General features: G+C 62.6%; 56 protein-coding genes. 28 read left to right on the plus strand and 28 right to left on the minus strand.

From position 1 onward, the window contains the following. The first annotated feature begins 51 nt into the window (after positions 1-51). Positions 52-1,307 (plus strand): IS3 family transposase gene (locus BJD99_RS10525; RefSeq protein WP_143542010.1). Its coding sequence is split into 2 segments (ribosomal slippage): positions 52-325 and positions 325-1,307, totalling 1,257 coding nucleotides; the frame shifts between segments, so codons are not numbered across the junction. A gap of 141 nt (positions 1,308-1,448) precedes the next feature. Here BJD99_RS10525 and BJD99_RS21510 read toward each other — a convergent pair. From BJD99_RS21510 to BJD99_RS10540, 4 genes are all read right to left on the minus strand, one after another. Continuing rightward, entirely contained in the window at positions 1,449-1,655 is a 207-nt protein-coding gene (locus BJD99_RS21510) for a helix-turn-helix domain-containing protein (RefSeq protein WP_143542114.1), read from the minus strand. A gap of 262 nt (positions 1,656-1,917) precedes the next feature. Further along, a complete protein-coding gene (locus tag BJD99_RS10530; protein WP_084346801.1) occupies positions 1,918-2,172 on the minus strand; it encodes a hypothetical protein in 255 nt (84 codons plus the stop codon). Positions 2,173-2,227: 55 nt separating this feature from the next. After that, complete coding sequence (locus BJD99_RS10535; protein ID WP_084346802.1) at positions 2,228-3,403, minus strand: C40 family peptidase; 1,176 nt, start codon at positions 3,401-3,403, stop codon at positions 2,228-2,230. Beyond that, a complete protein-coding gene (locus BJD99_RS10540) occupies positions 3,400-3,699 on the minus strand; it encodes a type VII secretion target (protein ID WP_084346803.1) in 300 nt (99 codons plus the stop codon). The genes BJD99_RS10535 and BJD99_RS10540 overlap by 4 nt, the downstream gene beginning before the upstream one ends. A gap of 97 nt (positions 3,700-3,796) precedes the next feature. Here BJD99_RS10540 and upp point away from each other — a divergent pair, with 97 nt between their 5' ends. Both upp and BJD99_RS10550 read left to right on the plus strand, forming a co-directional pair. Beyond that, on the plus strand, positions 3,797-4,420 hold the full coding sequence (gene upp, locus BJD99_RS10545; RefSeq protein WP_084346931.1) for a uracil phosphoribosyltransferase: 624 nt from the start codon (positions 3,797-3,799) through the stop codon (positions 4,418-4,420). A gap of 62 nt (positions 4,421-4,482) precedes the next feature. Beyond that, positions 4,483-5,319 carry a DUF2797 domain-containing protein gene (locus BJD99_RS10550; RefSeq protein WP_256895609.1) on the plus strand — a complete coding sequence of 279 codons (837 nt, stop codon included), beginning with the start codon at positions 4,483-4,485 and terminating at the stop codon, positions 5,317-5,319. Here BJD99_RS10550 and BJD99_RS10555 read toward each other — a convergent pair. Both BJD99_RS10555 and BJD99_RS10560 read right to left on the minus strand, forming a co-directional pair. Continuing rightward, positions 5,301-6,908 (minus strand): phospho-sugar mutase, encoded by a 1,608-nt coding sequence (locus BJD99_RS10555; RefSeq protein ID WP_179142292.1) that lies wholly within the window; start codon positions 6,906-6,908, stop codon positions 5,301-5,303. The genes BJD99_RS10550 and BJD99_RS10555 overlap by 19 nt on opposite strands. An 8-nt stretch (positions 6,909-6,916) precedes the next feature. Then, positions 6,917-7,744 carry a purine-nucleoside phosphorylase gene (locus tag BJD99_RS10560; RefSeq protein WP_084346933.1) on the minus strand — a complete coding sequence of 276 codons (828 nt, stop codon included), beginning with the start codon at positions 7,742-7,744 and terminating at the stop codon, positions 6,917-6,919. A gap of 130 nt (positions 7,745-7,874) precedes the next feature. Here BJD99_RS10560 and BJD99_RS10565 point away from each other — a divergent pair, with 130 nt between their 5' ends. From BJD99_RS10565 to BJD99_RS10575, 3 genes are read left to right on the plus strand one after another with little or no spacing between them, the layout of a single operon-like run. Further along, positions 7,875-8,579 carry an enoyl-CoA hydratase/isomerase family protein gene (locus BJD99_RS10565; protein WP_084346805.1) on the plus strand — a complete coding sequence of 235 codons (705 nt, stop codon included), beginning with the start codon at positions 7,875-7,877 and terminating at the stop codon, positions 8,577-8,579. 50 nt (positions 8,580-8,629) lie between these two features. After that, complete coding sequence (locus BJD99_RS10570) at positions 8,630-9,802, plus strand: M20 family metallopeptidase (RefSeq protein WP_084346806.1); 1,173 nt, start codon at positions 8,630-8,632, stop codon at positions 9,800-9,802. Then, positions 9,799-10,962, plus strand: a complete 1,164-nt coding sequence (locus BJD99_RS10575; RefSeq protein WP_373270534.1) for a M20 family metallopeptidase — start codon at positions 9,799-9,801, stop codon at positions 10,960-10,962. Before BJD99_RS10570 ends, BJD99_RS10575 begins: the two co-directional genes overlap by 4 nt. A gap of 3 nt (positions 10,963-10,965) precedes the next feature. Here BJD99_RS10575 and BJD99_RS10580 read toward each other — a convergent pair whose 3' ends face one another. Then, entirely contained in the window at positions 10,966-11,430 is a 465-nt protein-coding gene (locus BJD99_RS10580; RefSeq protein WP_084346807.1) for a gamma-glutamylcyclotransferase, read from the minus strand. Positions 11,431-11,602: 172 nt separating this feature from the next. Between BJD99_RS10580 and BJD99_RS10585 the strand changes: the two genes are divergently transcribed. Together BJD99_RS10585 and BJD99_RS10590 are read left to right on the plus strand one after the other, a co-directional pair. After that, positions 11,603-13,006 carry an NAD(P)H-quinone dehydrogenase gene (locus BJD99_RS10585; RefSeq protein ID WP_084346808.1) on the plus strand — a complete coding sequence of 468 codons (1,404 nt, stop codon included), beginning with the start codon at positions 11,603-11,605 and terminating at the stop codon, positions 13,004-13,006. A gap of 160 nt (positions 13,007-13,166) precedes the next feature. Then, complete coding sequence (locus tag BJD99_RS10590) at positions 13,167-14,348, plus strand: PLP-dependent aminotransferase family protein (protein WP_084346809.1); 1,182 nt, start codon at positions 13,167-13,169, stop codon at positions 14,346-14,348. Here the strand turns inward: BJD99_RS10590 and glpK are convergent. After that, positions 14,333-15,838: a glycerol kinase GlpK gene (glpK, locus tag BJD99_RS10595; protein ID WP_084346935.1), complete on the minus strand. Its 1,506-nt coding sequence runs from the start codon at positions 15,836-15,838 to the stop codon at positions 14,333-14,335. The two genes, BJD99_RS10590 and glpK, sit on opposite strands and share 16 nt — an antisense overlap. Before the next feature lie 98 nt (positions 15,839-15,936). Between glpK and glpD the strand changes: the two genes are divergently transcribed. After that, positions 15,937-17,694, plus strand: coding sequence for a glycerol-3-phosphate dehydrogenase (gene glpD / locus BJD99_RS10600; RefSeq protein WP_084346810.1), 1,758 nt, complete (start codon positions 15,937-15,939; stop codon positions 17,692-17,694). Between the two features lie 43 nt (positions 17,695-17,737). On the opposite strand, the gene BJD99_RS10605 is transcribed toward glpD, so the two are convergent. The 5 genes from BJD99_RS10605 to BJD99_RS10625 all read right to left on the minus strand — a co-directional run bounded on the left by BJD99_RS10605 (position 17,738) and on the right by BJD99_RS10625 (position 26,705). Further along, positions 17,738-18,982: a cytochrome P450 gene (locus BJD99_RS10605; RefSeq protein ID WP_143542115.1), complete on the minus strand. Its 1,245-nt coding sequence runs from the start codon at positions 18,980-18,982 to the stop codon at positions 17,738-17,740. Between the two features lie 64 nt (positions 18,983-19,046). Next, entirely contained in the window at positions 19,047-20,324 is a 1,278-nt protein-coding gene (locus tag BJD99_RS10610; RefSeq protein WP_084346812.1) for a CdaR family transcriptional regulator, read from the minus strand. 390 nt (positions 20,325-20,714) lie between these two features. Beyond that, positions 20,715-21,257: a hypothetical protein gene (locus BJD99_RS10615; protein WP_084346813.1), complete on the minus strand. Its 543-nt coding sequence runs from the start codon at positions 21,255-21,257 to the stop codon at positions 20,715-20,717. 161 nt (positions 21,258-21,418) lie between these two features. Next, the gene (locus BJD99_RS10620; RefSeq protein ID WP_084346936.1) at positions 21,419-22,201 is read right to left on the minus strand and encodes a DNA-formamidopyrimidine glycosylase family protein; all 783 of its coding nucleotides are present in this window, start codon (positions 22,199-22,201) and stop codon (positions 21,419-21,421) included. After that, on the minus strand, positions 22,194-26,705 hold the full coding sequence (locus tag BJD99_RS10625; RefSeq protein WP_218775714.1) for an ATP-dependent helicase: 4,512 nt from the start codon (positions 26,703-26,705) through the stop codon (positions 22,194-22,196). The genes BJD99_RS10620 and BJD99_RS10625 overlap by 8 nt, the downstream gene beginning before the upstream one ends. A 169-nt stretch (positions 26,706-26,874) precedes the next feature. Here BJD99_RS10625 and BJD99_RS10630 point away from each other — a divergent pair, with 169 nt between their 5' ends. Beyond that, positions 26,875-27,126: a modification methylase HgiDII gene (locus tag BJD99_RS10630; RefSeq protein ID WP_084346937.1), complete on the plus strand. Its 252-nt coding sequence runs from the start codon at positions 26,875-26,877 to the stop codon at positions 27,124-27,126. Positions 27,127-27,173: 47 nt separating this feature from the next. On the opposite strand, the gene BJD99_RS10635 is transcribed toward BJD99_RS10630, so the two are convergent. Beyond that, positions 27,174-27,779, minus strand: coding sequence for a ribulose 1,5-bisphosphate carboxylase large subunit (locus tag BJD99_RS10635; protein WP_084346815.1), 606 nt, complete (start codon positions 27,777-27,779; stop codon positions 27,174-27,176). A gap of 77 nt (positions 27,780-27,856) precedes the next feature. Here BJD99_RS10635 and BJD99_RS10640 point away from each other — a divergent pair, with 77 nt between their 5' ends. From BJD99_RS10640 to BJD99_RS10655, 4 genes are all read left to right on the plus strand, one after another. Continuing rightward, positions 27,857-29,041 carry an NAD(P)H-binding protein gene (locus BJD99_RS10640; protein ID WP_084346816.1) on the plus strand — a complete coding sequence of 395 codons (1,185 nt, stop codon included), beginning with the start codon at positions 27,857-27,859 and terminating at the stop codon, positions 29,039-29,041. After that, positions 29,041-29,751: a CPBP family intramembrane glutamic endopeptidase gene (locus BJD99_RS10645; protein ID WP_084346817.1), complete on the plus strand. Its 711-nt coding sequence runs from the start codon at positions 29,041-29,043 to the stop codon at positions 29,749-29,751. Before BJD99_RS10640 ends, BJD99_RS10645 begins: the two co-directional genes overlap by 1 nt. Before the next feature lie 84 nt (positions 29,752-29,835). Then, positions 29,836-30,273, plus strand: coding sequence for an Lrp/AsnC family transcriptional regulator (locus BJD99_RS10650; RefSeq protein WP_084346818.1), 438 nt, complete (start codon positions 29,836-29,838; stop codon positions 30,271-30,273). Next, positions 30,270-31,343, plus strand: a complete 1,074-nt coding sequence (locus BJD99_RS10655; protein ID WP_084346819.1) for a YbhN family protein — start codon at positions 30,270-30,272, stop codon at positions 31,341-31,343. The genes BJD99_RS10650 and BJD99_RS10655 overlap by 4 nt, the downstream gene beginning before the upstream one ends. Here the strand turns inward: BJD99_RS10655 and BJD99_RS10660 are convergent. After that, entirely contained in the window at positions 31,338-31,994 is a 657-nt protein-coding gene (locus tag BJD99_RS10660) for a MerR family transcriptional regulator (protein ID WP_084346820.1), read from the minus strand. The two genes, BJD99_RS10655 and BJD99_RS10660, sit on opposite strands and share 6 nt — an antisense overlap. A 104-nt stretch (positions 31,995-32,098) precedes the next feature. On the opposite strand from BJD99_RS10660, the gene BJD99_RS10665 reads away from it, so the two are divergent. The 4 genes from BJD99_RS10665 (at position 32,099) to BJD99_RS10680 (ending at position 34,562) form a co-directional block, all read left to right on the plus strand. Then, entirely contained in the window at positions 32,099-32,578 is a 480-nt protein-coding gene (locus BJD99_RS10665) for a DUF4188 domain-containing protein (protein WP_084346938.1), read from the plus strand. A 68-nt stretch (positions 32,579-32,646) separates the two neighbouring features. Then, on the plus strand, positions 32,647-33,276 hold the full coding sequence (locus tag BJD99_RS10670) for a DUF2461 domain-containing protein (RefSeq protein WP_084346821.1): 630 nt from the start codon (positions 32,647-32,649) through the stop codon (positions 33,274-33,276). A 66-nt stretch (positions 33,277-33,342) separates the two neighbouring features. Beyond that, positions 33,343-33,882 (plus strand): NTP transferase domain-containing protein, encoded by a 540-nt coding sequence (locus tag BJD99_RS10675; RefSeq protein ID WP_084346939.1) that lies wholly within the window; start codon positions 33,343-33,345, stop codon positions 33,880-33,882. A 41-nt stretch (positions 33,883-33,923) separates the two neighbouring features. Next, positions 33,924-34,562 carry a bifunctional 2-polyprenyl-6-hydroxyphenol methylase/3-demethylubiquinol 3-O-methyltransferase UbiG gene (locus BJD99_RS10680; RefSeq protein ID WP_084346822.1) on the plus strand — a complete coding sequence of 213 codons (639 nt, stop codon included), beginning with the start codon at positions 33,924-33,926 and terminating at the stop codon, positions 34,560-34,562. A gap of 67 nt (positions 34,563-34,629) precedes the next feature. On the opposite strand, the gene BJD99_RS10685 is transcribed toward BJD99_RS10680, so the two are convergent. Further along, complete coding sequence (locus BJD99_RS10685; RefSeq protein ID WP_256895610.1) at positions 34,630-35,670, minus strand: hypothetical protein; 1,041 nt, start codon at positions 35,668-35,670, stop codon at positions 34,630-34,632. Positions 35,671-36,208: 538 nt separating this feature from the next. Between BJD99_RS10685 and BJD99_RS10690 the strand changes: the two genes are divergently transcribed. Continuing rightward, entirely contained in the window at positions 36,209-37,186 is a 978-nt protein-coding gene (locus BJD99_RS10690; protein WP_084346940.1) for a TIGR00341 family protein, read from the plus strand. 36 nt (positions 37,187-37,222) lie between these two features. Here the strand turns inward: BJD99_RS10690 and BJD99_RS10695 are convergent, their stop codons facing one another. The 6 genes from BJD99_RS10695 to BJD99_RS10720 all read right to left on the minus strand — a co-directional run bounded on the left by BJD99_RS10695 (position 37,223) and on the right by BJD99_RS10720 (position 43,281). Next, a complete protein-coding gene (locus BJD99_RS10695) occupies positions 37,223-37,927 on the minus strand; it encodes a haloacid dehalogenase type II (RefSeq protein WP_084346824.1) in 705 nt (234 codons plus the stop codon). Then, positions 37,924-38,352, minus strand: coding sequence for a DUF1707 domain-containing protein (locus tag BJD99_RS10700; RefSeq protein ID WP_084346825.1), 429 nt, complete (start codon positions 38,350-38,352; stop codon positions 37,924-37,926). The genes BJD99_RS10695 and BJD99_RS10700 overlap by 4 nt, the downstream gene beginning before the upstream one ends. Positions 38,353-38,388: 36 nt before the next feature. Next, positions 38,389-40,182 (minus strand): acetyl/propionyl/methylcrotonyl-CoA carboxylase subunit alpha, encoded by a 1,794-nt coding sequence (locus BJD99_RS10705; RefSeq protein ID WP_084346826.1) that lies wholly within the window; start codon positions 40,180-40,182, stop codon positions 38,389-38,391. Between the two features lie 147 nt (positions 40,183-40,329). Further along, complete coding sequence (locus BJD99_RS10710; RefSeq protein ID WP_084346827.1) at positions 40,330-41,805, minus strand: condensation domain-containing protein; 1,476 nt, start codon at positions 41,803-41,805, stop codon at positions 40,330-40,332. 163 nt (positions 41,806-41,968) lie between these two features. After that, positions 41,969-42,382, minus strand: a complete 414-nt coding sequence (locus BJD99_RS10715) for a SufE family protein (RefSeq protein WP_084346828.1) — start codon at positions 42,380-42,382, stop codon at positions 41,969-41,971. A gap of 2 nt (positions 42,383-42,384) precedes the next feature. Next, on the minus strand, positions 42,385-43,281 hold the full coding sequence (locus BJD99_RS10720; protein WP_084346829.1) for a sulfurtransferase: 897 nt from the start codon (positions 43,279-43,281) through the stop codon (positions 42,385-42,387). Between the two features lie 221 nt (positions 43,282-43,502). On the opposite strand from BJD99_RS10720, the gene BJD99_RS10725 reads away from it, so the two are divergent. After that, positions 43,503-43,949 (plus strand): flavodoxin domain-containing protein, encoded by a 447-nt coding sequence (locus tag BJD99_RS10725; RefSeq protein WP_084346830.1) that lies wholly within the window; start codon positions 43,503-43,505, stop codon positions 43,947-43,949. On the opposite strand, the gene BJD99_RS10730 is transcribed toward BJD99_RS10725, so the two are convergent. From BJD99_RS10730 to BJD99_RS10740, 3 genes are read right to left on the minus strand one after another with little or no spacing between them, the layout of a single operon-like run. Then, positions 43,935-44,573: a nucleoside triphosphate pyrophosphatase gene (locus BJD99_RS10730; RefSeq protein WP_143542116.1), complete on the minus strand. Its 639-nt coding sequence runs from the start codon at positions 44,571-44,573 to the stop codon at positions 43,935-43,937. The genes BJD99_RS10725 and BJD99_RS10730 overlap by 15 nt on opposite strands. Position 44,574: 1 nt before the next feature. Continuing rightward, a complete protein-coding gene (locus tag BJD99_RS10735) occupies positions 44,575-44,868 on the minus strand; it encodes an acyl-CoA carboxylase subunit epsilon (RefSeq protein ID WP_084346832.1) in 294 nt (97 codons plus the stop codon). Further along, on the minus strand, positions 44,865-46,505 hold the full coding sequence (locus BJD99_RS10740) for an acyl-CoA carboxylase subunit beta (RefSeq protein WP_084346833.1): 1,641 nt from the start codon (positions 46,503-46,505) through the stop codon (positions 44,865-44,867). The genes BJD99_RS10735 and BJD99_RS10740 overlap by 4 nt, the downstream gene beginning before the upstream one ends. A 127-nt stretch (positions 46,506-46,632) precedes the next feature. On the opposite strand from BJD99_RS10740, the gene BJD99_RS10745 reads away from it, so the two are divergent. From BJD99_RS10745 to BJD99_RS10765, 5 genes are all read left to right on the plus strand, one after another. Then, positions 46,633-47,463, plus strand: a complete 831-nt coding sequence (locus BJD99_RS10745) for a biotin--[acetyl-CoA-carboxylase] ligase (protein WP_084346834.1) — start codon at positions 46,633-46,635, stop codon at positions 47,461-47,463. Positions 47,464-47,556: 93 nt separating this feature from the next. Continuing rightward, positions 47,557-48,801, plus strand: coding sequence for an AI-2E family transporter (locus BJD99_RS10750; protein ID WP_143542117.1), 1,245 nt, complete (start codon positions 47,557-47,559; stop codon positions 48,799-48,801). 5 nt (positions 48,802-48,806) lie between these two features. Continuing rightward, on the plus strand, positions 48,807-49,403 hold the full coding sequence (locus BJD99_RS10755) for a PH domain-containing protein (protein WP_084346836.1): 597 nt from the start codon (positions 48,807-48,809) through the stop codon (positions 49,401-49,403). Positions 49,404-49,443: 40 nt separating this feature from the next. Next, entirely contained in the window at positions 49,444-50,124 is a 681-nt protein-coding gene (locus BJD99_RS10760; protein WP_084346837.1) for a response regulator transcription factor, read from the plus strand. A gap of 3 nt (positions 50,125-50,127) precedes the next feature. Beyond that, positions 50,128-51,453 carry a HAMP domain-containing sensor histidine kinase gene (locus tag BJD99_RS10765; RefSeq protein ID WP_084346838.1) on the plus strand — a complete coding sequence of 442 codons (1,326 nt, stop codon included), beginning with the start codon at positions 50,128-50,130 and terminating at the stop codon, positions 51,451-51,453. 15 nt (positions 51,454-51,468) lie between these two features. Here BJD99_RS10765 and BJD99_RS10770 read toward each other — a convergent pair whose 3' ends face one another. Beyond that, the gene (locus BJD99_RS10770; RefSeq protein WP_084346839.1) at positions 51,469-52,032 is read right to left on the minus strand and encodes a GtrA family protein; all 564 of its coding nucleotides are present in this window, start codon (positions 52,030-52,032) and stop codon (positions 51,469-51,471) included. A 142-nt stretch (positions 52,033-52,174) separates the two neighbouring features. Here BJD99_RS10770 and BJD99_RS10775 point away from each other — a divergent pair, with 142 nt between their 5' ends. From BJD99_RS10775 to BJD99_RS10785, 3 genes are read left to right on the plus strand one after another with little or no spacing between them, the layout of a single operon-like run. Then, positions 52,175-53,443: a 5-(carboxyamino)imidazole ribonucleotide synthase gene (locus BJD99_RS10775; protein ID WP_084346840.1), complete on the plus strand. Its 1,269-nt coding sequence runs from the start codon at positions 52,175-52,177 to the stop codon at positions 53,441-53,443. After that, positions 53,440-53,949 carry a 5-(carboxyamino)imidazole ribonucleotide mutase gene (purE, locus tag BJD99_RS10780; RefSeq protein WP_084346841.1) on the plus strand — a complete coding sequence of 170 codons (510 nt, stop codon included), beginning with the start codon at positions 53,440-53,442 and terminating at the stop codon, positions 53,947-53,949. The genes BJD99_RS10775 and purE overlap by 4 nt, the downstream gene beginning before the upstream one ends. Then, the gene (locus BJD99_RS10785; RefSeq protein WP_179142286.1) at positions 53,949-54,344 is read left to right on the plus strand and encodes a hypothetical protein; all 396 of its coding nucleotides are present in this window, start codon (positions 53,949-53,951) and stop codon (positions 54,342-54,344) included. The genes purE and BJD99_RS10785 overlap by 1 nt, the downstream gene beginning before the upstream one ends. On the opposite strand, the gene BJD99_RS10790 is transcribed toward BJD99_RS10785, so the two are convergent. Beyond that, positions 54,341-55,048, minus strand: a complete 708-nt coding sequence (locus tag BJD99_RS10790) for a TIGR03089 family protein (RefSeq protein ID WP_084346842.1) — start codon at positions 55,046-55,048, stop codon at positions 54,341-54,343. The genes BJD99_RS10785 and BJD99_RS10790 overlap by 4 nt on opposite strands. A 20-nt stretch (positions 55,049-55,068) precedes the next feature. Beyond that, positions 55,069-56,505 (minus strand): LCP family protein, encoded by a 1,437-nt coding sequence (locus BJD99_RS10795; RefSeq protein WP_373270535.1) that lies wholly within the window; start codon positions 56,503-56,505, stop codon positions 55,069-55,071. Positions 56,506-56,753 lie beyond the last annotated feature (248 nt).

Consider the following 56,753-nt stretch of genomic DNA (forward strand, 5'->3'; position numbering starts at 1 on the left):
TGAACCGTCCCGGGTTTGATGCCGCTTCGTTCTTTGTGAAGGATGAAGCACATGTCGAAGCGTTACCCGGCCGAGCAACGTGAGCGTGCGGTGAAGATGGTCCTCGACCACCTCCACGAGTACAACTCCGTCTACGGCGCATGCAAGGCAATCGGACCGAAACTGGGTGTCGGCGCGGAGTCACTCCGGCTCTGGACACGCCAAGCTCAGATCGATGCCAACCAAACTCCCGGTGCAACGACCGAGGAGCAACAGCGAATCAAGGAACTCGAGCGTGAGAACCGAGATCTCAAGGAAGCCAACGAAATTCTGAAGTCGGCATCGATTTTCTTCGCGAGGGAGCTCGACCCTCGCCGCCGCAGATAGTCCAGTTCATCGATCAGATGCGTGCACAGAACTACCGGGTCGAGTCGATCTGCCGCGTGCTCACCGAGCACGGCGTGCAGGTCGCCCCACGCACGTACCGCAACTGGAAGAGCGCACCACCATCGGCCCGCACGATCTCCGATGCGTACCTCACCGCCGCGCTCCGCGACACGGTCGGCGAACCTGAAGAGCTCTACGGCCGCCGCAAGATGTATCGCCACCTGCGCAGGAAGGGCCATAGCGCGGCTGCCTGCACAGTCGACCGACTGATGGGCGACGAGGGTATGTCCGGCGTTGTCCGAGGCAGGCGGCACCGCACCACGATTCAGGGCGGTAAGAATTCCACACGGGCCCCTGACCTGCTCGACCGTGATTTCACTTCCGAGGCCCCGAATCGGAAGTGGGTCACCGACTTCACGTACACCAGGACGTGGGCGGGGTTCGTCTACGTCGCGTTCGTCATCGACTGCTTCTCCCGAGCGATCGTCGGTTGGCACGCCTCGACGGTCAAAGACACCACTATGGTCACCACCGCGTTGAAGATGGCGCTGTGGCGACGAGATCACGGTGGACACCGCGTCGGACCCGGCCTCATTCATCACAGCGACGCCGGCAGCCAATACACCTCGATCGCGTTCGCGGAAACGCTTGTGCTCGAGGGCATTGCGGCATCGATCGGAAGTGTCGGAGATGCCTACGACAATGCGTTGGCGGAGAGCACAATTGGGTTATTCAAGACCGAGGCGGTATCGAAGCGGAGCCCGTTCCTGAACGGGCCGATGAAGACCATCGACGATGTCGAGTTTGCTACGATGGGGTGGGTCGACTGGTTCAACCAACGCCGACTCCACAGCACCCTCGACTACCTCACACCAGAAGAGTTCGAGGAGGTCTACTACAGTCAAGAATCGGCACTCCGCCCGGAGATGTTGCAAGCGTAGGAGCGGCAAGAAACCCGGGACGGTTCAGAGTGGGGGTAACGCTAGTCAAGAGTGGTACCTCTTTCTGGTGTTCCTGTTGAAGGTTGAGGCTCGATTGGCATTTGGACTGGCAGGTCCGCCGATCGAGCCTTTGCTTTGTTCTCAGGCAGCGATCGCTACTGGAGTCCGTAGGTTTTGTGCCAGCGCCCGAACCTCATCAAGGTCCACTACGACGTAGCGCAATCCGAGGCGGTAGCTCTTTAGCCTGCCGGCCAAGATGTGGCGTTCGACGGTTCTTTGTGAGCATCCGAGGATTCGGGCAGCTTCGGATCGGGCTGCATAGTTTTCGGGAATTCCCTTGGTGTGCATGGTGTCTACTCCTGTTGGGTTGTGGCGTGAAAGTAACTATAAGCACATACTGACGCACTTCCTGAGTAGCTAATTCCTCGACGCGAGTACCCACGGTTGCGCCGTTCGCTTGTGTTCGCTTCGGTTCGCCTGGGTTCGCTTGGGTGGACAATCGACCCTTGACGCATCCTGTGGCTAAGGTCACAGGATTTACTCTGGGGTGGAACACAAAAAGCAGGACACGTCCGAATGAACGTGCCCTGCTGTGTGACTCGAAAATCTGCTAACCGTCGAGCAGTGACACCTGCGCCCTAGCTAGACCGACCGCCACATCCAAATGATCACGCAGCTTCTGAGCCTGCTCGATCGTGAGGTCCGTCAGCATCCAACCGTCAGCGTCCTGATGATCCGCAAACACAACGATCGACGGACGCGGCTCCTCGCCCAACTCTCTACTCACGTGGTAGTGCACCGTCAGTGAACTGAACGCATCGCTAACTGTGCCGACCTTGGCTTCGAAAACCGCGGGATCAATCATTGGGAAGTCCTATTCGTCGTGGTGCCTGCGCTTCAGGTAGCCATAGCTTGCAGTATTACCCCTTGAAGCCCATACCGCTGTTGGTAGTTCGGATATCGCTGACCTGCACGGGATCTCCAGCTTCGACGAATTGTCCATTACCGATCACCATGGCGACATGGCCGTCCCAGATTGCAAGATCCCCCGGCATGACCTCGTCCTGGGCGACCGGGGTGCCGATTCCTTGCTCCTGCGCCAGGCGGGGCAGTTCGACGCCCTGCTCCGCATAGGCCCACTGAGTGAGGCCGCTGCAGTCGAGGCCGCGGCCCGGTTCGGTGCCGCCCCACACGTACGGCGTGCCTTGTTGGCTCAGTGCGTTTCGGACCGCGCCTGCTGCCTGTTCGTTCGGAGCCGTGACGACGCTTCCGTCGGGAAGCGCTACCTCGACGCCCGTGCCCTTCGCGCCGACGTCGGTAGGCTCTCGCGGCGTTGCGCCGCTGTACATCGCCGGCCCTTGATTCGGCATCGTTGCGGTGGGTGACGTCGTCGCGTTGGGTGAGGAAAGCAGGTTCGACGCGCCGTCCGGGGTCATCGACGACGGGTTCATCGACGACGGGGGAGCGGACACCGATTGAGCGAAGTTGCGCACGAACTGGCCTGCGGGATCGGAATTTGCGGGTGCTGTCGGTGCAGGCCTGACCGGTGGAGCTGCCGCAGGCCCTGTCGAAGCTTCGGTGCCTGCAGGGGCAGGTACCGAGGGCGGCGCGAGATATTGCCCGACCTCGGCCGCATGCACTGCAAGCTCGGCTCGAACCCGCGCCACGACGGCAAGGGCACGTTCCAAGTGCTCGATGGCTGCCGCGATCACCATCGACTGTCCGGCAGGGGTGACGAGCGCCGGGGCTGCAGCGAGGGCTATGGACACGAACGACTGCACTATGCCGTTCATTTCGACGATTCCGGTCTGGACCTTTTCACACGCTCGATCCACGACCGTAGCGATCTCGTTGCCGTGATCGGCAAGTGCGACGGCGCTCGTGTGGGCGGACCCGGCCAGCTCGATTGCCGCTACTGCTGCGGGCCCGCTCCACGAGCCTGCCAGCTCGGCCACAGCGTTCACCCCGATCCGCTCGACCGCATCCAATGCGGAAGAGGAAGAACGAATGACGTCGGCGGGCCCACCGGTGGGAATCTCACCAGATCCGAAGGCGCCGAGGAGGTCGATGATCGGGCGAGTCAGAACGTCGATCACAGTAGGTGCCCGGCTGCCGCCGCGTCGGTTGCCTGGTAACCGGCAGCCGAACCAGCGGCCGCGCTACCGATGCTGCCCAGCACTTCGGCCAAACGTGCCAACGCGGCCGTGTGGGCAGTGTGGGTGCCGGTGAATGCGGTGAGGAACTCGGTGCCGATTGCCCCGAACACCGGCGTCAGGACGGCGGGCCCGCATGCTGTGGCCGCTGCGGCGGCGCTCGTCACTTGTGCGGCCATCGTCCCGGCCGTCGCGGAATACGCGAGTATTCCAGCCGCTGTTGCCGATACTTCTGCCATCGGTGTTCCCCTCGGGACTGTTCTGCGTATGAAATGGATCTACACAGGTTTTGACGCAAGTGAGGCCCGATCGGTTCCCGCACTTATCCTTCTTGTCATGGATACACATGTCGTCGAACATCCCTTGGCTGCTGCCCTACTGACGACGATGCGCGACGAGCGCAGCGACAACGCAACTTTTCGGTCGGCGCTGCGCCAGCTCACCCACATGTTGGTGTACGAGGCCACCAGGGACGCCGCGATCACCACGTTCGAGGTGAAGACGCCGGTCGCTCTCACGCAGGGCACCCGTCTGTCGCAGCCGCCGCTGCTCGTGCCGGTCTTGCGTGCCGGGCTCGGCATGGTCGAGAAGGCGAGCGGCCTGATTCCTCAGTCCCGCGTAGGTTTCGTCGGAATGGCGCGCGACGAGAAGACCCATGAGCCGGTGCCGTACATGGAGTCGCTGCCCGAGGATCTGTCGAGCACCCCGGTCTATGTTCTCGATCCGATGCTCGCCACCGGTGGGTCGATGGTGCGCACCATCGAGTTGTTGGTCGAGCGAGGCGCCGCAGATGTCACTGCGATTTGCGTGGTGGTCGCCCCCGAGGGGGTCACTGCACTCGAGAACTCGGGCCTGCCGGTTCGGCTCGTCACCGCCAGTATCGACGAGCGACTCAACGACGAGGCCTTCATCGTCCCGGGTCTCGGTGATGCGGGCGACCGCCAGTTCGGCCCACGCTGAGCACGTCACTCGTCCTCGGCGTCACCTGGCCGGCCAGTGATGGCGACCCGCGATTACGCGTCGTGGATGTCCTTTCGCGTGAGGTCGATTACGTGGAACTGCGCGGCGGTCGTGTCGGGTTCGAGGCGCTGGGGCCGCAGCGGTGGTGCACGGGACGGATCGCATTCCGTAAAGGCGCGCCCTCGGAGTACGTTCCGTGCCCCGAGCAGTTGCCGGTCGAGACAGGTTCGCAGTGCGAAGGGTGCGAGTCGAAGGACTCGTTTCGTTTCGTGCACACGATCCATCGCGGAGGTTTCGTCTCCCGTGAGCTCGAAGCCCATGTGATGCAACCACATTGGCTGTACATCGCGACCTTTGCGAACGGGGTGCACAAGGTCGGCACTGCGGCCGACACCCGCAAATGGGGCAGGCTTGCCGAGCAAGGGGCCATATGCGCGCGCTATGTCGCGTGGGCAGCGGACGGAAAGGTAGTTCGGGTACTCGAAGATCGGGTGACCGAGCAACTACAGGTGCGGCAGTCCGTGCGATCCTCGGTAAAAGCCGCCGCGCTCGCACTGCCCGTCGACACCGCCCGTCTCGACGCTGCGACGGCAGCTCTGGCCGATCGAGTGCGGGACTCCCTTGCGCCGCCGATCGGTGAGGACACCTATCGCACGGTGGATGAATCATGGCAGGTAGCCGGATTCCGTGAGCTCGCCACAGGCAACCGCGTCTGTTACCCGAGCGATCTCATGAGCGGCTCGCACGGGTTCACGGTGCGCGCATGCATCGGACAAGCTGCGGTGGTGGACGTCGACGGCGCTTCCTATGTGGTGGACCTGCATGAACTGAAGGGCCGCCGGGTTCGGTTCGGAGATTACGAATCCACGTTGCCCGCGGTTCAGTCCGCACTCTTCTGAAACAGGCTGGTCGCGAATTTTCGCAACGTGGCGAGTACAGCGTCGGCTTCGGCGCGCACGGTCGGCAGGTCTGCGCGGTCGCGGACCGGGAGAACGGCCTCGAGGTACGCCTTGACCTTCGGTTCGGTTCCCGAAGGACGCACGATGACGCGGATGCCATCTCCTGCCAATTCGACTGCATCGGTCTGCAGGGGGCCGTCGTCGGCGAGTAGGTCGGTGACCGTGATGGAGGTGCCCGCCAGTTCGGTAGGTGGCTTGGCACGGAGTCGTTCCATCATGGTTGCGATGTCGGCGAGATCATCGACTCGGGTGGAGACCTGTGCTCCTGCGTGAACACCGAATTCGAGCGCCAGGTCGTCGAGGACATCGCCCAGTGTGCGGTTCTCGGCAGCGAGCAGGGCGACGAGGTCCGCGAGGACGACAGCTGCCGAGATCCCGTCTTTGTCGTTGACGAACGACGGGTCGACGCAGTGGCCGATCGCTTCCTCGTAGGCATAGACCAGACCTTGGCCGGCGCGAACCAGCCACTTGAATCCGGTCAGCGTACGCGCGTAGCGCGCGCCACGAGCAGGAGCGAGGACAGAGAGAAGCCGAGACGAAACGATGGTGTTCGCGACCAACGAGTCCGGGGGCGCGGTGTGGAGTATGTGGTTGGCCAGCAGTGCTCCGGTTTCGTCTCCGCTGAGCATTCGCCACCCCGACGGCCCCGGCACGCCTATCGCGCATCGATCTGCGTCGGGATCGAGTGCAATCGCAAGATCTGCCTCCACCTCGGCGGCAAGGGCCAACAGTTTCTCCGCTGCACCGGGCTCTTCCGGGTTGGGAAAGTCGACGGTCGGAAACTCGGGATCGGGCTCGAATTGATCGGCCACAACATGGACGTCTCGGAATCCGAGGCCGCGTAGTGCAGTGAGCGCGACGTCGCCGCCGACGCCGTGCAGGGGCGTCAGGGCAATCCGGATGTTCCGCTTCTGTGAACGGACCAGCGCGGGAAGTCGGTCCAGATATTGTGCGGTGACGCTCGATCCACCCGGTGAGACGAAGGTGCGAGGCACGTCCACCGCGGAACCGACGGCGGCGATCTCGGCCTCGATTTCCTTGTCGACCGGCGGGATGATCTGTGCACCACCGCGGAGGTAGACCTTGTAACCGTTGTCGGCGGCAGGATTGTGCGAGGCGGTGATCTGGACACCTAGGTCGGCATCGAGCGAGCGAACCGCGAACGCGAGCACCGGCGTAGGGAGTGGTCGAGGTAGTAAAACTACGGAAAAGTCCTGTGCAGCAAAGGTTTCTGCGGTTGCAGTGGCAAAGGCATCCGATCCGTGCCGTGCGTCACGGCCCACGACGACGGTCGATCCGCCCAGCCCTGCCTTCTGCAGCCACGCGGCAATCCCCATCGAGGTGCGCACCACGACGGCGACATTCATCCCGTTGGGGCCGGCTCGGACCTCGCCGCGCAGACCCGCCGTGCCGAAGCTCAACGGAGCGCGAAATCTCTCGCGTAATTCGTCTTCCGGAAGGGATGCCAGTTCCGCACGCGTCGACGGGTCGGGATCACCTGCAATCCATTCCGCGACCTGATGCGCCAATTCGGCCGTCACAGCGTCGACACCAGCCGATGCAGAAATTCACCCATGCGCGAAGCCGCTGTCTTCCCGGCCGCGAGCACCTCTTTGTGGTCGAGGTGGTCACCGGTCATTCCTGCGGCAAGGTTGGTGACGAGAGAAAGCCCGAGAACCCTCGCTCCGAGGGCCCGCGCTGCGATCGTCTCGTGGACGGTGGACATACCCACCAGATCGGCACCCATGGTGCGCAACATTCGAATCTCGGCGGGCGTTTCGTAATGCGGCCCTGGCAGCCCCGCGTACACACCCTCTTCCAGTGAGGGGTCGATGCGGCTCGCCAGTACGCGAAGTTCCGGCGAGTAGGCGTCGACCAGGTCCACGAACTCGGCACCCGTCAACGGCGAGCGTGCCGTGAGATTGAGATGGTCGGAAATGAGAACCGGTTGGCCGACCTTCATTCCATCTCGGATTCCACCCGCGGCATTGGTGAGAACGACCGTGGTAGCTCCGGCCGCGATGGCCGTCCGCACTGGATGCACGACCCTAGCCAAGTCGTGCCCTTCGTATGCGTGGGTGCGGCCCTGCAGCAGCAGCGTATGTGTGCCGTCGACGGTCACCGAGGTGACGGTCCCGGAGTGTCCGGATGCGGAGGGGGGAGTGAAGCCAGGAAGGTCGGCCATGGCAATGGTCGCAGTCGGGGAACCGAAACGATCCGCTGCGGCCTGCCAGCCGGATCCCAGCACTATCGCCACCGCATGAGATGGGACGCCGGTGGCCTTCGCGATCGCTGCTGCAGCGCGCGCCGCGGCGCCCTGAGGGTCGAGGGTCGGATCTGCTGCGTCGATGTTCGTTGTTCCCACGGTGAGCAACCCTAGGAGATGTGCGACCGTTTCCGCAGTAGGCCATGCGTTGCCTTCAGTTGGGGCTCGGGATCGAGCTCGGTCGGGCAGACCTTCACCGGCTGAAGTTACCGCCGGGTAGTATCCCTCCATGCCTTATCTCGAACATGACGGTGACGTGCACATCCTGTACCTCGGTGCTCAGGACTCAGCTCAGAACCCGGAGAACCGGTTCCATCCGGACTGGATCGACAGCACGCACGCTCTTCTCGACGAGGTCGAATCGATATCGGGGCCCGGCGCACTCGTCACCACCGCGACCGGAAAATTCTTCACCAACGGTCTCGACACCGACTGGCTTTTCGCCAACCTCGACAAGATCACCGGCTACCTGGACCGGGTGCACACGCTCTACACCCGGCTGCTCACATTCCCGATGGCAACGGTTGCAGCTGTCCAAGGCCACGCATTCGGCGCGGGTGCCATGTTCGCGACGGCTCACGACTTCCGGGTCGTCCGCGTCGATCGCGGCTTCTACTGCCTGCCCGAGGTGAACCTGAACATGCCGTTCACCGTAGGCATGTCGTCCCTGATCACCAGCAGGCTCCCCAAGCAGACGGCCGTCGAGGCAATGACCACGGGTAGACGCTTCGGCGGAGCAGACGCCGTCGCAGCCGGCATCGCCGACGTCGCTGTCGCCGAGGACGCCGTATTGTCCTCTGCTGTCGAGCGGGCGACGGCGTTGACGAGCACGCGCGGTGACAACCTCGCGGGAATCAAGCGCGCTATCCACGGCGATCTTCTTGCCGCGCTGAACACCCCGACCGACGAGAGTAATTTCGCCTTCGGCAAGTAATCCGCCGCGCTGAATTCAGCTGCGGAGAGCACTAGTGACAGACTGAGCCGGTGATCGTCGAGACCGATGCTGGAGTGCAGCGTGCTGCACTCGAACTGCTTGCGTTGTCGCACTCGATTCACTCCGAGCCTGAACTCGCGTTCGAAGAGCACCGCAGTGCAGCAAAGGTCTGCGACCTTCTTCGCGATCATGGCTTCGCCGTCGACACTGGCGTCGCTGACCTGCCGACCGCGTTCACCGCGACCTACGGCAGTGGCGAGTTGGTCATCGCCCTCTGCGCTGAATACGACGCCTTGCCGGAGATCGGCCACGCCTGCGGCCACAACATCATCGCCGCAGCCGCAGTCGGCGCGGCAATTGCGTTGGCTCCGCTCGCCGACCGGCTCGGCATCACCATTCGAGTACTCGGAACTCCTGCCGAGGAAAGTGGTGGGGGAAAAGTTCTGATGCTCGAACGTGGGGTCTTCGACGGTGTGGGCGCGGCGCTGATGGTTCACCCCGGGCCGATCGATATCGTGGGTGCAACGTCACTCGCGTTGTCCGACATAGCCGTATCGTTCACCGGGCGCGCCGCACACGCATCTGCAGCTCCCGAATGGGGAATCAATGCCGGTGATGCGGTCACCATCAGTCAAGTTGCCATCGGCCTGCTGCGTCAGCACCTCGCGCCGGGGCAGCAGTTGCACGGGATAGTGACCGAGGGTGGTCTTGCGCCCAACATCGTGCCCGGACATGCCGAACTTGCCTACTACCTGCGGGCGAACACCTCGGAATCGTTGGCTGCCTTGACGTCCAAGGCGCATGCGTGTTTCCAGGCGGGCGCGATCGCTACCGGTTGCACTCACCAGATTCGCACCGTATCGCCGATCTACACCGAGCTGACACCCGATCCGTGGCTTACCGCCACCTATCGAGATGAGGTCGAGTCGATCGGCCGCACACCCCTGGCACCCGATTTGGAAGGATTTCGCCCTCTGGGCAGCACCGATATGGGAAATGTGACGAAGGTTCTGCCCGGGATCCACCCGGTGATCGGTCTCGACTCGGGCGGCGCAGTCACGCACCAACCGGAGTTCGCCGCATCGTGCATCACCGAGTCGGCGGACACCGCCGTACTCGACGGCGCCCGACTGCTTGCACGAACGGTGGTTCGTACGGCCCTCGATGCAGACACACGGAGCCGGTTGCTCGAAGGCGTCGAAGCACGGACGACGGCTCGATGATCGATCTGCATGCAGCGGTCGACGCCTGGATTCTCGACCACACCGCCGAATTGTCGTTGTGGCGACGCCATATTCACGCGCATCCGGAGTTGGCGCGTCAGGAATACGCGACAACTGCTTTCGTCGTCGGCCACTTGGAGGCCGCCGGGCTGTCACCGAAGCTCCTCCCCGGTGGAACAGGTTTGACCTGTGACATCGGACCGAGCGGACCACGGGTGGGTTTGCGAGCGGACATGGATGCGCTCCCGTTGCAAGAATTCACCGGGGCAACATACGGCTCGACCGTTCCCGGGGTCTCCCACGCATGCGGCCACGACGCGCACACGACCGTGCTGCTCGGAACCGCGTTGGCTCTGGCGTCGCTGCCCGATCTGCCGTTCGGTGTTCGGTTGATCTTTCAGCCGGCCGAAGAGGTCATGCCGGGTGGAGCTTTGGATGTCGTGGCGGCCGGTGCGCTCGAGGGTGTATCGAAGATCTTCGCACTGCATTGCGATCCTCGGCTCGAGGTAGGCAAGGTCGGTGTGCGGGTGGGTGCCATCACGTCGGCGGCCGACACCGTCGAGCTCCGTCTGGATTCACCCGGTGGCCATACTTCGCGACCTCACCTGACCACCGACCTCGTCTACGCACTCGGCACGGTCATCACGGGCCTGCCGGGGATGCTCAGCCGCCGAATCGATCCGCGGACGAGCACAGTGATGGTGTGGGGCGCAGTCGTGGCAGGTCAGGCGCCCAACGCTATTCCGCAGAGCGGCATGCTCACCGGCACTGTACGCACCGGTGATCACGAGACGTGGGCTCTGCTCGAACCCATGGTCGGGGAAATCGTGGCCGGGCTTCTGGCGCCGACAGGGGTGCGTTACGAGCTGCTCTACAAGCGTGGGGTGCCGCCCGTGGTCAACGACCCCGCGGTGACACGGACGTTCGAGAACGCTATTCGACGCGTCGGACCGGCAGCGTTGGCCGATACCGCTCAGTCCGGTGGTGGCGAGGACTTCTCGTGGTACCTCGAAGACATTCCGGGAGCGATGGCTCGGCTCGGCGTGTGGTCCGGTACCGGTCCGCAGCTCGATATCCACCAGGCCACATTCGATCTCGACGAGCGAGCGCTCGCCGTCGGTGTGAAGGTGATGACCGGTCTCGCACTCGAACCGAACTGAAGTTCAGCTGGAAGTGCCGGGCCCGACGTTGCGACTGTTCCGTGTGCGCAGTCCACGGACGTACTCCGCGGGAGCACCGGCGATTTCTGCTGCCTCGGCCATGACGCCCAGATAACGCGCGGACGGTAGACCGCCCTCGTAGGCGTCGAGTACGTACAGCCAGGCCAGCACGGGGCCGTCCACGGTGTCGATGCGCAGCCGGACCTTGCGATGTATTCCGAGTTCGGAGCCCTCCCAGCGGTCGAGGCTCTCCTCGTCCTCTTCCGAGACGTCGTACAGCACCACGAACACCTTCGAATCGGCGTCCTGCGCGACCGTTGCCAGTGCACCTTCCCACCCGATGTCACCGCCGCCGAAGGTCAATCGCCAGCCGTGTAGCCAGCCAGTTCCCGACGACGGGGAATGGGGGCAGCGCTGAAGCATTTGCTCCGGATGCATGTTCGACCCGTAGGCGGCATAGATTGGCACGTCGGCCAGCCTAAACCGTCCGGTGAATCGGCGGGGCGGCGGAAGGCCCGAGCGGCATGTTTCAGCAGGTGATACAGATGTTAACTAATCCTTAGCGATGCACGTAGACGTCGACTGGAATAGCGTTGACCCATAACTGTGCATATTTTGTGACAAACGTGGAAGAGGACAAATGACCCGGATCGTGATCATCGGTGGCGGACCCGCAGGGTATGAGGCAGCACTGGTGGCAGCGCAGCACGGGGGGACTGTGACCTTGGTCGATTCGGACGGCATCGGAGGGGCCTGCGTTCTGTGGGACTGCGTACCCTCGAAGACCTTCATCGCCTCGACAGGTATCAGGACCGAGATGCGACGCGCGAACGATCTGGGTATCGCGATGGATCCATCGCAGGCGACGGTCGCACTGCCACAGATCCACGAGCGCGTCAAAGCGCTCGCGCAGGCGCAGTCCTCCGACATTGCAGCGCGGGTGCGCTCGGTCGGCGTCGAACTGATTTCCGGTCGCGCCGAAATGATCGACTCGCATGTCGGTATGGCCGCGCACCAGATTCGAGCGACCTCGGCGGACGGTTCGGAACGTGTTCTCGACGCGGATGTCGTTCTGGTGGCAACCGGCGCGAGCCCACGGATCCTCCCGGGCGCGGAGCCCGACGGTGACCGCATCTTGAACTGGCGTCAGCTCTACGACCTCGAGGCGCTTCCCGAGCATCTGATCGTGGTCGGGTCCGGTGTGACCGGCGCCGAGTTCGTCTCGGCCTACACCGAGATGGGCGTCAAGGTGACAGCAGTCTCCAGCCGCGACCGTGTTCTGCCGCACGAGGACGAGGATGCCGCGCTCGTGCTCGAGGACGCGTTCAACGAAAGAGGCGTCACTCTCGTCAAGCATGCGCGAGCAGAATCCGTCCAGCGGACCGAGAGTGGCGTGATCGTCCGCCTCGCCGACGGACGGACCGTCGAAGGTTCTCACGCGCTGATGACTGTCGGTTCCATCCCCAACACCTCCGGGCTCGGGCTCGAGAAGGTAGGGATCGAACTGGATCGCGGCGGCTATCTGCGTGTCGATCGAGTATCGAGGACCTCTGTTTCGGGCATCTATGCTGCGGGTGACTGCACCGGTCTGCTACCCCTCGCTTCCGTCGCTGCGATGCAGGGACGTATCGCGATGTATCACGCTCTCGGCGAAGGCGTCACCCCGATCAAGCTGAAAACTGTTGCCTCAGCGGTGTTCACGCGTCCCGAGATCGCGTCGGTCGGGGTGAGTCAGTCGGCCATCGACAACGGTGACGTGCCGGCACGTACCGTCATGTTGCCCCTTGCCACCAACCCGCGAGCAAAGATGTCGGGCCTCAAGCGCGGTTTCGTGAAGATCTTCTGCCGACCGGCGACCGGCGTCGTGATCGGCGGGGTGGTTGTCGCTCCGACGGCGTCCGAGCTGATTCTGCCCATCGCCATGGCGGTGCAGAACAACCTGTCGGTCAACGATTTGGCAGCGACGTTCTCGATCTACCCATCGTTGACGGGGTCCATCACCGAGGCGGCACGGCAACTGATGCGCCACGACGATTTGGACTGATGCGCACTGTCAGCACCAAAAGTCTCATGATGTGAGAATTAAGTGTCATTCCTCGAGCTGGAGTGGCACAGTGAAGTGAGCCGACCACCACCCGGCTCGCTTCATGCCCCAGCGGATCCTCGGGTACTTCGCAATCCGTACTCGATCCCTGGGGAAATCAATGACTTGCGCTCTGCCGTCGCTTGCCCGTCGTCTCGATTCACTGGAGAGTTCTGCGATTCGAGACCTGCTCGCTCTGACTGCGCGAGAGGACGTGATCAGTCTTGCAGGCGGTCTTCCGGCGACGGAGCTGATTCCCGCGCACCGCATTCGGCAAGCAGCGGAGGCAGTGCTGATGATACCGTCCTCGGTGCAGTACGGCGAAACCTCCGGTTGGCGCCCACTCCGTGAGATCATCGCAACCCGTGAATCACGCTCGGTCGGAAGAGAAGTCACTTCCGGCGAGGTCGTAGTCACGCACGGTTCGCAGCAAGCGCTCACCCTCCTCACTCAAGCATTGCTCGATCCCGGCGCCGTGGTCGTCGTCGATGAGCCCGCTTATGCCGGTGCGCTGCAGGTCTTCTCGATAGCAGGGGCCGATATCCACGCAATACCGATCGGTGATGCGGGAATGGACACCGACGAACTGGCCCGCAGGTTGGAGGCCGGCCTTCGGCCCACACTCGTCCACACTGTGAGCAACTTTCACAATCCACGCGGCGTGACGATGTCGGATTTCGGTCGCAAACAGCTCGCCGCGCTCGCCGATCGCTACGGGTTCTGGATCCTCGAGGACGACCCTTACGGCGAGTTGTGGTTCGGCGTCCAACCCCCGAAGTCCATAGCCGCCTACTCCGACCGCGTGGTTCGGCTCTCCAGTGCGTCGAAGATCATCGCTCCGGCGCTTCGGGTCGGCTGGCTGACCGCACCGGTGGTTGTGTGTCAGGCCGTCGAACTGCTCAAGCAGGGCGCCGACCTGTGCGGATCGTCTATGACCCAACAGATGGCCGCCGACATGCTCGACGACGCTGCCTGGCTCGAGCGCCACCTCGAGGTCTTGCGCTCGCAGTACAGTGCCCGCGCGCAGGCCCTCGAAGATGCATTGAAAGGCACTTTCGGTGACCGAATGGTGCTATCACCCGCGAGCGGGGGAATGTTCTTGTGGGTGGAGTTCCAGGACAGCACCGACACCACGGCCTTGCTGTCGCGCGCGCTCGATCACGGCGTAGCCTTCGTCCCCGGGCGGGCCTTCGCGGACTCTCCCCAGTATTCAGGCGCGGCTCGATTATGTTTCGCGAGTTCGTCTTCGGACGTTCTCCGCGAGGCCGTGCGACGGCTGTCGGTCGCTCATACGCTGTCGTAGGTGCGTTCCACAGCGCGATTCCACTTGTCGTACATCGCCTCTCGAGCATCGGATGCCAAATCGGGCTTCCAGGTCTTGTCGGCGGCCCAGTTCGCCACGATCTCGTCCTCGCCACTCCAGTAGCCGACGGCCAGGCCCGCCGCGTAGGCGGCGCCCAGAGCAGTCGTTTCGTTGACGACCGGCCGGACCACAGGGACGCCGAGAACGTCGGACTGGAACTGCATGAGGAGCTCGTTTACGACCATTCCGCCGTCCACCTTCAAAGTCGTCAGCGTGACCTCGGAATCTGCGTACATCGCGTCGATGACTTCTCGTGTTTGAAATGCCGTCGCCTCCAACGCTGCTCGGGCGATGTGGCCCTTGTTGGCAAAACGCGTCAGACCTGAGATGACTCCGCGCGCATCGGGCCGCCACCGAGGCGCGAACAGACCGGAAAACGCGGGAACGAAGTACACACCGCCGTTGTCCTCGACCGTTCCGGCGAGGCGTTCGATATCGGCGGTGCGCTCGATGATGCCGAGGTTGTCGCGCAGCCACTGCACGAGGGAGCCGGTGACGGCCACCGAGCCCTCGAGAGCGTAGACAGCGTCTTTGTCACCGAGCTTGTAACAGACGGTGGTGAGCAGTCCATGCTTACTGTGCACCGGCGTCGTTCCGGTGTTGAGCAGCAGGAAGTTCCCGGTGCCGTACGTATTCTTGGCCTCGCCCGGGGACAAGCATGCCTGCCCGAATGTTGCGGCCTGTTGGTCGCCCAGAATTCCCGAGATCGGGACGCCGGCGAGCACACCCCGAGGACGAACCTCGGCATACACCTCGGAGGACGTGCGGATCTCGGGCAGCATCGACATCGGAATTGCGAAGTCGGCGCAGATGTCCTCCCGCCAGGACAGTGTTTCGAGATCCATCAACAGCGTGCGAGAGGCGTTGGTCACGTCGGTGATGTGCTTGCCGCCGTCGGCTCCGCCGGTGAGGTTCCACAACACCCAGGAATCCATCGTTCCGAAGCAGAGTTCGCCGGCTTCGGCACGTTCACGAACGCCGTCGACGTTGTCGAGAATCCAACGAATCTTCGGCCCTGCGAAATAGGTGGACAACGGCAGGCCGGTGATCTGCTGATAACGGTCGGAGCCTTGGTCGCCGGCCAGCTCTCGACACAATTCGTCGGTACGAGTGTCCTGCCACACGATCGCGTTGTAGACCGGTTTGCCGGTGGCTCGATCCCAGACCAGTGTCGTTTCGCGCTGGTTGGTAATGCCGACAGCAGCGATGTCCTGCGCTTTGACGTCGGCATTCCCGAGTGCGGCACCGACCACTTCGCGAACGTTGACCCAGATCTCCTCGGCGTCGTGTTCGACCCAACCGGCGCGCGGGAAGATCTGACGATGCTCCTTCTGCGCCGAGCCGACCGGCTTGCCGTCGTGGCCGAAAATGATGCAGCGAGAAGACGTCGTGCCCTGATCGATCGAGGCAATGAAGGTGCCAGAGGTCACATCGGTGCTGGTGTCGGAGGTCACTACGTTCCTTTGTTCGACTCGGAGGTGACGCGGGTATCGAACCCGAACGGTAGCCTGCAGGGGCGGTCAGGGAAATGGTCTATGTGGGGAGCGAGCTCGTGAGCAATCGATCGAACACCACTTTGCTGGGGCCTCAGGCGCGTGTCGATGCCTGGGAGCGGCTCGGATCCGAGTACTTCGACGTCATCATCATCGGTGGTGGCGTCGTCGGAGCAGGTGCTGCGCTGGACGCTGCGACCCGTGGTTTGAAGGTTGCTCTCGTCGAAGCTCGTGACTTCGCATCGGGAACCTCGAGTCGGTCCTCGAAGATGTTCCACGGTGGACTGCGATACCTCGAGCAGCTCGAGTTCGGTCTGGTACGTGAAGCTCTGCACGAGCGAGAGCTGTCGCTGTCGACGTTGGCGCCGCACCTCGTCAAGCCGCTGAAGTTCCTTTTTCCGCTGACGCACCGCGTCTGGGAACGTCCCTACATCGCTGCGGGGATCTTTCTGTACGACAGGATGGGTGGCGCGAAGTCCGTTCCGGCGCAGAAGCACCTCACCCGATCGGGTGCGTTGCGGATGACACCGGGCCTCAAGCGCAAATCCCTCATCGGCGGAATCCGCTACTACGACACCGTCGTCGACGACGCACGCCACACGATGAGTGTTGCTCGCACCGCGGCACATTACGGGGCCGTCGTTCGCACGTCGACGCAGGTCGTTGGATTTCTGCGTGAGGCCGATCGAGTTTCCGGTGTGCGCGTGCGTGATTCGGAAAACGGAGCCACCACCGAGATACGCGGAAGTGTGGTAATCAACGCAACCGGCGTGTGGACCGATGAAATCCAGGCGTTGTCCTCGCAACGAGGACGGTTTCGTGTACGCGCCTCGAAGGGCGTACATATCGTGGTGCCGCGTGACCGCATCGTCAGCGAGGCCGCGATCATTCTGCGCACCGAGAAGTCGGTGCTGTTCATCATTCCGTGGGGTGCACATTGGATCATCGGCACCACCGATACCGACTGGAAGCTCGACCTGGCGCATCCTGCTGCCACGAAAGCCGATATCGACTACATCCTCGGCGAGGTCAACACAGTGCTGGTGACACCACTGACGCACGAGGACATCGATGGTGTCTACGCAGGCCTGCGTCCACTGCTGGCAGGTGAAAGCGACGAGACGTCGAAGCTGTCCCGGGAACACGCCGTCGCTCGCGTCGCTCCCGGCCTCGTGGCGATCGCGGGCGGCAAATACACCACCTACCGCGTGATGGCCGAGGACGCCGTCGATCTTGCCGCCGAGGACATCCCTGCCAGGGTCGCGTCGTCGATCACGGAGAAAGTTCCGCTCGTCGGTGCCGACGGCTACTTCGCCCTGGTCAACCAGACGCATCATCTCGCGAAGATGTACGGCCTGCATCCCTACCGGGTGACCCACCTTCTCGATCGGTACGGCTCGTTGATCGACGAGGTGCTCGACATGGCGAAGGACACGCCCGAACTCTTGCAGCCGATCACCGACGCGCCCAGCTACCTCCAGGTCGAGGTCGTGTACGCCGCTGCTGCCGAAGGTGCGCTCCACTTGGAGGACATCCTCGCTCGCCGAACGCGCATATCGATCGAGTACTCCCATCGTGGAGTCCATTGCGCGGGACAGGTCGCGGCTTTGGCTGCGCCCATTCTCGGATGGGACTCCGCGGCGGTCGATCGCGAGGTCGCGACGTACACCGCACGTGTCGAGGCGGAGATCAAGTCACAGATGCAACCCGACGACGAGTCCGCCGATGCACTACGCGTCGTTGCCCCCGAGGCCCGACAAGAAATCCTGGAACCGGTGCAGCCGAGCAAGTAGAGCAGCAGGCTCGCGCCTGCTGCCAACGGTGCGCGACTGGAGCTCAGTGTTCGACCGGGCAGCGACCTCCGTAGTCGACCTCGAACTCCTTGATGCCATTGAGCCAACCAGATCGAAGTCGCTTCGGATCGCCCAGCTTGGTGATGTCGGGCATGTGGTCAGCGATCGCGTTGAAGATCAGATCGATCTCGAGACGCGCCAAATTTGCGCCGACGCAGAAGTGCGCCCCGGTTCCACCGAAACTCAAGTGCCGGTTCGGGTCCCGCATGATATCGAAATTGTTCGGATCGTCGAAGACCTCCTCGTCGAAGTTCGCCGACGCATAGAACATCGCAACTCGGTCGCCCTTGCTGATCTTCTGACCACCAAGCGTGGTGTCAGCAAGCGCTGTCCGCTGAAACGCGGTAATGGGGGTCGCCCAGCGAATAATCTCGTCGACCGCGGTGCTTGGTCGCTCGTTCTTGTAGAGCTCCCACTGATCGGGGTTCTCCAGGAAGCCGATCATTCCGTGCGTGATGGCGTTTCGGGTGGTCTCGTTGCCCGCGACAGCGAGCAGGATGACGAAGAAGCCGAATTCTTCGGGGAGCAGTTCATCACCGTCGATTTCGGCATTCAGCAGCTGGGTGAGGATGTCATCGGCGGGACACTTCTTACGCTCTTCTGCCATTTGGTAGGCGTACCCGAGGAGCTCCATCGAGGCGACCTGGGGGTCACCCTCGAATTCCGGGTCGTCGTATCCGGTCATCTGGTTGGACCAGTCGAAGACCTTGCCACGATCTTGTTGCGGGATGCCGATGAGCTCCGCGATCGCCTGAAGCGGCAGCTCGGTCGCCACCTGGGTGACAAAATTGCCTGCCCCTAGGGTCAGGGCTTCTTCGACAATCGTCGACGCACGCTCAGACAGGGCGTTCTCGAGGCTGGCCACTGCGCGTGGGGTGAAGCCGCGAGCAATGATCTTTCGCAGCTTGGTGTGCTCGGGGGCGTCTTTGAACAGTAGGATATGGCGCTGTAGTTCGATGGCCTCGCGAGGGATGTCGTCGTCGAACCGGACGATCGCGGTGTTTTCCCACGTGGAATATACGTCGTTGCGCGAGACCTCCCTGACGTCCTCATGCCGAGTAACAACCCAGTACCCGTCGTCGTGAAATCCGCCGACGGTGGGTGGTTGTGGACACCACCAGACAGGTGCTGTCTTGCGTAGCTCAGCGAACTCCGCGTGCGGAATATGAGTGGCGTAGATGTCTGGGTCAGTGGGGTCGAAACCTTCGGCAATATTCGGTGTGGGCACTTCGCACTCCTCATTGGGGCTGATAGCAGTCAGCCTTCCAGTCACGCGGGTGCTGCGGCTTGGCTCACATGACCAAGGTTTCCGGATCTTTTTGTTCGGAGGGTACATATGCGACTGCGTTCTCGCCGAAGGTGTCGAAGCAATCGAGTGCGAGTTTCAGGTGTAGCGAGCGGGAGGTGATCCGCTGGCCGACGCGCTCCTCGATCTGTTGGACGCGGTATCGCACAGTGTTTTTATGCACGGCGAGTTGGCTAGCGGCAGCCTCGAGATTTCCAGGGGATGACAATACCGCGTGAAGTGTCTTCCGGAGTCGCACGGACAGCTCGTCGCCCCCCAAGAGTCCGGGCAATTCGCGTTCGATAAGTGTGTTCATCGCGTCTGGTCGAGATACGAGCATCGAGACGAGCTCGATGTCTCGATAGCTGGTGACGGGTATGCTCTGCTTGGCCCGCATGGCGATCTCTTGCGCCGCCAGGGCCTCCCTGTGAGCTCGCCGGAACCCATCGATACCCTTCCCAGGTCTGCCCACCGCGACGCGCACCCCGGACGGCACAAGTGTGGAGTCGATCGTCGGTTCTTCGTCACGTCCGGCCACCATCCAAACCCACAACCCCCGCGCCCCGGACGGGATGCAGAGGATCTCGGTTGCCGATGCTGACCGTGCCAGCCGCGACGCAAGTGGCTCGAAAATTCGCGAGTCGATCGAGATGGCGTGATCGTTGGTCCATAACACCAAGGCAGTGTTCACGCGGTGGACCGGGTAGCTCAGTTGTACGGATGCGACCTCGGCGTCATTCAACTTGCCGTCCAGAATCTCGCGGACCGTGTTCACTCGCATCGAAAATGTCCCGCTGAGCAGCCTTTCTCGTTCGGACGTATACGTGGCGGCAAGTTCATCGAGCATCGAATTCATGATTTCGCTCGTCTGCTTCCACATCATCACGACGAGTTCGACCTTGAACTCCTCGGGTACGTCGGCATTGGTGACGAAATCTGCCACAAACCGCCACACCGCCCGGTGACCGGCGTGGTAAAGATGGGATAGAACTCGCAATTCGAGTCCCCGGCGCGCGATGGTGCGGGCGAGAGAATGAGCTTCCGCAGCTACCGGTGCAGACCACAGTGCAGTGCCGTTGGACTGCCGAACGGCAAGAATGTTTTGAAACTGGCTGCGAACAGCCAACAACAGGTCCCTCCGAACATCTGCGTCGGTAGATAGCTCGGGGACATCGGACCCCATGGATTGAGCGACATCGTCGACGAACGCTGCGATATCGGCGCGGGAGAGACTGTCGGTAATGTAACCGCGCATCCACTCTTCGGCCTGTGTTGCACTTGCCATTTTCAGCGCTCCCTCTAGGCAATGTGGCTTCGACTCCGCCGGTCCCGGTCCATCATAAGGACTCCTCGGGCATGTGAAGGGACCCATTTTCTTGGTGTACCTATCGGAGCAGTTCTATCCTCGAAATGCGTGAATGGGACTGTGTGCAGCCGACACGTTCTGGATGAACCCTCCGGCACTTCAGAGACAAGCTGTTCTCGGACTTCATGATCGGCTAAGTCCCGTGTCTTACGGGGCAGCTGCCCCGATCGAAGATGGGGTCCATCTGGAGAAGGTCACAGAGGCCACCCGACGACGAGTCCGCCGATGCACTACGCGTCGTTGCCCCCGAGGCCCGACAAGAAATCCTGGAACCGGTGCAGCCGAGCAAATAGCATGCTGCTTTCCCGGTCAATGAGTCAGAACCAACTTGAGCGCGACCACGGCGGTGGCAACCAGCGCGAGCACGATGGAGCCCAAAAAAGTTCCACGGGTGGGCTTCTCTCCTCGGAGACGACCGACGATGAAATTCGTGGACGCAATCCTGGCGATGACCGTTATTTCGGCCACGATTTGACCGATCCCTGGATCCAGCAATCCGGCCCATCCGATGGCCAAGAGGACAGCAGGAAGTACCGCCGCGCTCAAAACCGGAACGGAATCTCGGAGCTGTTCGATTCGGGCGACTCTCGACAAATTGGCCCCGGTTCGCACGGTTTCACCGACACCCTCGGCGAATGCGTGCGCTACGAACGTCGATATCGCTGTACCGAGAACGATTGCCACACCTTGAAAGCTGTGCTCGTCCGGTGACGTCATCGGAATGAGAGCAACCAGTATCAAGACATTGCCGTATACGTAAGCGCTGATTCGACTGGCGGCATTGCCAGGACTCAGTGGGCTGCTACGTGACAGCAGCGGTCTGTGCAGGAGATTTCGTAGATTCGGTGCCATGTCGATTGACAGTAGTCACTACCGGCCGGCGAACGGATAATTCTGTCACCGACAGATAAAGGAGACCGAGCTCAGGGTAGTCGTGTCGACCCTAGAATCGTGGCGGCCGGGGCTGTGAATCAACTGGGCCGATCTGTGAATCAGCTGGGCCGATCTGTGAATCAGCTGGGCGGGGGCTGGCAATACGAACAAAAATATATCTGGCGTTCCTCCAGCGGGTTGTCGCCGAGCAATCCGAACTGGATGGATGTGCCACATCGCCTACACGGCTTGTTCTCCCGCCCGTAGACCCAGAATCGGCGCCCCGGACGTCTATCACCGGTAGTGATTCGCTGATGTCGATCCTTGTTGGCCATGATCGTGCGAAACGACAGGTCGACGATCTTGCGTAGATCGCCTGCAGAACCGACTGGGGTCCGCGGATCAATACCTCGAAGAAAACAGATCTCGTTGCGATACACGTTGCCCAGGCCTGCCAGAATTCGTTGATCGAGCAATGCGGTTCCGATAGGCCGGGCGGGGTCGGCGGCCAGATTGGCGATCGCGAGAGCCGAATCCCAGTTCGATCCGAGCAGATCGGGCCCGAGGTATCCGACGACCTCGTCTTCGTCCTCCACCACGTCCAGTACACCGAGTTCGAATCCCACCGCGGAAGCACTCTCGTTCGTCAGAATCGCGCGAGCTTGGAACGCAGGCTTGCGCCACCTTTCACCGGGGGCATAGACCTGCCAGGTTCCTTCCATCTTCAGATGGCTGTGGATCGTATATCCGCCGACCCGAATGAGGAGATGCTTGCCACGTGCTTCCACCGAGTCCACTGTCCGGCCCGTGAAATCGACTGTCGCGTAGCGAGGTACACGAATATCGCAACCCGTCAGTACGCGTCCGACGAGCGCGTCCCTCAACTTGTTCGCCGCCCGATAGACGGTATCTCCCTCAGGCATGAAGCTGCCCACGCAGACGCAAGCCCCTGGGGGTTGCGGAGAAGCCCGCCTCGGTCAAAGTCTTGGCAAATGCCGTTCCGTGGATATCGTGACCATCCACTCGTTCGACCAACAGCTTCTCGACTCCGCCCCTTTTCACAGTCGCGGCGAGCGCGCGGGCCGAAGCTTCGATCACGGCTTCGTCGTCGGAGAATGTCAACACGGTCTTGCCACCCCGTTCGACGTACAGAGCAAGGTTGCCCTCATGGAGTACGACGAGTGCACCCGCCTTCCGTCCTGGCCGATGTCGAGGCGAATCATCTTTTTCGTCGGGCTTCGGCCAGGTGAGCGCGGCACCGTAGGGGTTGGCCGGGTCGCAGGCTGCCAGGACCATTGCGCCGGTCTTTTCTCGTTCGTCGTACGTGCGCAATCGATCGACGACATCGGAAGTGGAGAACTGCGCGCCACCGAGCGAATCGACGAAGTACCCGCGTCGGCTGCGGCCGGAATCCTCGAAGGTACTGAGCACCTTGTACATCGTGGCGAATCCGCCGGGCACTCCTTCGTTCATCACCGCACCTCGCGTGACCACGCCGTAGCGTTCGAGCAGCATGTCGGCGGTCGCGTGTGCTCGCACCGTGGGATCCGGTTCGAGCTCTGGGAGTCTGGACCAGCGCCCTCCTGCTGTGGGAGGCCCGGTCCGGGTAGGCAGCGTGGGCCGCTCGAATCGACGGTACAACCGCAACCGCGGCGTCTTCCTCGGAGCTCGGTGGCTCGGCGCCGAGCGGGTCGTCGCGTTGAGGAGCGCGCGTAAGGGTGCAAAGGTGTCATTGCTGAGCCGGCCCGCCCATACGAGCTCCCACAGAGCGGCGTGCAGACTGTCGTCGTCGGTACTGCCTACCGTGTCCGACAGCTGCCGGAAGAAATATGCGCCTCCAGCTGCGACCGCGTCCAACACGCGCAGTTGTAGTTCGGAAAGATCCGATTCGGCGGGCGGAGCGAGAGTCAACGGGGCGGTCTCGGCCATGTGTAGACAGACCCAGCCGTCCTTCGAGGTGATGGATCCGTGGCCGGACCAGAGAACCTCGCCGGTAGAGGTCAATTCGTCGAGCATCGCGGGGGAGTAGTCGCGGACTCGCGAAGCGAAAATGAGTGGCTCCCAGGCCGACGCGGGGATCGGTACGCCGGCGAGCTGCTCGACAACTGTCGCAACACCGTCGATTCCGTTGAGTTGCCGACTTCCTACGTGTTGCCATGCGGGGAGGAATCGGCCGAGGGTTGCGGTGCCGACCGGCTCGACTTCGTGACGCGCCGCAGCGAGCGACCGTCTGCGCAGACGGCGTAAGACCTCGTTGTCGCACCATTCGCTGCCCGTCGTATCGGGTCGGAACTCTCCCTCGACGACTCTCTTGTCGGCACCGAGCGTGGTGAGAACACCGCGAGCGACCGCCGTCCCGATCCCGAACCTGGCCGCGAGATCGGTGACCGAGAACGGACCGTGGGTACGCGCATACCGGCTCACGAGGTCGGTCAGCGGGTCTTCCACCGGTTCGATGAAGGCTGCCGGTGTGCCGATGGGCAGTGGAACACCGAGGGCGTCGCGCAACCGGCCCGCGTCTTCGATGGCAGTCCACCACGTCCGACCTGCGAAGCTCACCTCCATCGCGCGCTTTGCGCCCCCGAGCTCGATCAGCCACCGGAGAGACTCGTTTCCTCGCGTGCGCTCGGCCACCTCCTCGACGGTCAGCGGTCCCAGCATTCGGAGTAGATCCGCGACACCCTCGATGTCCTTGGCAGCTCGGTCTTCTGCGAGTCGCTGCAGTTCGAGTTCGGTCGTCTCGATCACGGACAGATCCAAGAGCTCACGCAGCTCGACGCGCCCCAGGAGTTCGGCGAGCAGTGTCGAATCCAGCGACAAGGCTTGCGCGCGACGTTCCGCCAGGGGACTGTCGCCCTCGTACATGAACGCGCCCACGTAGTTGAACAGCAGAGAATTCGCGAAGGGCGACGGCGACGCCGTCTCTATCTCGACGATGCGGATCTGCCGTCGGCCGATCTGGGCGAGAATCTCTTCCAGCGCAGGCAAGTCGTAGACGTCCTGTAGACATTCGCGCACTGTCTCGAGCAGAATCGGGAATGTCGGATACTTGCGCGCGACGTCGAGAAGTTGGGCAGACCGTTGTCTCTGCTGCCACAACGGTGCACGCTTTCCGGGGTTGCGGCGGGGTAGAAGTAGTGCGCGAGCGGCACATTCGCGGAATCTCGATGCAAAAAGTGCCGAACCGCCGACCTGCTCGGTGACGATGTCGGCAATTTCGTCACGTTCGAACACGAACAAGTCGGCACCGGGAGGTCGGTCCTCGGTGTCCGGGAGTCGCACGATGATCCCGTCATCGGACGCGGTCGGGGCAGCATCGATGCCATATCTCTCGATGAGACGGGCGCCGATCGCAAGTGCCCACGGCGCATGCACCTGCTGGCCGTACGTCGAGTGCAGAACGAGTCGCCAGTCACCCAGCTCGTCACGGAATCGTTCGACGATCATCGTTCGGTCGGTCGGGAGCTGGCCCGTCGCATCCTTTTGTTCGTCGAGAAGTGCGATCAGGTTGCTGACCGCGTTGACATCGAGGCCGCTTCCGGTCAGCCGCTCGGACAACCCTTCTCGTTCAGCAGTGCTGCGGAGGAATTCACCCAACGCTCTGCCCAGTTCCGCGGGGCGACCGAGCCCGTCGCCGTGCCAGAACGGCAGTCGCCCAGGTTGACCGTATGCAGGGCTCACCAGGACTCGATCGTGGGTGATTTCCTCGATCCGCCAGCTGGTGGCGCCGAGGGCGAAGACATCACCGACGCGTGACTCGTACACCATCTCTTCGTCGAGTTCGCCTACCCGAGAAGCTTTTTCGCCGACCATGTATACCGTGAACAATCCACGATCCGGGATCGATCCTCCCGAGGTCACGGCCAGTCGCTGTGCGCCCGGACGGCCGGTAAGGGTGCCGGCATCGCGGTCCCAGACCAATCTCGGTCGTAGTTCGGCGAATTCGTCCGATGGGTAGCGGCCCGAGAGCAGATCCAGTGTCGACTCGTATGCGGAGCGAGGCAGAGTCGCGAAGCTGCCGGTGCGCCGGACTGCGTCGAACCAGTCCTGCGCATCGATTGCTTCCAGCGCGCACGCCGCGACTGTGTGCTGGGCCAGGATATCGAGCGGATTGGCGGGGACGGAGAGTGACTCGATCTGGCCTGTCTTCATACGCTCGACCGTCACAGCGCAGTGGATCAAGTCGGTTCGGTGCTTCGGGAAGAGCACTCCCTTGGAGATCTCACCGACCTGGTGGCCTGCACGACCCACTCGTTGCAACCCGCTGGCCACCGAGGGTGGGGCCTCGACCTGAACCACCAGATCCACTGCACCCATATCGATTCCGAGCTCGAGGCTGCTGGTGGCAACGACGCAACGAAGCCGGCCGGATTTGAGATCGTCCTCGATGAGTGCTCGTTGATCCTTGCTGACGCTTCCGTGGTGGGCACGGGCCAACAATGCGTCGGCGCCGTGGTTGACCTCGGTGGGTGTGCCCATCTGAGAGGGTGGCTTGTGCGTGGTGTCGACGGCGTCACCCATCCGCTCGGCGTACACCTCGTTGAGTCGAGCGGTCAGCTTCTCCGCGAGACGTCGTGAGTTGGCGAATACGATGCTCGACTTGTGTTCGAGGATGAGGTCGACGATCTTCTCCTCGACGTGCGGCCAGATGGACCCCTGCTGCGGCGCCGCTGACGCAGAACCGTCCGCGGGTTCGGTGATGCCGAGTTCGGTCATGTCCTCCACCGGTACCTGAACCGTGAGGTCGAACATCTTCGGCGACGGCGGTGCAACGATCTCGATGGGCGCGATACCGGTGAGGAATCGTCCGACTTCTTCGTGCGGGCGGACCGTCGCCGAGAGCCCGATACGTTGAGCAGGCTTCGGAAGCATCAGATCGAGGCGCTCGAGAGACAGCGCCAAGTGAGACCCGCGTTTGGTTCCAGCGACCGCGTGGACCTCGTCGACGATGACGGTGTCGACTCCGACCAGCGACTCCCGGGCCGCCGAGGTGAGCATCAGGAAGAGAGATTCCGGCGTGGTGATCAAGATGTCGGGCGGGGTCTTGATCAGACTGCGTCGATCCGCAGGGCTCGTGTCGCCCGACCGAACGCCTACGGAGATGTCGGGTGGTTCGAGCCCGAGGCGCTTCGCCGTCTGAGTGATACCGACCAGCGGAGCCCGGAGGTTGCGCTCGACGTCGACCGCCAGTGCTTTGAGCGGCGAGATGTAGAGAACCTTCGTGGTGCGGTCGGTCTGCGGCGCTCGCCCGGCGAGCTGATCGATCGACCAAAGGAACGCGGAGAGCGTCTTGCCGGATCCGGTGGGGGCGACGACGAGGGTGTGGCGACCGCTCGAGATCGCCTCCCACGCTCCGGCCTGGGCTGCAGTCGGACTGTGAAATGCGCCGGCGAACCACTCCTGGGTGGGAGCGGAAAACTTCGCCAGAGCAGAGTTGCCCGACCGCGGGGTCTCGGCCTTGGGCGTCCCGGGCTGAGGAGAAGTTTTTCTGACCACCTGCCCATGATGCCCCCAGCCACCGACAAGCAACCATCGGCTGAGCTGTGGATGCGAGCGAACAGGTGTGAAGACGATCGAGGGCGGGTACGGGAGGTTGATGACCGACGACCAAGAAACGATGCAGATCATTTCCGCCAAGCTCGACGCAAAAATCGGCGAGCGTACCAACGGCCTGCAGAGCGAGGTCCCGCCCGGTGCGAGTGCGCAGGCCGACGACGAGGACGGTGAACGGGGACCCCTGGGTCGCGACTACCGCCTCGCCAACAAGTACGCCGAGGCCCTCGCTATCGGTGAACCGCAGTTGGTCGACCGGGCCGAGTTCGATCGTCTCGTCGCCGAACACGGCTGAATCGACCCCCGCTTGGTGAGCCGCTTCGGTGGCGAGCCGAGGAGGAATCAGTGGCCTTCGTCCTCGGCTTCCTCTGCCAATTTCTCCTCGCCCCTCTTGCGTAAGAATTTGAACCCTGGGATCCCGATGACGGCGCGTCGGACATCCTTTGTCACGTTGAGCAATTCGTGAATCTCGGGCGACACCGTGTCGAGTGTGGCCAAGATCGGAAGGACGGATTTCATATGCTCGACGATTTCGGGAAGTTGGTCGACCATCGCGATGGTGGCGTCGACTTCTTGCTCGGACAGGTGGTAGACGAACTTTTGCGCGAACGGTGCCGCCTGTTGCGCCATCGGCTCGAACAGCTCGACCAACTCGAACGCGGTCGCCGATGTCTTCGACGCCGTATCGACGACGCCTTCGGCCGAGCGAGTAGTGACCGCGGCCTCGATGACGACGAGCTGTGCGGCGGTGACAACCTCGTCGATTCGAGCCATGAGCGTCGTTACCTCGTCGAGCAACGTCTCGACGCGACCGGGAAGCTCCCACGCGAAGTTGGCGGTATCGCGGGCCCAACGCGCGCTCGACAGCGCCACGTCTCGACCGAATTTTGCCGCAGTCAGACCCCCGAAGGGGACAGGAAGCCGAACGCCGGCCAGCATCAGTGCCATCACTCGACAATGCCACAGGTAGGTCGCCGGGCCCCGCTGCTGCGGCAGCGCCGATCCGATGTCGTTAGCCTCGAGTCATGAGAGTTCTCGTTACCGGCGCGAGTGGATACATAGGGTCGAGGTTGGTCGCATCCTTGCTGAATGCGGGTGACAACGTCTGTGCTGCCTCGAGGAAACCCGAGACGCTGACGAGATTCGACTGGTGGCACGACGTCGACACCTGCGCGCTCGACGCGGGTGACCCACTCTCGCTTCGTGAGGGTTTCGAGCAAGCGGGCGACGTCGAGGTGGTGTATTACCTGGTCCACGCGATCGGGCAAGCCGACTACCGTAGCCAAGATTTGACCTCGGCCCGGCAGCTCGCCGAAGCGGCTGCCGCCGCCGGTGTGCGCCGGATCGTCTACCTCGGCGGGTTCGTGCCGGAGGGCGAAGAGTTGTCGGAGCATCTGGCGAGCCGAGCAGACGTCGGGGAGGCCCTCTCGGTCGACGGCGTCGAGGTCGTATGGCTTCGCGCAGCGATCGTGATCGGTGCCGGCTCCACCTCCTACGAGATGCTGCGCTATCTCGCCGACAGGCTCCCGGTGCTGCCGCTGCCGAGCTGGCTGAGCCACCCGGTGCAGCCCATCGCCGTCGACGACGTCCTGTTCTATCTCCTCGCGGCTCGCTCCACGGTTCCGCCCGGCTCGTACGACATCGGCGGCCCGGACACTGTGCCGTACCAAGATTTGTTGTTCGCGTACGTGGAAGCGGCAGGACTGACCCGGGTCGGGCTGCGCACCCCCGGCGTTCCTACTGGACTGGCCGGACGTGTCATCGGCAAGATCATCCCCATTCCAGATGCACTCGCCGAAGACCTGGTCGGGTCACTTCACAACACCATGACGACGTCGGAGGATCGGATCGTCGATGTCGTCGGTGAACCCGAAGGCGGTAGGACGACGATCGCGGAGGCGATGCTTCGCAGTGTGCAGGGCCGCGTCGGCACCCCGCCCGGAGTGAGCGAACTCAAGGATCCACTGCGACTTGCCGTTACCGACGCAGCGTGGAGCGGAGGCGATGCGTCGGTGATCCGCCGCTACGGCGTGGCGGCCTCGTCGAAACCTACGTGGGACCTGTTCGAGTCCCTCGGCGCGCGTTCGTTGTTGTACTCCTGGCCCGTCGCAGCGGTGGTGCGCACGAACCTCGATGTGGTGGACAGTGTTTCCGGCCGGACGAGATCGGCAATACGACGTCTTCTCGACGACAAAAACAGGGAGGCTTGATGGCGACGTGGCAGACGAGTGTGGTCGACGTTGTGAAGGCGGCCCTTGTGGAAAAGGTCGACCGGGACCACGAGGAATCCGACAAGGCATTCCTGCGACGCCGGATCGTGGTGGTGATCACACTCGTGGTCGGAGCGACGCTGCTGGGTCTTTCGCTGGCAGTCGAACCCGGTGACAGTGTGTTCTATGCGCTGACCCTCGGGTTGGCGGCGGCGTGGATCGTAGGGGGATTCGCCTCGGGTCCACTGCATCTGGGACGAATTCGGATCAACGGTTCGATGCGACGACCGATCATCACCCCAATTCTCACCGGGCTTGCTGCGAGTGCCGTCTTCGTCGTCGGGGCATTGATCGTGCGACAGATCCCGCCACTGGCGGACTTCACCGAGAATGTGCTGGCGCATGCGCGGTTCGGATCCCTGGCACTGATCGTGTTCATCACCCTGCTCAACGGGGTCGCCGAGGAGATCTTCTTTCGAGGTGCCCTGTTCGCGGCGATCGGTCGTCGAAAGCCGGTGTTGATTTCGACCGTCATCTACACGGTGGTCACCCTGGCGAGCGGGAATCCGATGCTTGCGTTCGCCGCTATCACGCTCGGTTTCGTTCTCGCCCTGCAACGACGCGCATCCGGTGGCATCTTGGCGCCGATCCTCACCCACGTGGTCTGGTCCACCGTGATGATTTTCGCGCTGCCGCCGCTGTTCGCCTGACTCGATCGCATTTCGCCACGTCTTCAGCGGCATTCTGTGCTGTCCAGTGGGTCGAGTCGGGTCGCACTGGGCTAGATTGCGCAGGTGAGCGAAAACCTCGACCGGATAGACCGGTTGATCATCGACGAACTGGTCGCCGACGGCCGTGCGACTCTGGCCACGTTGGCCGAGAAGGCCACCCTCTCGGTGTCCGCTGTGCAGTCTCGTGTCCGACGCCTCGAGGCCCGTCGAGTCATCCGCGGGTACACCGCACAGGTGGATCCGGATGCGCTCGGACGTCCGCTGTCTGCGTTCGTTGCCATCACACCCATCGACCCCGCGCAGCCCGACGACGCACCCGCGCGCCTTCGCCACATCACCGCCATCGAATCGTGCCATTCGGTGGCGGGGGAAGAGAGCTACGTTCTTCTCGTTCGAGTGGAATCGCCGCGCAGCCTCGAGGGCTTACTGCAGGAGATTCGGGCAACGGCGAATGTTCGGACTCGTAGCACGATCATTCTGCAGACCTTCTACGACCGATGACGCCCGGCCCTGTCCGTAAGGTCGCTTCTGCCGCCCTGTCGTACGGGGTGGTCGGGCTCGTCATGTGGCTGCTCTACCGCACGGTCGGGAATTCGGGTGCGGTATCGGATGCGCTGAGTTCGATTTCGGTGGGCGACGTTCTCGTCGTGAGCGTTTTCGGGCTGCTCTATCTGGCGTCGATGTTGTGGCCGATGATTTATACGTTGCCCGGCCTGACCATCGCGCAGGCCGGTGTCGCACGGACGGCATCGCTTGCACTCACCAACACTGTTCCTGAAGGCGGCACGGTCGCAACGGGTTTGACGTTTGGAATGTACCGATCCTGGGGTTTCACGCTGGCGGACAGTTCGACGTCGATCATCACGATCGGCATCTGGACCAATCTGTCGCGGTACGTGCTGATGTCGGTCGCTCTAGTGTTTCTCGTATTCTTCGGGACCGCATCGGGGTCGGAGGTCTGGATTGCCGCAGGCACATGCGTGGTCGTCACCGCGATCTGCCTACTCGTCGCGCTCGTGATCACCAACGATGCATTTGCTCGTCGCGTCGGCCGAACGCTCACACGCGGCCGAAACGTGTTGGCAGGACGGTTCGAGCGGATCGCTCCACGAGACATGGAGGAGGTCGTAGCCGACTTCCGTGAGCATCTCCTTGCCCGGGTACGTACCTGTTGGCGGTCGTTGACTGCGACGATGTTGCTCTCGCAATTGCTCGGGGCACTCGCGCTCGGCGTGGCTCTTCGGCTGATGGGTACGAGCAGTGACGAAGTGGGCTGGGATCGGATCGTGGTCGCCTTCGGTGCCATGTCGTTGGCAGTGCTCCTCGCACCCACCCCTGGCGGTCTCGGGGTTGCCGACGCCGTTCTGATCGCAGTTCTCGGAGTCGGCATGACCACGAGTCAACAAGGAGAACTGGTTGCGGCCGTAGTGTTGTTCCGGATGGCGACGTGGCTGCTTCCGATTCCGCTCGGTCTGATCGCATACCTCTATTGGCGATTGACGACGAACTGGCGAGTCATCGGGAGTCGGCCGTCCAGTGCTCCCCAGCCGTCGAATGATCCCCGTTCATGACGGTTCCGTCGGCGTGACGGGGTGTGCGCTGCCGTCGATCCGGAAGCTTGCGGCTTCGAGCGCGAGCCGCCGGACCTCGACGAGCGCGCGCTCGAGTACGACGGTTCCGATGAGCATCGTCTCGACCGCAGTCGTGCGGTCCGGCATAGCTCGGGCGTACTTCACTTCGGCTTCTGCGGTCCGCTCGGCGGTGTCGGCGGAACTGTCGAAGTCGGCGAGGGTAGTCGGAAAGTCGAACCGGCGCAGCGTGGCGACGAGCTCGGCGAGCCGATACGGCGCGGGCGCGTCCGGCTCGATGTGCCAGTCCCTGGCCGAAAGCCATTCCTGCACTTCGCGGTAGGCCGTCGCGACTTCGTTGTCTTCGTTCTCGGGTGGGGCCTCGTCGAGACCGTGCATCACCGCCCCGAATGCGTCGTGAAGCGACGTCGTCTCATCGTCGACGGCAGCCAGCGTGGCGCGAACATGTGAGATCGACAGGCCGCCGATGTCGATGAGCGAGCGGATCAGGCGCAACCTTCGAACGTGCTGATCGCCGTAGACGGCTTGGTTGGTGGCTGTCTGCACACCAGCGGTGAGTAGACCCTCACGTAGGTAGTACTTGATAGAGGCGACCGATACTCCACTGCGTCGACCGAGTTCGGAAACCCTCACCGGTCGGCCCTTGACTCCATCGACAGATAGTAGCACTATCCATTATGGATAGAGGAACTATCCGTACCCTGATCGCACACGGAACGAGTGAAGGGAACGCGCCCATGGACCAACGAGTGCAGACGGGGCGATACACCGCACAGATCGACGGCGACTTCGTCGTCTTCCTCATCGGGATACGTTTCAACAAGCTGTGGAAGATTCACAAGTGGATCGGCCCATTTCTGGCGATGCCCCGCATGCTGCGAGAGCTGAAGCAGCACCCCGACAAGGGGCTGCTGGGTGCTCGGATATCGATGGGTGGACGCACTGTGACGGTGGTGCAGTACTGGCGTAGCTTCGATCAGCTCGAAGCGTTCGCAAAGAACCCGAACGATCCGCACCTACCGGCATGGAAGGCATTCAACAGGCGAGTCGGTGCCAGTGGCGACGTCGGGGTCTACCACGAGACGTACCGTGTCGGCGTCGGCCAACACGAGTCGATCTACTCGAATATGCCCGTCATGGGATTGGCTGAAGCAGGCACATCGGTCGTAGTGGGTAAGCGCAGCGACACCGCACGAGCCCGCATCACCGCTGAATGAACCGATCATCGGTGCTTTGGCTCGGTTCGCGGCAGAGCTGCGTCAGCTTTCCTCCTAGGATGACGAATATGGCTTTCACCGGTATTCCTTTTGCTGCGCTGGACTTCTACGAAGATCTCGAAGCGGACAACAGTAAAACCTGGTGGGCTGCACATAAATCCGTCTACGACGAGTCGGTCAAAGCGCCCATGACCGCGTTGCTCGCAGAGTTGGAAGCGGAGTTCGGTGAGGGGAAAGTATTCCGACCGTATCGAGACGTGCGATTCTCCAAGGACAAGACGCCGTACAAGACGCATCAGGGTGGGTTCGTCGCGCGCGGGCAAAGCCTCGGCTTCTACGTACAGATCGATCCGGCCGGGCTCTTCGTCGCAGGCGGGTTCTACGGCTCGACCACCGACGGCATCGCACGCTATCGAGAAGCTGTGGACAACGACGTGCGCGGGGTCGAACTCGAAAAACTGGTGACGACGTTGACCGCGGCGGGGTTCGAGATCGGTGGTGACCAGCTCAAGACCAAGCCGCGTGGATACGAGCTCGACCATCCTCGAATCGGCCTGCTCAGACACAAATCCTTGACGGCGTCGAAACACTTCGGATCACCGGACTGGCTCGAGACGTCCGACGCGATGGTGCACGTACGCGATACCTGGCGTGAACTCGTACCCCTGGTCGAGTGGGCGAGAGCGGTGATGGGCTAGTCGAGTGGGTAAGACAGATACACGATCAGCGTGCAGCGGACATCGAAGCTCTCGAAGGAGAAACAATTGACGGGCGATGCGATCGGGGTGTTGTTGGCTGCAGGTGCCGGCACCCGCTACGGATCACCGAAAGTACTCGCCGACGAAGGCAGGTGGCTCGACATCGCCGTGCGCGCCCTACACGACGGTGGATGCGAGAAGGTGATCGTGGTGCTCGGTGCCGCAGACAGCGCGGTGCCGGACGGGGCGATCGCTGTGCACGCTGACGATTGGCCCGTCGGGATGAGTGCCTCGCTGAAGGCTGGACTATTTGCGGCCGAGGGCTTCTCGTACGCGGTCGTCCATGTCGTCGACACTCCCGATGTGGGTCCCGAGGTTGTTCGCGCCGTGCTCGATTCGGCCCGAGTGTCGCCGTCGCATCTGGCTCGTGCGGTATTCGGCGGCACTCCCGGACACCCCGTGGTGTTCGGTCGTGAGCATTGGGACGAAGTGATTGCCACCTCGAGTGGAGACGCGGGTGCACGGGCGTTTCTACGCAGTAGATTAGACGTCGTCACCGTCGAGTGTTCTCGATGGGCGACGGGCATCGATCACGACTATCGCTAGGGGAGTGTCGGCATAGCGAATTCTGTTGCAAGAGGGACGGCATGGATCTCGATCATCTGGATACGACCAGGACGGCCTACGATGCCGTAGCGCACAGTTACGCCGAACTACTGCGAGATGAACTCTCGCACAAGCCACTCGATCGGCGATTGTTGGACACATTCGCGGACATGGTGAGCGAAGGGGGAGGCGCGCGCGTCCTCGACGCCGGGTGTGGACCCGGCCGGATTTCCGAGTACCTCCACAGTCGCGGGCTGACTACAGTCGGGATCGATGTGTCTCCGACGATGATCGACATCGCCCGAAGGGACTATCCTGCACTGCAATTCGACGTCGGATCTATACTCGATGTGGACCTCGCCGACGGAAGTGTCGAGGGGGTTCTCGCATGGTATTCGATAATCCATACCCCGCCGAAGCTCCTGACCGTAGTTCTCGCGGAGTTCTGGCGGGTCCTTGCCCCGGGAGGTTTGCTTCTACTCTCGTTTCAGGTCGGCGACGAGCGAGTGCGACTGGAACAGGCATACGGTCATGTCGTCGCGTACGACGTCTACCGTCTGTCTCCTGAGAAAATCGTGAATCTGTTGCGCAAGAGGAGGTTTCGGGTGGACATTCGATTAGTCCGTGCGCCGAAGGGGTCTGAGCTTCAACCGCAGGCATACATTATGGCGCGCAAGTAGAAGCGAACGAGGGTCCGGTCGACGCCGGGTGAAGAGTTCCCGCCCGCGAACGGGCGGGAAGCTCAGATCAGCTCTTGTACCGCAGGATCGCCGCAATCTGTGCGCCGTCGGGCATGTCTTCGCTTCGAACGGCGGTCACCGTCGCGCCGGACAATAATGCGCGCCGGGTTATCTCGTCCACCACACCGTAGACCTGTGCGTCGTCGGCGTCCGTGAAGTGCACGTCACCGGTATCTGGATCGACGGTGCCCGGAACGATGCTCTCGATGTCGACCATTACCGTGCCGATCGCACCGTATGTGGCAGCCTTTGCAACGTCCGCAACATCGGTCGATCCGCGGCCTTGCGACTTGCGCTCGTCGAAGAGTCGACGCAAATCGAACAGTTGGTCGCGGTAGTGATTGTCCAGCACGGTGCGGGCAGCGTCGGCCAAAGCACCGTCGCTGAGCGCCTGGGGATTACCATCGATGCCCTGTGGCAGCAGCCCCGGGTAGGTGGCGGTGCCGCGGTAGATCGATGCGATGGGGTCGGCCGCAGCGAGGATCAATGGAATGCCGCGACCGATCAAAGTGGTGCGCAGAGCCTGGTCGACGATGCGGGTGAATTGCCGAATACGGGTCATACGACTGTCCGGGTTGTGGGGCCTTCCACCGGGACCGTAACCGCTGCGCTCGGGCTTGCCGAGCTCGGACTCGAGGTCCGTCGGCAGGCCGGGCACGCTTACCTCCGCAGGAGGTTGGTCAGCGGAGATGTCGACCAGCCGCACGCCACCCTCGGCCAATGCCAGGACGAACGCCGTCTGCGGGAACGATGTGGTTCGGAGCATGGGCTTGAGGTAAAAGCGGTCGCCGGCGAATGTCACGGCCGAAAGGCGGTTGGGCAAGCGATAACTACGGATGCGTTCGGTGGTTGCATGCACAACAAGGGTGCGAGATTGGTATCGCCAGAACTCCGACCATTCGGTGAGCGCCTCGAATGACTGCTCGATAGTTGCTCGCTCGTCGGAGTCTTCGATCTGCGCCAATGCCGAGCGCACCTGGCCGGCAAATTCGCGCTGCACGCGATCATGGTCTCGTACCGTGTCTGCGGTCGGTGTATAGATCGACACGCAAGTTCTTCCCTCGGTGGAAGCTAGGTCGATGATCTCTGCCTGGCTTGGTATGTCTGTGTGTAGCATCTTTAGCCCTTCTCTTGGAGAGAACTGACCGCCGGAAAGCTGTGTCCATCCCAACCGATGCGCAGATGCGTGTTCGCGAACCGCGTGCAGCAGGTGGGGCTGTGTACCGGCTTGTCCTTCGTGAGTGTCCCACACTCGGTCTCGAACTGGGGCTTTGTGAGGTCCGTGGGAACGAAAAGATGACCAGCAAGTCAGGATGCTCTCGTTGAGCTCGACGACCCAGAATAAATGTGGGACTCCACTTTCGGTGCGTCCGAAAGTGGCCACCGGCGTTGGGTGTTCGCCCCGCGCGAAGGAACCCGATCGTGCGGGGTGGATCTCGACGCGCAGTGAGTGGAGGCGTGCACCAGACCAGTTCTCTGTCACCGACCAGGCAGGTTCGGTGTGCTCGGTTTTCGGTACGCACTCACCGAAAGCGGGCTACCGTGTAATCGCGATCGCTGACTTCGGTTTTTCGAAAGGCTGGGAGATGCTTGCATTTTTGGTCCCGGACAGCCAGCGTCGAAGTCTCGACGAACTGGACGAGCGGTTGGATCTCGCTGCCGGGGACAGTGGTGCAAAGCGGTCGGCATTCTGGATCATGCTTACCCTTTCCGGAATAATCGCTGTCGCGGGAGTGGTTTCTGACTCGACGGCCACCGTCATCGGGGCGATGATCGTAGCGCCATTGTCGACTCCGATTCTCGGTGCCGGCCTCGGCATTGCCACCGGTCGTGGATCGCCGGTGTTCAGAAGTGCTTTACATGTGCTGTTGGGGCTGTTGTTGGTCGTGGCATTCGGATACCTGTTCGCGCAGGTGTTGCTCAACCCGACCAACGTGCTGACCAACTCTCAGGTTCTCGGACGCACCTCCCCGACACTGGCCGACCTCATGGCTGCGATTGCCACTGGCTTCGCCGGATCCATTGCCATCACTCGCCGTGACGTCGGTGATGTGCTTCCCGGCGTGGCCATCGCAATTTCATTGGTCCCGCCACTTGCCGTCGTCGGTGTCTGCCTCGGATCCGGGGCACCCTCGCTTGCGCTCGGTGCTCTGGTGTTGTTCGCCTCGAATGTGGTTGCCATGGTGATCACCTCCACCCTGGTACTGGTAGTCGCCGGTTACGCAAAAGAAAGCCGCACCACAGAGTCGCCGCGACATGGTCGCGTATTTCTCCTGTTGGCATCAGCCCTCGTCGTCGTGGCCATTCCCATGGTGATCAACTCGCTTACCTCACTCTGGGTGCGTCAGATTCATGACGCGGCAGAGCAATGGCTCGCATCCGTTCCGGATGCTCAGGTCGGATCCGTCACCTGGCAGGCCGACACCGCGGTGATCGAAGTGCTGGGCCCTCAGGATCTTCCGCCCATCGACGAACTCGAAAAATCGATCGACGCCCTGGTGCCGTGGAATCCGCAGATCGTTGTCGTCCATGCGGTCGGAAGTCGTATCGAGGCTGCAGAATAGGGCCGCGTCGAATGGACTAGTTGTCGCGGACGTACCTCAGCAGTGCAGAGCCGTGGCGAGTTCGGTGATCGAGTGCACGCTGTACGTCCAGTCCGACTGCGGAACACTGTCTTCCGTCTGCGCGGGCCCGTATTCTCGCGGTCGAGAAACGAAAGCTGTTCGAAATCCGCAGTCTCCGGCTGCCATCAGATCACTGTTGTGAGCCGCGACCATCATGCACTGCTCGGGACGTAGGCCGAGGATGTCAGCGGTGCGGAGATACGCGTCGGGCAACGGCTTGTACGCGCGCGCCGGCTCTGCGCCGAGGATTACATCCCAGGGAATACCGGCGTTCTTCGCCATGTCCAACAGAAGCGAAATATTTCCGTTGGACAGCGGTGCAACGACGAACTTGGACTTCAGGCGGCCGATGCCCGTTACCGAATCCGGCCACGGGGCCAAGCGGTGCCACGCGAGATTCAGCGCGACAATCGAGGGTTCGGGAATTCGAACATCGAACTCGGAGAGGACTATACGAAGACTCTCCAAGTGCAGAACATCGAGTCTGGTGAAGGGGCGCGCGCCGGACCGTACCTGTTCCATCGCCGGCTGATAGAGACTGCGCCACCGATCGGCGAAAGCGAGTGAATCTACCTGGGCTGCTGTGACCGCAGCGACCTCGCGGGCAATGCTCGTACGCCAATCCACCACGGTGCCGAACACATCGAACAACAGTGCTCGCGGGGGATCGATCGCAGTCACCGATTGCGCCGCCTGGACCGATTTCCACCGGCAACGAGTGCACCGACAAGTGGGATGAGCAGGAAGAACAACCAACTGGGGGAGACGGGGACGACGAAGAACAGGATCAGCGCAATGATCGGGGTCACGGCCATCACTGTCTTACGCCAGTCCCACCCGTCGACGCCGTCGTGCTCGTCCGTGTTTGCTGGAGAAGTCGACTTTCTCAGGTCCAACGGCGCTGAGGCGGTCGGATCCAAGGATGGCGAAGGAAGGTCGGTGAACACCGAGTCCAGCTGCCTTCGCGTGTTGGCAGACGCAACCACGGCGCTCCGCTCGTCGAATTCGGGAAGGGTGAGTCGCCCATCGCTGAAATGCCGGCTCAGAGCGGAATGCGCCTGTTCACGCTCGGCCGTACCGACACGAACGTCCGGGTTGTCTGCCATGAGAACAGACTAACCCGGACGTCGGTGTGAATCGTGTTACTTCAGTTCGGCGAGGACTGTGCCTTGAGTGATGGCCGATCCCGGCTGCACTGACAGGCCGGTGACGATCCCGGCCTTGTGAGCGTTGACCGGGTTCTCCATCTTCATCGCCTCGAGGACCGCGATGAGATCGCCCTCGGCGACTTCCTGGCCCTCTTCGACGGCAACCTTGACGACAGTGCCTTGCATCGGAGCGGTGACAGCATCGCCGGATGCTGCGCCTGCGCCCGAGCCACCGCGCTTGCGAGCCTTCGGCTTACGACGGATCGCACCGTCGGTCGCGGCGCCGCCGCCGCCCAGTGAGAACTGGCCGGGGAGCGAGACCTCGACGCGACGGCCACCGACCTCGAGAACGACGGACTGGCGGGGGAGTGCCTCGTCCTCGTCGGCAGGCTCACCGGCGGTGAACGGTTCGACCTGGTTGTCCCACTCGGTCTCGATCCAACGGGTGTGGACGTCGAACTTCGTGCCGTCCCCGATGAACGCGGGATCGGAGACCACGGCAGCATGGAACGGGATGACTGTCGCCAGGCCCTCGACCTTGAACTCGGCCAGCGCGCGACGTGAGCGTGCGAGGGCTTCTTCGCGGGTGGCACCGGTAACGATGAGCTTGGCGAGCATGGAGTCGAACTGGCCGCCGATCACGGAGCCGGATTCGACACCGGAGTCGACGCGTACGCCGGGGCCCGAGGGAGCGACGAAGGTGGTGACCGGTCCGGGGGCCGGTAGGAAGCCGCGGCCGGCGTCCTCACCGTTGATGCGGAACTCGAACGAGTGTCCGCGTGGCGTGGGGTCTTCGGTGATGGAGAGTTCTTCGCCGTTGGCGATGCGGAACTGTTGCAGCACCAGGTCGATGCCGGAGGTCTCCTCGGTGACGGGATGCTCGACCTGCAGGCGGGTGTTGACCTCGAGGAACGAGACGAGTCCGTCCTGGCCGACGAGGTATTCGACGGTACCTGCGCCGTAGTAACCGGCTTCGCGGCAGATTGCTTTCGCGGAGGAATGGATTTCGGCGCGCTGGGCATCGGTGAGGAACGGTGCAGGCGCTTCCTCGACGAGCTTCTGGAAACGGCGCTGCAGACTGCAGTCTCGGGTGCCGGCGACGACGACGTTGCCGTGCTGGTCGGCGATGACCTGTGCCTCGACGTGGCGCGGCTTGTCCAGGTAGCGCTCGACGAAGCACTCTCCGCGACCGAAGGCGGAGATCGCTTCGCGGGTGGCGGAGTCGAACAACTCGGGGATCTCTTCACGGGTGCGGGCAACCTTCATGCCGCGTCCGCCGCCGCCGAAGGCAGCCTTGATGGCGATAGGTAGACCGTGGTCGTCGACGAAGGCGAGGATCTCGGCTGCGTCTTTGACCGGCTCGGAGGTGCCGGGCACCGAAGGCGCTTTGGCACGGGCGGCGATGTGGCGGGCCGTGACCTTGTCGCCGAGATCGCGAATCGACTGCGGCGACGGTCCGATCCAGATCAACCCGGCGTCGATGACGGCCTGGGCGAATTCTGCGTTTTCGGACAGGAATCCGTAGCCGGGGTGAATGGCGTCGGCGCCGGACTTGCGGGCGGCGTCGAGGATCTTGTCGATCACCAGGTACGACTCGGCAGATGTCTGTCCACCGAGAGCGAAGGCTTCATCGGCAAGGCGCACGAACGGAGCATCGGCGTCGGGTTCGGCGTATACCGCGACACTGGTCAGGCCGGCATCCGCTGCTGCTCGTATCACCCGAACTGCAATCTCGCCGCGGTTGGCGACAAGCACCTTGGTGATATGCGCGCTGGCGTGGCTGGGCACTGAGCCTCCTGTGGTTTCGAGTGTTCCGTGCGCGGCGTTTTTCCGCCGCTCGGTTACGGGCGTCTATTCGGAGTGTAAGCACAGTCGCCGGCGCATCCGAAACTGGATGGTGGTTACAGGGAACAGACCCAAAAAAGCCGGAGGTCCCTACTGATTGGTAGGTGTCGGAGCGAAAGATGCGCTGTCCAATGCCGGGCCGCTGCTCACCATGGAGGTCAGCGACGCCGTCCCTGTGTCGACCACCTCGTCGAGGATTCGCCGGAGCACGCCGACGTAGCGGTGAACGTGCGCGGTTGCGATGTCGTTGTTGGGGTAGCGCGCCGAGATGTTCACCCCGCGCGGTGTGCGGTTGATCCAGATATAGACGTCGTGTTCGTACTGCTTGCTGCGCAGTGCCCGGGCATTCCAGTCGTCCCACCGATCTGCCATCGGCGCGAAACGCACATCCATGAACGACACCACGAAGCGCGGCTTCGCAGAGGCTCCCAGCGCGCGGAAGACTCGGTCGAGTGGGACCCGGGCTACCGGCTTGGTTGCCGCGACCTGCTGAGTAGCCCGCGCAACGATGGCGCCGAACGATTCCACATCCGCGATATCGAACGAGAGCGGGCACAATCCGACGAACCATCCGAGTGAGGACGCCCAGTGCGGTTGATCCCGAGTGTGTACCGGTGTGATGGTCCGGAACTCGGTCCGGCCGGTCAGTTCCGCCCCGGCCACTGCCAACGCGGCCAGCAGTCCGGCGAACATACTGTTGCCGGTCTTGCGGCACGCAACAGAAAAGGAATCGGCCCGTGCGGCGTCGAGGATCCAGTCGGTCAGCCCGCCCTGGGGAGCGTCACCGCTGCCCTGGGTGCCGATGTCGAGAGGGAAAGCCGGTAGCTGACCGTCTCCGGCGTCGAGGAAGCGGCGCCAGGTCACCACGGCATCGTGCGTGTGCTCGAGTTCGGCATGCATCCGGCGCTCGGACACCCCGAAGTCCAAGTAGCTACCAGCCTCGAACAGTGCGGCGGTTGTGCCGTCGACTGCCTCGGCGTACAGCGCGGATATCTCGTGGGCAACCAGAACGGTGGACAGGCCGTCGATGATGGAGTGATCGGCGGCGAAGAAGACGGTCACCTTTCCGGTGTCCCGCGTTTCCAGTGGTTCTACTGTCACGAACGCATAGGCGGGCCAGGCGAGAGGGGAGGTGTACTCGTCGAACAAGTACTGCAGATGGTCCAACACCTCGCTGGAGAGCTCGCAGCGCTCCTGCTCGACCTGCCAGACGTCGACGGTGCCTTCAGCGGCGGTGACTCGGCTCAGCTCCCCGCCTTCGACATCGATGGCTGCGTGCGAACGCATCGACTCGTGGCGATCGATCCACGCGAGCACGGCACGCCGGAACGCAGGCTTGTCGAGCGGGCCGTCGATATCGAACGCCGCGCCCAACCAACTCTCCCGACCCTGACGGGGACTCTTCAGGCTGTCGCGCAGGTGCGCCTCGTGCACATACGACGTAGGGCGGTCGTCCGGCTGCCACCCGGCCAGGACCGGGGTGCTCGCGTGGGGGCCGACACTGGGAATCCACTCCGTGATGGTGCCTGCGGGTATGGCGTAGTCCGCCAACTCGGTGAACTCCATTCGACAGCAACCAACTCTCACGCGGGATAGACAAACAACCACGATGAGCGCACCGAAGACCTACCGAATCGCGTTCACCGTGTCCGACAGTGAGTGTACCGACCCGAAAGTGTATCGATCAAGACGGCCTCGACCAGCGGATCAAGGCCGTCCCTTCTTGGCTTCATCTCACATGGCGCTTGATGCGCGTGAGCATCGCAGACATTCCGCGCAGTCGCAGCGGACTCACGGCGTCTCCGAGACCGAGCGCAAGGTAGAAATCATCCGGCACAGCGAGAATGTCCTGCGCTGAATGTCCGTCGAGACCTTGGTGGAGTATCGACGCGAAACCTCTCGTCGTCGGTGCTTCCGGCGGCGCACTGAAATACAGCTTGACCGCATTTCGATCCGCGCTGTCCACGGACAGAAACAGCGGTGACTGGCATTCGGGCACCGGCTCCATGGCTGCCTGTTCCAAATGCTCGGGCAACCCGGGAAGCTCACGGCTGAACTCGAGGAGCAACTGAAGCTTGTCCTGACCCTCGACCGCGGCGAAATCCTCGACGATCTCGGAGAGCGACTCCGGCAACTCGGCCATGATCAGGCCTTCACGGGTGCGGAGCCAGGCTCCTCGCCGCGTGCAATCGGTACCCGAACAGCGTTACCCCATTCGGTCCACGAGCCGTCGTAGTTCCGGACCGATTCGTGACCGAGAAGATGAGTCAACACGAACCAGGTGTGGCTCGATCGCTCGCCGATTCGGCAGTACGCGATCACCTTCTCACTAGCGACGTAGTCGGCGTAGATCTCGTCGAGCTCTGCCCTGGTACGGAAGCGACCGTCGGGGGCTGCAGCCTTGGCCCAGGGGATGCTGACCGCGGTAGGTATGTGGCCGCCGCGCAGTGCCCCTTCCTCCGGATAGTCGGGCATATGGGTGCGTTCTCCGGTGTATTCCGCCGGTGAACGCACGTCGATGAGCGGGATCGTGCCCAGGCTCGTGAGGACGTCCGCAGCGAATGCTCGTATCGGTGCGTCGTTTCGCTCCACCACCGGGTATTCGGTGGCCGGATACTCGGGGACGTCGAGGGTTGTTTCGCGGTTCTCGGCCAGCCACGCGTCTCGGCCACCGTCGAGCAGCCGGACATCCTGGTGTCCGAACAAGGTGAATACCCACAGTGCGTAGGCGGCCCACCAATTGCTCTTGTCGCCGTAGATCACGATGGTGTCGTCGCGAGAGATACCCTTGCGGCCGAGCAGTGCCGCGAACCGATCTCCATCGATGTAATCCCGCGTGACCGGGTCGTTGAGATCGACATGCCAATCGATCTTCACCGCACCCGGAATGTGGCCGACGTCGTAGAGGAGCACATCCTCATCCGATTCGACGACCCTGAGGCCGGGAGTGCCGAGGTGTGCGGACAGCCATTGAGTGGACACCAGTCGATCTGGGTGCGCATAGTCGGAAAACGTGGGCGTGGGGTCTGCTGCTACGGGCACTTCTTCTTCGCTCCTAGGAGTGATCGAATCGATCTGACTCTGTCGATCCTAGGCGCTCGGTGAACCGAGGGAGCTGCGCTCGGAGTGCAGAGCCGCCCGCGGACACCTGTCGTCCCCGCAGAGAGCAGGTGGGATCCGACCCGCACTGCTGGTGAGGCTATTCTCACTTACCGATTCTTTCGGTGGCCTGCAAAGGAAAAGTTTCGAGAAGGGGAGTGGACATGGCAGTAGTCGTGTTGTTCGGTTCGGAGACCGGCACAGCCGAGGAGGTTGCGGACAAGATCGCCGAGGTGATGACCGATCATGACGTCGACGTCCGTGACATGCTCGAATACGAGCTATCCGATATCGATACCGACGACTTTCACGTCATCGTCTGCTCCACCTACGGCGAAGGCGAACTGCCGACTGGAGCAGGCCCCTTCTACGACGCGCTCGTCGAGGACGGCCCGGACCTCTCCGGACTCAGATTCGCTATGTTCGGACTGGGCGACCGCGTGTACGAGGACACATTCAACCGCGGCGGCGAGATCATTGCCGACAAGCTGGTGGAACTAGGCGCTCAACAGGTCGGCGAGCACGCCCGGCACGACAGCTCCTCGAACGTCAAGCCCAAGGTGCAGGCTGCCGAGTGGGCCCGAGACATCACAGCTCTATTGATTCCCTGAATCGGCCCACAGCTCGGACAACGACGTGCCGACATCGGCCAGAAGTCGACGGACGAGCGGTAGACCGATCCCGATGACGCTGGACGGATCCCCCTCGATGCGGTCGACGAACCAGCCACCGAGGCCGTCCAGCGTGAAGGCGCCGGCCACCGATAACGGCTCTCCCGATGCGAGATACGCCTCGAGGTCGGCAGGGGACGGTTCACTGAAGTGGATCTTCGTCGAACTGCACCCGGCCGCGACCGCGACCGACCTCCCGTTCACGACTCGAACGACAGCGTGGCCGGTCAGAAGATCACCTGATCTTCCTGCCATCGCGGCCCACCTACGCCGCGCCACATCGACGCTGTGAGGCTTGCCCTGTAGCTCGTCGCCGATCGACAACATCGAATCGCACCCGACCACCACTGCGTCGTCGAACTCGGCGAGTACCGCCTCTGCCTTGGCAAGTGCCAACGCTACGACCACATCCTCGGGTGCCGGATCGGGTCCGAGCGCAGCGGTGAGCGCAGCGGTGAGCGCGTCCTCGTCCACCCCGGACACCCGCACGACCGGGTCGATCCCCGCCTTGCGGAGAACTTCGAGCCGTGCAGGCGACGCCGAGGCGAGAACGAAGCGAGGCACTCTAGTAGCGCTGCGAGGCGCCGTACGAGTACGGCGAATACGGCGCGAACGTCCGATGCTTGGAGGCATGAGAACCCCACAGCTCCGGCGGACGTGAGTCAATGGTCGAGGCAGTCGAACCCGCCGCCGCGGTGAGGACCACGACAAGTGCCGCGATGTCCTGGTCGGACGGATTGCCCTTCACCACTCGAATCGCAGCGTGGACTTCAGCGATCGCAGATGCGTCTTCCAGGCCTGCAGACTCGATCAGATCCGTAGCTTCGGTGATGTCCGATTCCTTTGCCGGTGCGCTCATAGTGGAATGTTCCCGTGCTTCTTGGGCGGCAACGTCACCATTTTGCGCTCGAGAAGCCGCAACGCAGCGACAATCTGGCCACGCGTATGGCTCGGCGGGATGACGGCGTCGAGATAGCCGCGCTCGGCCGCAATGTACGGGTTGACGAGGGTGTCCTCGTACTCCTGCTGCAACTTCAACCGCAACGCGTCGACGTCCTCGCCGTTTTTCGCGGCCTCGAGGAGTTGCTTGCGGTAGACGAATCCGACGGCACCCGATGCACCCATGACCGCGATCTGAGCCGTGGGCCACGCGAGGTTGACGTCGGCACCCATGTGCTTGGAGCCCATGACGTCGTATGCGCCGCCGTAGGCCTTTCGCGTGATGACGGTGATCTTGCCGACCGTCGCCTCACCGTAGGCGTAGAGCAACTTCGCGCCACGACGAATGATGCCGTTGAATTCCTGTTCGGTTCCGGGCAGGAAGCCTGGAACGTCGACGAGGGTGATGATCGGGACGTTGAAGCAGTCGCAGGTTCGTACGAAGCGAGCTGCCTTCTCGGAGGCGTCGATGTCGAGAGTGCCGGCGAACTGGGTGGGCTGGTTCGCCACGATGCCCACCGAGCGACCGTCGACACGTCCGAAGCCGACGATGATATTGCGAGCGCGGCCTTCCTGGACTTCGAGGAACTCGTCGTCATCGAGGATCCGGCGGATGACCTCGTGCATGTCGTACGGGGTGTTCGGTGAATCCGGGATCAGAGTATCCAGTTCGAGGTCCTCTGCCGTGAGGCTTTCCTCGATGCCACCGACGATCGGATCCGACGGCGCCAGGCGGGGTGCGTCGGCGCGGTTGTTGCTCGGTAGGTACGACAGCAGATCTCGGACGTAGTCCAACGCGTCCTGCTCGCCGGACGCGACGTAGTGCGCGACACCGGACTTCTCCATGTGGGTGTGCGCGCCACCGAGTTCTTCCATGGTGACGTTCTCGCCGGTGACGGTCTTGATGACATCGGGGCCGGTGACGAACATCTGCGAGGTGCCGTCGACCATGACGACGAAATCGGTCAGTGCGGGGGAGTAGACGTGTCCGCCGGCGGCAGGCCCCATGATCAGCGAGATCTGCGGGATGACTCCGGAGGCCTGGACGTTGCGGTGGAAGATTTCGCCGTAGAGGCCCAGGGAGACGACGCCCTCCTGGATGCGAGCGCCTGCGCCTTCGTTGATGCCGACCAGCGGACGGCCGGTCTTGATCGCAAGATCCATGACCTTGACGATCTTCTCGCCGTAGATCTCACCGAGGGAACCGCCGAAGACGGTGGCATCCTGGGAGAAAACGCAGATGTCGCGCCCGTCGATGGTGCCGTAGCCGGTGACTACGCCGTCGCCGAAGGGGCGGTTGTCGGCCATTCCGAAGTTGACGGACCGGTGACGAGCGAGCGCGTCCAGTTCGACGAACGAACCTTCGTCGAGTAGCGCGGTGATGCGCTCTCGGGCGGTCAACTTGCCTTTCGCGTGCACCTTCTCCACTGCAGCTTCACCACTGGGGAGCATCGCGGCTTCCCGGCGACTTCTGAGATCGGCGAGTTTTCCCGCTGTGGTGTGGATATCGGGCTTGGCGGCCGAACCCTGTGCAGTTGCGTCCTGAACACTGGTCATGGGGGATCACTTTAACCACGACTGTGATGGGTGTCCCGACCGAGGTGCGACAAGCACAGTCGACAAACAAGTCTACTGGCCGGTACATCGACCAGGCGCGTTCGGTAGGGCCATATGCTCTTGGGTCATGTGGACCAATCTCGACCGCCCCCCGCTCGATGTCGCGGCTCTTCGTCGAGCTCTTGTCGATGGACCGCAAGCGTCCTGGTCGAGGCTCGACGTGGTCGAGCAAACGGGTTCGACCAACGCCGACCTCATTGCGCGCGCTGACGGGCTCGCCGATCGCACCGCGCTCGTCGCCGAGCACCAGGACAGCGGGCGTGGCCGTCATTCTCGGCCGTTCTCCGGCGCGCCTCGATCACAGATCCTCTTGTCGGTGCTGATGAAATTTCCGGGAATCGACCCGGCCGTTCTCGGGTGGCTACCGCTCCTGACCGGAGTCGCCGTAGTCGACGCGCTGCGAACGGTGGCGGCCGTAGACGCTGCCCTGAAATGGCCGAACGACGTCTTGATCGAGGGGCGAAAGGTCGCTGGCATTCTCGCCGAAGTTGCTACCTACGGTCCGCATCCGGTCGTGGTGGTCGGAATCGGGCTGAACGTGTCGATGACGACTGAGGAACTGCCTGTCCCGACGGCCACATCGCTGGTGCTCGAGAATGCGGTCGTGGCCGATCGTGACACCATTCTGCGCGCAATGTTGCGTGGAATCGGTGCCGAGGTCGATTCCTGGAAGAACTCCGGTTGGAACACCGAGCATCTCGCTCAGCGATATCGCGAGCGGTGCGACACGGTGGGCCGAAGAGTTCGCGTCGAGATGCCTGGGGATCGAGTATTGGTGGGGGAGGCGACCGACGTCGATGTTCACGGCCGCATCGTCGTTCGTGACGATGAGTCCGGGCAATCGGTAGCGGTAGCGGCCGGGGATGTCACGCACCTACGCGCGGTGGATCCCGAGTAACCGGTGAAGCCACATCATCCGTGACGGATGATGTGGCTTCGACAGATGCGATGGGATCGTTCTGAGCAGATGAAGAACTGCGGAGGGGCACTCATGGAACCGCGACATGCATCGGATGCGACGCCGTCGAGTGTGTCGGAGTCGTGGTCGCTCCCACGCGGGGTGATCGTGTTGCTGGGGCTTGCCTCACTCGTCGTCTGCGTCGCCGGAACGCGTGCGTTCTCGGGCGTGGTGGGGCCGACGTTTCTTGCCTTGATGCTGACCGTCGCGGTGCATCCGTTTCCAGAGTGGTTGCGGCGCAAGGGGTTTCCGGCATGGACCGCAACGATCATCGCGATTGTTCTCGTGTACTCCATTCTTCTCGTGTTGGTATTGGCACTCGTCGTATCGACCGCCCGGCTTGCGACGCTGTTGCCGACCTACGCCGATGAATTCGACAGTCTTGTCGACAGTGTTCGGACTCTTTTGTCGAACAACGGAATTGGGCAAGACCAGATCCAAGGTTTGATGTCGAAAATCGATGCGGGCACGGTGTTCGGGGTGATCGACGGTCTTCTCGTGGACGTGCTGGGTATTTTCTCCAACTTGCTTTTCGTCCTCGTGCTGCTGTTGTTCATGGCGGCCGACGGCAGTTCGTTCACCACTCGGATATCGACATTGGTCGGTACCCGGCCCGATATCGCGGGCGCATTCGTGTCCTTCTCTACGGGCACTCGTACTTATCTGATCGTCTCCACGATCTTCGGCTTGATCGTTGCCGTCATCGACGCAGGTGCACTGTGGGCGATGGGTATCCCACTTCCAGTGTTGTGGGGGCTGTTGTCGTTCATCACGAATTACATTCCCAACATCGGATTCGTCCTCGGACTGATTCCGCCCGCTCTGTTGGCGCTGTTGCAGGGCGGGCCCACTCTGATGATCGCGGTGATCGTCGTCTACAGCGTTGTCAACGTCGTCATCCAGTCGATTATTCAGCCGAAGTTCGTCGGCGACGCCGTGGGATTGTCGGTCACGCTGACATTTCTTTCGCTCGTGTTCTGGTCCTGGGTTCTCGGTCCGCTCGGAGCAGTCCTCGCCATTCCGTCGACCTTGATGGCCAAAGCGTTGTTGGTGGACATCGATCCAGCAACCAGGTGGGCGGACATTCTGATGTCCGGTGGTGACGGCCGGGCCACCGATGCGGAACCGGACCCCGCCGATCCCGAGGCCGCTCATCCCGAGGCCGCTGATTCCGACAGTGAGGAAGATGTCGGTGGAGCCGCGGATTCGGATGGTGATGAGGACGCAGCTCTCGTGGCAGGATCGCCTCGTACGAAAAAGGATCCGGCCGAGGAGTGAGTCGTATGGGGTATCCGGAAGATGCGTTGGCAGACGAGGAAGAACTGCTTCTGCATCATCACCCGCATTGGAAGATGTTGGTGCTGCCTGCGTTGACATTCATCCTCGTCACCGCTGTCGCAGGTTTCGTGATCGGCCTGATCTCGGTAAAGCTCGATGGTTCGAGTTCCACTGTCGCATCGATAGTCACTGCAGTTCTGTGGGCGATCGTCGTCGCCTGGCGGTGCATTGCCCCCCTCATCGGCTGGAAATGCACGCACTTCATCGTCACCGACCGCCGAGTGCTCATCCGGCAGGGCGTCATCACCCACTCGGGAATCGATATCCCGATGGGCCGTATTTCCAATGTCCAGTTTCGGCACGGGTTGATCGATCGCATGCTCGGTACCGGAACCCTCATCATTGCTTCGGCGTCCGACGACCCGTTGGAGTTCGACGACATTCCACGCGTCCAGCGGGTTCACTCGCTTCTCTACCAGCAAGTATTCGACGCGCTGGAGATTCGCCGGGACGACCGTCCACGGTTCGACGACGGAGAAGTCTCGTACGAGGAGTCCTCGGACTCGGCGAAAAGAGGATGGCGCGCGGGGAAACGCTGGTAATCGAAGCGTTCTCACAGAAACGAACCGTAGGGTTGCGCGGGTGACCGAAGTGCTGCTTGCAGAAGACGACGAAGCAATTGCTGCCCCCCTCTCGCGAGCGCTCGGGCGTGAGGGGTACACGGTGACGGTCGAGCAGACCGGTCCAGCTGCTCTCCAACGGGCTCTCGACGGGAACTACGACCTGCTGATTCTCGACCTCGGTCTGCCGGGGATGGACGGCCTCGAAGTCTGTCGGCAGGTCCGCGCCAACAGCTCCGAACTTGCCGTTCTGATGTTGACGGCGCGGACGGACGAGGTCGACTTCGTGGTCGGGCTCGACGCCGGCGCCGACGACTACGTAGGTAAGCCGTTTCGACTCGCCGAGCTCATGGCCCGTGTACGGGCCCTGCTTCGGCGACGCGGTCCCGGTGAGGACACCCCGATCGAAGTCGGCGGGATCAGGCTCGAGCCTGCAGCCAGGCGAGTGCTGGTGAACGGTACCGAGATCGCATTGGCGAACAAGGAATACGAGCTGCTCAAAGTGCTCCTCGACCATGCTGGGCAAGTCGTCTCCCGCGAGACGATTCTCCGGGAAGTATGGGGCGACGCGGAACTCCGCGGCTCCAAGACACTCGACATGCACATGTCATGGCTGCGCCGGAAGATCGGTGACGAGGGATCGGTTGCCGAGCGCCGCATCGCCACCGTGCGCGGAGTCGGATTCCGGATCAACAGCGACTGATCGATGCGCCGTCGCATACTTCAATCCATCCTGGCCGTCGTCCTACTGACCGCTATGCTGCTCGGTCTGCCCCTTGTCTACACCGCTTGGCTGTGGGTAGAGGATTTCACTCGCGACGACCTTCAACGTCGGCTCGATCGGATGGCATCGGAAATCCTCTCGCAAGAGGGGGACCGAGGCATCGTGGAGGGTGTCCTCGACATCGGCTCGCTCAGGTTGGCAGTTCCAGAAGGCGGACGCCTCGTCGTGGTGTTTCCGACACCACAGGATGCCGCGTCGAGGGTGGACATCGGTGAGAGCTTCGTGCCCGCCCCGTTGGTGGAATCGCTGTCGCTGGGAACTGCAGGATCGTTACGGCTCGAAGTGCCGTCGCACGATATGCGAACCTTGCAGAAACAAGCTGTCGGTGCAGTGGCACTCGTGGTGTTGGCATCGATTCTCATCGGAACCGCAGTGGCTGTATTGACCGCCAATCGTCTGGCCGATCCTCTGCGCGACGTCGCACGACGGGCGCAGCGACTCGCCGAAGGAGACTTTCGTCCTGATCCACGACGGCACGGAATTGCCGAGCTCGACCGGGTCTCGGAAGTCCTCGACTCGGCGACCGTCGAGATCGCGGGCAGACTGCAACGCGAGCATGCGCTGGTCGCCGACGTATCGCACCAGCTGCGCAGTCGGCTGACGGCCGTCCGGCTTCGGCTCGACGAACTATCGACGCATCCAGATCCCGATGTAGTCGCCGAAGCCGATGAAGCGATGGCACAGGTCGATCGGTTGACCCTCGCGATCGACGAGTTGGTGCGCTCGTCCCGTAGCGACGGTGCAGCTGGCGCCGAGGACGTAGCTGTCGTCGCGGAACTCAGCGGAGTCATCGGGGAGTGGCAGCGAAACTTCGAGGATGTCGGCCGAACACTGGAACTCGAAGGTGGACCGGAACTCAAGGCATCGGTGACGGGTTCGAGATTGCGCGAGGCAGTCGCGGTCCTGGTGGACAACGCGCTCTCGCACGGCGGCGGTAAATGCACCGTGGCGGTGCGGCTGATTCCGGCACTGGACACGGCCGAGCGGCGGCGCGAGCCGCTGGTGTGTATCGAGGTCTCGGACGAGGGCAGCGGCGTCAGCAACGAGTTGGCCCCGCATATCTTCGATCGCGGGTTCTCCGGCGCCGGATCGACCGGCGTGGGTCTCGCCCTCGCACGAGCACTCGTCGAGGCGGACGGTGGAAGGCTGGAATTGCAGCGACGCAAGCCAGCTTTGTTCTCGGTGTTCCTACCTGCGTCCCGCGAAGAAGCCAGTACCCCGTCTCCACGGGCTCGAGAGCCACGCTGAGCGCAGAAAAGTAGGTCAGCTGTGACCGAGTTGCTCCTCGGCAGCTTCCGCGGGCGTCGGATCGTAATCGGTCGATCCCGCGGCAGCGCCTCGCGCATTCTCGTCGGGGAACGCGAACTTTCGTAGCGCCCAGAACCGGAATGCCATCTGTAGAAGATTGCCGATGATGTAGTTCAGGATGAAGTCGAGAATCAACACCATCGTCAGGCTGTTGTGCCCTTCGCGGATGTCGAACAAGTTGTTCGCCACCCACAGTGGGGCAGCCGCCAGAATGACACCGATTCCGCTGATCGTGAAGAACAGCAAAGCCTCGTGATGGCGCTCGCGGCCACCACGATTCTTGAAGGCCCATTCACGGTTGAGGATGTAGCTCAAAATGGTGGCCATCACGCCCGAGATGATCTTCGCGACGACAGGCTTGGGCTCGAGGATGGTCAGACTGAGCGAATAGAAGATCACCAGGTCGAACACCATCGTGGTCCCACCGACGATTGCAAATTTGATCAGCTCGGTGTGACGAATCGCCAGCACCCGTAGCGGACCGGGAAGGCGATGAATCAAACTGTCGATCGAGGGCACAACGAAGGAGTCTACGAAACGAAATGCCCAATCGGCTAACCGGCACGCGAATCATCAGCGAGTTCTCAGTGAAGTAATGGGAGAGGGCGTTCGAATCCATTCCTGCCTAGAGGGGGTCTGCTGGCTGTGGAATCTGCCCCGCATGACACGATATGAAGCCGTGACAGGTCTATCTCCGCGCCCCACCACCCCCCGTAGTTCGTCCACCGGAATGCCGGTAGTGGCGATGATCGGCGGAGGCCAGTTGGCGCGAATGACGCATCAGGCCGCAATTGCGCTCGGCCAAACCCTACGAGTCCTCTCCGCAGGCGCCGATGAGCCGGCCGCGCAGGTCAGCGCCGATGTCGTGCTCGGACACCATGATGACCTGAACGCCCTCCGCACGGTCGCCACGGGATCCAACGTCGTCACGTTCGACCATGAGCAGGTACCGACCGAACATCTCGAAGTCCTCGTCGCGGAAGGCGTCAACGTACAGCCACCGCCGTCGGCGCTGATCTACGCACAGGACAAGCTGAAGATGCGTCGGAAATTGGGTGAGCTCGGGATTCCGATCCCGAAATTTGCCGAGGTCACCTGGGTGGGAGATGTCACAGCTTTCGGCGACGCCCACGGGTGGCCGGTGGTAGTCAAATCCATCCGTGGTGGATACGACGGACGCGGTGTGTGGATGCCGAAGGATGCCGACGAGGCAGAGAGCATCGTGGCGCGTCAACTCGATCTCGGCGTCGCACTGATGGTCGAGGAGAAGGTCGAACTGCGGCGCGAGCTTTCCGCCATGGTCGGTAGGTCCCCGTTCGGACAGGGCGCGGCGTGGCCCGTAGTCGAAACGGTTCAGCGCGACGGGCAATGCGCGGTGGTCATCGCACCGGCAGGCTCGCTCGACGACGACGTGGCGATCGACGCCGAAAGAATGGCGTTGGGGCTTGCCGCCGAGCTCGGAGTCGTCGGCGCAATGGCAGTCGAGCTGTTCGAGACCGTCGACGGCGGCATCCTCGTCAACGAACTCGCGATGCGTCCGCACAACTCCGGGCATTGGAGCATGGACGGATGCCGAACTTCGCAGTTCGAGCAGCATGTTCGTGCGGTACTCGACTACCCACTGGGTGATACGACGCCGTTGGCGCCGGTCACTGTCATGGCCAACATTCTCGGAGCGCCGCAGGCACCGACGATGACGATGGACGAACGGCTTCATCACCTCTTCGCGCGGATGCCGGACGCCAAGGTGCACCTCTATGGCAAGAGCGAGCGCGAAGCCCGCAAGATCGGCCATGTCAACGTACTCGGAGCACCGAACGGGCAAGCATCGGACGAGGCGTACGTGGCCGCTGTCCGGGAGAAAGCAGAACGCGCGGCACACTGGATGTCGCACGCAGAATGGACCGACGGATGGGACCCGCACCAATGACCGAACAATTGGGCCCTCAGGTCGGCCTCATCATGGGCAGCGACTCCGACTGGCCGACGATGGAGGCCGCAGCGGACGCATTGGCCGAATTCGGGATTCGCTTCGAGGTCGGTGTCGTCTCGGCGCACCGCACACCCAAGCGCATGCTCGACTATGCGACGAGCGCCGCCGAGCGGGGGCTCAGCGTGATCATCGCCGGAGCCGGTGGAGCAGCTCATCTGCCAGGTATGGTCGCTTCGGCTACGCCGCTGCCGGTCATCGGTGTACCTGTTCCCTTGAAGTACTTGGACGGTATGGATTCACTGCTGTCGATCGTGCAGATGCCCGCCGGGATACCGGTTGCCACGGTGTCGATCGGGGGTGCCCGAAACGCAGGACTCCTCGCTGCTCGCATTCTGGGCGCCTCGGACCCCGAGCTCCGGTCGCGCATCGAGAAGTTCCAACAAGACCTCGAGGCAATGGTGCTCGACAAGGACGCGGCACTGCGCGCCAAACTCCTCGGGTAATGCGTTTCGCGCCGGTGTCCGCATGGTCGATCCAGCGGCCGGACACTCGCACTCGGGGGCGCGCGGTATCCGCCGTCACTTACCTTGCTCTCGTCTATGCGACGTTGTGGCGGGCCGAGATCGCCTTCGATGGCGAGCATCGGCTTTTCGTCTGTCGGGGAATGCGCGCTGGGTTCGGTCGCGGAGGCACGACCATCGGTGCCGCTTACCTCACCCGCGCCAACATCTCGCGCAGTGTTCTGCGCCATGAGGCGGTGCACGCAGATCAGTGGGCTCGATACGGGCCACTGTTCGCGGTTCGCTACCTGGTGGAGGAATTACGGAATCCGGGCTCGAAGAATCGTTTCGAAATCGAAGCAGGCCTCGACGACGGTGGATACATGAGCAGGTCCTAACCGAGTGTCTTGGTGACCTTTTCGGTAGTGGTGCGGCGGTCGGTCTTCGTCGGGTCCGGGTTGTTCACTTGCACGAGCGAGCTGCCTGAAACCAAAACCGACAACAGCCCGTCGATCAATTCCTCGGTCGTACCCCACGGCAACGACGAGAGCACGCGGTCTCCGGCCTGCAACGAATGTGCGTGAGCGCGGGTTCGTGCCTCCGCCAACACTTCCTCGACCGATCGTCCGTCGAGAGCAGCGCCAGCGCCAGTCGGCCGAAATTGGTCTCCATGCACGCGTACCGAGGTGGCGTAGTCGGTCACACCGATAGGAAGATCGGGAACCGGTTTGCCGAACGCGTCGAGCGAGAGGGCGAGTATTTCGGGTATGTCGCCGGCCTCGTCGATTCGAGAACCGTGCACGAGTGCGAGCTCTGCCGTGTCATCCGCGGTGAGGACGACCTCGGCACCTGCCCACCACGCACCGAGCAGGACGGCCGCGCTCTGCCAGTGGGCGGGTAGTAGAACACTGACCTTGGCACCCGGTGCGAGACCGAACTCGTCGCACAACAGGTTGGCGGTCTTCGCAGCCCAATTGGCGAGCGTGATCGTCGATACCTCGACCCGTTCACCCGTCCCGTCGTCGTAATACGTCACCCGTGGACCGGCGGGGTCGGTCGCGAGTATCGGATCGAGCAGTTCCTGCGTCAACGTTGAGGCCACAGGCGCAACCCTAGCGGAGCTCAGTTGACGCAGGCAGGGCCCGCCGAGCCTGCGTCGATCGGCGGCGCAGGTGATTCGCCTGCACTGCTCGCGAGCGTTTCCTCGGTGGTTGGGGATGAGGTGGTCGGGGATGTGGTGCTGCCGTCTGCGCCGGGGCCGGAGTAGTCCGAGGCCAGTACCACCCGAACGGTGTCGCGCGGCAGTGTGTCGTCGGAGGCCACTTCGAGCCCGCCGAGAGCAGTTGCCACCGATCTCGCTGCGTCACTGTCCGGATCGGCCGCCTGAATCGTCGTGGTGGAGACCGACGATCCCTCGTAGTTTCCGATCGAGCCGCTCGTGTATCCGAGTGATCCGAGCGACGCTGCCACACCGTTGGCGAGTCCGTCGATTCCGCTGTCGTTGGCAACGTCCACCGTCACCGACGACGGATCGACGGTGGGAGTGTCGGTCGCTGGTGCAGAGTCCTGGTCGTCGGCAGATCCGTCGAGAAGCCCCTCGACGTAGGTCTTCACCGCATCGGGATCGACCTCGACAATTGATTCGCCGTAATCGGTCACACCGTTGATGTCGACGGCGGGGATGGTCTCGAACTTGACCTTACCGCCGGCGAGATCCTGCAACCGTGTCGCGAATTGTAGTATGTCCCAATCGGAATCGAGAACAACCGAACGTTGGACCGCGGAGCTGAGCTGACTCAGCTTGCTCGGATTGCTCAACGTTTTCGCACTCAGCACACTCCGCACGAGTGATGCCATGAAGACCTGCTGACGCACGATTCGATCGAGGTCGCCACGCGGAAGATCGTGTCGCTGCCGGACGAAACTCAATGCGTCGGCACCGGACAGTGTCTGCTCTCCGCCGGGGAAGTTCGCTCCGGACAGCGGCTCGTCCACCGGGGCATCGAGGCACACGTTCACGCCGCCGACAGCATCGGTCAGGAGCACGAAACCGAGCAGACCCACCTCGGCGTAATGATCCACGGTGACCCCCGTCAGATCGGCCACCGACTCGATGAGCGCCTCACGGCCGGCTTCGGTCGACTGTGAGTCCGCATCCGTATCGGCCACACCCTGTTCGACGAGTTCGAGGCGCTTGTTTTCCTTCGTTGCGCCGTAGGCCGCGTTGATCTTGGACTTTCCGATTCCCGGAACCTCGACGTACGCATCCCGGGGTATCGAGATCGCTGTTGCCGAAGAACCGTCGTTCGGTACGCGTATGAGCACGATCGTGTCGGTGTTCGATGCCACCTCGTCACCGGCGCGCAGTGAATCGAGCTCGCTTTGCGTCAGTGCATTGCCGTGCGCGTCGGTGCGGCTGTCGGTGCCGACCATGAGGATGTCCACGGCGCCGTCGGAGCCACCACCTAGACCGAGGCGCCCTGCCGTAGCGATGTTCGAACGAAGGTCGTCGACGCTTCGCCAAGCGAAACCTGTCACGACCAGCACGAGAACGGACATTGCCGCGATCACCATCCGAGGAACGCCTGGCCTCTCGGTCGGCCTTCCGTTTTCAGGTTTGCCGACCGCACTCCCGTCCTCGCTGGGGCGGTCGCTGGGGTACGGCGGCCGAGTGCGCCCCCGAGCAGGGCGTCGCCCAGGGTCGCGACGCCGCGCTGAGGACCGCCGCTCGCCTCGCGATCCGTCAGACTCTCGTTGCACCTGTTGACCTCTCCACTCTTGTTCTACGCATTTCTCGCCCCGACCAG

It is taken from the genome of Rhodococcus sp. 1163, from assembly GCF_002091985.1.
Lineage (GTDB): Bacteria > Actinomycetota > Actinomycetes > Mycobacteriales > Mycobacteriaceae > Rhodococcoides.

Coding starts and splice junctions, on each gene's coding strand:
- BJD99_RS10615 (WP_084346813.1), bottom strand. CDS start 21,257: ATGGCACCGAATCTACGAAATCTCCTGCACAGACCGCTGCTGTCACGT.
- BJD99_RS10635 (WP_084346815.1), bottom strand. CDS start 27,779: ATGGCACTGATGCTGGCCGGCGTTCGGCTTCCTGTCCCCTTCGGGGGT.
- BJD99_RS10725 (WP_084346830.1), top strand. CDS start 43,503: ATGGCAGTAGTCGTGTTGTTCGGTTCGGAGACCGGCACAGCCGAGGAG.
- BJD99_RS10680 (WP_084346822.1), top strand. CDS start 33,924: ATGGATCTCGATCATCTGGATACGACCAGGACGGCCTACGATGCCGTA.
- BJD99_RS10795 (WP_373270535.1), bottom strand. CDS start 56,505: ATGTCCGTTCTCGTGCTGGTCGTGACAGGTTTCGCTTGGCGAAGCGTC.
- BJD99_RS10540 (WP_084346803.1), bottom strand. CDS start 3,699: ATGGCAGAAGTATCGGCAACAGCGGCTGGAATACTCGCGTATTCCGCG.
- BJD99_RS10715 (WP_084346828.1), bottom strand. CDS start 42,382: ATGGCCGAGTTGCCGGAGTCGCTCTCCGAGATCGTCGAGGATTTCGCC.
- BJD99_RS10630 (WP_084346937.1), top strand. CDS start 26,875: ATGACCGACGACCAAGAAACGATGCAGATCATTTCCGCCAAGCTCGAC.
- BJD99_RS10670 (WP_084346821.1), top strand. CDS start 32,647: ATGGCTTTCACCGGTATTCCTTTTGCTGCGCTGGACTTCTACGAAGAT.
- BJD99_RS10690 (WP_084346940.1), top strand. CDS start 36,209: ATGCTTGCATTTTTGGTCCCGGACAGCCAGCGTCGAAGTCTCGACGAA.
- BJD99_RS10645 (WP_084346817.1), top strand. CDS start 29,041: ATGGCGACGTGGCAGACGAGTGTGGTCGACGTTGTGAAGGCGGCCCTT.
- BJD99_RS10745 (WP_084346834.1), top strand. CDS start 46,633: ATGTGGACCAATCTCGACCGCCCCCCGCTCGATGTCGCGGCTCTTCGT.
- BJD99_RS10590 (WP_084346809.1), top strand. CDS start 13,167: ATGACTTGCGCTCTGCCGTCGCTTGCCCGTCGTCTCGATTCACTGGAG.
- BJD99_RS10655 (WP_084346819.1), top strand. CDS start 30,270: ATGACGCCCGGCCCTGTCCGTAAGGTCGCTTCTGCCGCCCTGTCGTAC.
- BJD99_RS10620 (WP_084346936.1), bottom strand. CDS start 22,201: ATGCCTGAGGGAGATACCGTCTATCGGGCGGCGAACAAGTTGAGGGAC.
- BJD99_RS10610 (WP_084346812.1), bottom strand. CDS start 20,324: ATGGCAAGTGCAACACAGGCCGAAGAGTGGATGCGCGGTTACATTACC.
- BJD99_RS10640 (WP_084346816.1), top strand. CDS start 27,857: ATGAGAGTTCTCGTTACCGGCGCGAGTGGATACATAGGGTCGAGGTTG.
- BJD99_RS10575 (WP_373270534.1), top strand. CDS start 9,799: ATGATCGATCTGCATGCAGCGGTCGACGCCTGGATTCTCGACCACACC.
- BJD99_RS10565 (WP_084346805.1), top strand. CDS start 7,875: ATGCCTTATCTCGAACATGACGGTGACGTGCACATCCTGTACCTCGGT.
- BJD99_RS10710 (WP_084346827.1), bottom strand. CDS start 41,805: ATGGAGTTCACCGAGTTGGCGGACTACGCCATACCCGCAGGCACCATC.
- BJD99_RS10585 (WP_084346808.1), top strand. CDS start 11,603: ATGACCCGGATCGTGATCATCGGTGGCGGACCCGCAGGGTATGAGGCA.
- upp (WP_084346931.1), top strand. CDS start 3,797: ATGGATACACATGTCGTCGAACATCCCTTGGCTGCTGCCCTACTGACG.
- BJD99_RS10530 (WP_084346801.1), bottom strand. CDS start 2,172: ATGATTGATCCCGCGGTTTTCGAAGCCAAGGTCGGCACAGTTAGCGAT.
- BJD99_RS10765 (WP_084346838.1), top strand. CDS start 50,128: ATGCGCCGTCGCATACTTCAATCCATCCTGGCCGTCGTCCTACTGACC.
- BJD99_RS21510 (WP_143542114.1), bottom strand. CDS start 1,655: ATGCACACCAAGGGAATTCCCGAAAACTATGCAGCCCGATCCGAAGCT.
- BJD99_RS10740 (WP_084346833.1), bottom strand. CDS start 46,505: ATGACCAGTGTTCAGGACGCAACTGCACAGGGTTCGGCCGCCAAGCCC.
- BJD99_RS10785 (WP_179142286.1), top strand. CDS start 53,949: ATGCGTTTCGCGCCGGTGTCCGCATGGTCGATCCAGCGGCCGGACACT.
- purE (WP_084346841.1), top strand. CDS start 53,440: ATGACCGAACAATTGGGCCCTCAGGTCGGCCTCATCATGGGCAGCGAC.
- BJD99_RS10755 (WP_084346836.1), top strand. CDS start 48,807: ATGGGGTATCCGGAAGATGCGTTGGCAGACGAGGAAGAACTGCTTCTG.
- BJD99_RS10700 (WP_084346825.1), bottom strand. CDS start 38,352: ATGGCAGACAACCCGGACGTTCGTGTCGGTACGGCCGAGCGTGAACAG.
- BJD99_RS10735 (WP_084346832.1), bottom strand. CDS start 44,868: ATGAGCGCACCGGCAAAGGAATCGGACATCACCGAAGCTACGGATCTG.
- glpD (WP_084346810.1), top strand. CDS start 15,937: ATGGTCTATGTGGGGAGCGAGCTCGTGAGCAATCGATCGAACACCACT.
- BJD99_RS10775 (WP_084346840.1), top strand. CDS start 52,175: ATGACACGATATGAAGCCGTGACAGGTCTATCTCCGCGCCCCACCACC.
- BJD99_RS10665 (WP_084346938.1), top strand. CDS start 32,099: ATGGACCAACGAGTGCAGACGGGGCGATACACCGCACAGATCGACGGC.
- BJD99_RS10750 (WP_143542117.1), top strand. CDS start 47,557: ATGGAACCGCGACATGCATCGGATGCGACGCCGTCGAGTGTGTCGGAG.